At 39.5% G+C, this 57,671-nt stretch carries 45 protein-coding genes (2 of these 45 cut by a window edge); 29 read left to right on the top strand and 16 right to left on the bottom strand.

What is annotated here, in order from left to right; genetic code table 11:
- The 6 genes from BUC21_RS04055 to galA all read left to right on the top strand — a co-directional run.
- Positions 1 to 1,811, top strand: the 3' portion of a protein-coding gene (locus BUC21_RS04055) for a glycoside hydrolase family 3 N-terminal domain-containing protein (RefSeq protein ID WP_073399455.1). 490 nt of this gene lie to the left of the window's left edge; only the last 1,811 of its 2,301 coding nucleotides appear in the window; the start codon falls outside the window, past its left edge; it ends in the stop codon at positions 1,809 to 1,811.
- Positions 1,812 to 1,967: 156 nt separating this feature from the next.
- Entirely contained in the window at positions 1,968 to 3,101 is a 1,134-nt protein-coding gene (locus BUC21_RS04050) for a glycoside hydrolase family 26 protein (RefSeq protein WP_073399635.1), read from the top strand.
- 39 nt (positions 3,102 to 3,140) lie between these two features.
- Positions 3,141 to 4,319: a glycoside hydrolase family 130 protein gene (locus BUC21_RS04045; RefSeq protein WP_073399453.1), complete on the top strand. Its 1,179-nt coding sequence runs from the start codon at positions 3,141 to 3,143 to the stop codon at positions 4,317 to 4,319.
- 63 nt (positions 4,320 to 4,382) lie between these two features.
- Positions 4,383 to 5,771, top strand: coding sequence for an MFS transporter (locus BUC21_RS16395; RefSeq protein ID WP_073399451.1), 1,389 nt, complete (start codon positions 4,383 to 4,385; stop codon positions 5,769 to 5,771).
- A 6-nt stretch (positions 5,772 to 5,777) separates the two neighbouring features.
- Entirely contained in the window at positions 5,778 to 6,968 is a 1,191-nt protein-coding gene (locus tag BUC21_RS16390) for an AGE family epimerase/isomerase (RefSeq protein ID WP_073399449.1), read from the top strand.
- Positions 6,969 to 7,056: 88 nt separating this feature from the next.
- On the top strand, positions 7,057 to 9,927 hold the full coding sequence (galA, locus tag BUC21_RS04030; protein WP_073399447.1) for a beta-galactosidase GalA: 2,871 nt from the start codon (positions 7,057 to 7,059) through the stop codon (positions 9,925 to 9,927).
- Positions 9,928 to 10,273: 346 nt separating this feature from the next.
- Here galA and BUC21_RS04025 read toward each other — a convergent pair whose 3' ends face one another.
- From BUC21_RS04025 to dxs, 13 genes are all read right to left on the bottom strand, one after another.
- Entirely contained in the window at positions 10,274 to 11,695 is a 1,422-nt protein-coding gene (locus BUC21_RS04025; protein ID WP_073399445.1) for an NADH-quinone oxidoreductase subunit N, read from the bottom strand.
- A gap of 20 nt (positions 11,696 to 11,715) precedes the next feature.
- The gene (locus BUC21_RS04020) at positions 11,716 to 13,203 is read right to left on the bottom strand and encodes a complex I subunit 4 family protein (protein WP_073399443.1); all 1,488 of its coding nucleotides are present in this window, start codon (positions 13,201 to 13,203) and stop codon (positions 11,716 to 11,718) included.
- An 18-nt stretch (positions 13,204 to 13,221) separates the two neighbouring features.
- Positions 13,222 to 15,135 carry an NADH-quinone oxidoreductase subunit L gene (gene nuoL, locus BUC21_RS04015; protein WP_073399441.1) on the bottom strand — a complete coding sequence of 638 codons (1,914 nt, stop codon included), beginning with the start codon at positions 15,133 to 15,135 and terminating at the stop codon, positions 13,222 to 13,224.
- A gap of 12 nt (positions 15,136 to 15,147) precedes the next feature.
- The gene (gene nuoK, locus BUC21_RS04010) at positions 15,148 to 15,459 is read right to left on the bottom strand and encodes an NADH-quinone oxidoreductase subunit NuoK (RefSeq protein WP_073399439.1); all 312 of its coding nucleotides are present in this window, start codon (positions 15,457 to 15,459) and stop codon (positions 15,148 to 15,150) included.
- A 6-nt stretch (positions 15,460 to 15,465) separates the two neighbouring features.
- Positions 15,466 to 15,978, bottom strand: coding sequence for an NADH-quinone oxidoreductase subunit J family protein (locus tag BUC21_RS04005; protein WP_073399633.1), 513 nt, complete (start codon positions 15,976 to 15,978; stop codon positions 15,466 to 15,468).
- A gap of 6 nt (positions 15,979 to 15,984) precedes the next feature.
- Positions 15,985 to 16,491: a NuoI/complex I 23 kDa subunit family protein gene (locus tag BUC21_RS04000; protein WP_073399437.1), complete on the bottom strand. Its 507-nt coding sequence runs from the start codon at positions 16,489 to 16,491 to the stop codon at positions 15,985 to 15,987.
- 13 nt (positions 16,492 to 16,504) lie between these two features.
- Positions 16,505 to 17,581, bottom strand: coding sequence for an NADH-quinone oxidoreductase subunit NuoH (gene nuoH / locus BUC21_RS03995; RefSeq protein WP_073399435.1), 1,077 nt, complete (start codon positions 17,579 to 17,581; stop codon positions 16,505 to 16,507).
- Positions 17,582 to 17,597: 16 nt separating this feature from the next.
- Positions 17,598 to 19,217 (bottom strand): NADH-quinone oxidoreductase subunit D, encoded by a 1,620-nt coding sequence (locus BUC21_RS03990; RefSeq protein WP_073399433.1) that lies wholly within the window; start codon positions 19,215 to 19,217, stop codon positions 17,598 to 17,600.
- Between the two features lie 3 nt (positions 19,218 to 19,220).
- Positions 19,221 to 19,802 (bottom strand): NADH-quinone oxidoreductase subunit B, encoded by a 582-nt coding sequence (locus BUC21_RS03985; RefSeq protein ID WP_073399431.1) that lies wholly within the window; start codon positions 19,800 to 19,802, stop codon positions 19,221 to 19,223.
- Entirely contained in the window at positions 19,793 to 20,143 is a 351-nt protein-coding gene (locus BUC21_RS03980) for an NADH-quinone oxidoreductase subunit A (RefSeq protein ID WP_073399430.1), read from the bottom strand. The genes BUC21_RS03985 and BUC21_RS03980 overlap by 10 nt, the downstream gene beginning before the upstream one ends.
- Positions 20,144 to 21,056: 913 nt before the next feature.
- Complete coding sequence (locus BUC21_RS03975; protein WP_073399428.1) at positions 21,057 to 22,505, bottom strand: TrkH family potassium uptake protein; 1,449 nt, start codon at positions 22,503 to 22,505, stop codon at positions 21,057 to 21,059.
- 30 nt (positions 22,506 to 22,535) lie between these two features.
- Entirely contained in the window at positions 22,536 to 23,876 is a 1,341-nt protein-coding gene (gene trkA, locus BUC21_RS03970; protein WP_073399426.1) for a Trk system potassium transporter TrkA, read from the bottom strand.
- Positions 23,873 to 25,771 carry a 1-deoxy-D-xylulose-5-phosphate synthase gene (gene dxs / locus BUC21_RS03965; RefSeq protein ID WP_073399424.1) on the bottom strand — a complete coding sequence of 633 codons (1,899 nt, stop codon included), beginning with the start codon at positions 25,769 to 25,771 and terminating at the stop codon, positions 23,873 to 23,875. The genes trkA and dxs overlap by 4 nt, the downstream gene beginning before the upstream one ends.
- Before the next feature lie 100 nt (positions 25,772 to 25,871).
- On the opposite strand from dxs, the gene BUC21_RS03960 reads away from it, so the two are divergent.
- The 5 genes from BUC21_RS03960 (at position 25,872) to BUC21_RS03940 (ending at position 33,776) form a co-directional block, all read left to right on the top strand.
- On the top strand, positions 25,872 to 26,852 hold the full coding sequence (locus BUC21_RS03960) for a GSCFA domain-containing protein (protein WP_073399422.1): 981 nt from the start codon (positions 25,872 to 25,874) through the stop codon (positions 26,850 to 26,852).
- On the top strand, positions 26,837 to 29,299 hold the full coding sequence (locus BUC21_RS03955) for a bifunctional UDP-N-acetylmuramoyl-tripeptide:D-alanyl-D-alanine ligase/alanine racemase (protein WP_073399420.1): 2,463 nt from the start codon (positions 26,837 to 26,839) through the stop codon (positions 29,297 to 29,299). Before BUC21_RS03960 ends, BUC21_RS03955 begins: the two co-directional genes overlap by 16 nt.
- Positions 29,300 to 29,403: 104 nt before the next feature.
- Positions 29,404 to 29,619 (top strand): Sec-independent protein translocase subunit TatA/TatB, encoded by a 216-nt coding sequence (locus BUC21_RS03950; protein ID WP_073399418.1) that lies wholly within the window; start codon positions 29,404 to 29,406, stop codon positions 29,617 to 29,619.
- Positions 29,620 to 29,625: 6 nt separating this feature from the next.
- Positions 29,626 to 30,429: a twin-arginine translocase subunit TatC gene (gene tatC / locus BUC21_RS03945; protein ID WP_073399416.1), complete on the top strand. Its 804-nt coding sequence runs from the start codon at positions 29,626 to 29,628 to the stop codon at positions 30,427 to 30,429.
- Positions 30,426 to 33,776, top strand: a complete 3,351-nt coding sequence (locus BUC21_RS03940; protein WP_073399414.1) for a DEAD/DEAH box helicase — start codon at positions 30,426 to 30,428, stop codon at positions 33,774 to 33,776. Before tatC ends, BUC21_RS03940 begins: the two co-directional genes overlap by 4 nt.
- 251 nt (positions 33,777 to 34,027) lie before the next feature.
- Here BUC21_RS03940 and BUC21_RS03935 read toward each other — a convergent pair whose 3' ends face one another.
- Positions 34,028 to 35,413 carry an MFS transporter gene (locus tag BUC21_RS03935; protein WP_175550475.1) on the bottom strand — a complete coding sequence of 462 codons (1,386 nt, stop codon included), beginning with the start codon at positions 35,411 to 35,413 and terminating at the stop codon, positions 34,028 to 34,030.
- Between the two features lie 172 nt (positions 35,414 to 35,585).
- Here BUC21_RS03935 and BUC21_RS03930 point away from each other — a divergent pair, with 172 nt between their 5' ends.
- Entirely contained in the window at positions 35,586 to 36,095 is a 510-nt protein-coding gene (locus BUC21_RS03930) for a UpxY family transcription antiterminator (protein WP_073399412.1), read from the top strand.
- A 399-nt stretch (positions 36,096 to 36,494) separates the two neighbouring features.
- On the opposite strand, the gene BUC21_RS03925 is transcribed toward BUC21_RS03930, so the two are convergent.
- Positions 36,495 to 37,700: an ATP-binding protein gene (locus BUC21_RS03925; RefSeq protein ID WP_073399629.1), complete on the bottom strand. Its 1,206-nt coding sequence runs from the start codon at positions 37,698 to 37,700 to the stop codon at positions 36,495 to 36,497.
- Between the two features lie 749 nt (positions 37,701 to 38,449).
- Between BUC21_RS03925 and BUC21_RS03915 the strand changes: the two genes are divergently transcribed.
- The 8 genes from BUC21_RS03915 (at position 38,450) to BUC21_RS03885 (ending at position 44,967) form a co-directional block, all read left to right on the top strand.
- Positions 38,450 to 39,967 (top strand): amino acid adenylation domain-containing protein, encoded by a 1,518-nt coding sequence (locus BUC21_RS03915; protein WP_073399408.1) that lies wholly within the window; start codon positions 38,450 to 38,452, stop codon positions 39,965 to 39,967.
- A gap of 20 nt (positions 39,968 to 39,987) precedes the next feature.
- Positions 39,988 to 41,088 carry a formyltransferase family protein gene (locus tag BUC21_RS03910; protein WP_073399406.1) on the top strand — a complete coding sequence of 367 codons (1,101 nt, stop codon included), beginning with the start codon at positions 39,988 to 39,990 and terminating at the stop codon, positions 41,086 to 41,088.
- Positions 41,085 to 42,149: a 3-oxoacyl-ACP synthase III family protein gene (locus tag BUC21_RS03905; protein ID WP_073399404.1), complete on the top strand. Its 1,065-nt coding sequence runs from the start codon at positions 41,085 to 41,087 to the stop codon at positions 42,147 to 42,149. Before BUC21_RS03910 ends, BUC21_RS03905 begins: the two co-directional genes overlap by 4 nt.
- A 272-nt stretch (positions 42,150 to 42,421) precedes the next feature.
- The gene (locus BUC21_RS16695) at positions 42,422 to 42,550 is read left to right on the top strand and encodes a hypothetical protein (RefSeq protein ID WP_262483229.1); all 129 of its coding nucleotides are present in this window, start codon (positions 42,422 to 42,424) and stop codon (positions 42,548 to 42,550) included.
- A gap of 6 nt (positions 42,551 to 42,556) precedes the next feature.
- Entirely contained in the window at positions 42,557 to 42,964 is a 408-nt protein-coding gene (locus tag BUC21_RS03895; RefSeq protein ID WP_139261255.1) for a hypothetical protein, read from the top strand.
- Between the two features lie 215 nt (positions 42,965 to 43,179).
- A complete protein-coding gene (locus tag BUC21_RS03890; RefSeq protein WP_073399397.1) occupies positions 43,180 to 44,388 on the top strand; it encodes an ATP-binding protein in 1,209 nt (402 codons plus the stop codon).
- Positions 44,389 to 44,551: 163 nt separating this feature from the next.
- Entirely contained in the window at positions 44,552 to 44,695 is a 144-nt protein-coding gene (locus BUC21_RS16385) for a hypothetical protein (RefSeq protein WP_175550474.1), read from the top strand.
- Positions 44,674 to 44,967 (top strand): hypothetical protein, encoded by a 294-nt coding sequence (locus BUC21_RS03885; protein ID WP_139261252.1) that lies wholly within the window; start codon positions 44,674 to 44,676, stop codon positions 44,965 to 44,967. The genes BUC21_RS16385 and BUC21_RS03885 overlap by 22 nt, the downstream gene beginning before the upstream one ends.
- Positions 44,968 to 45,100: 133 nt before the next feature.
- On the opposite strand, the gene BUC21_RS03880 is transcribed toward BUC21_RS03885, so the two are convergent.
- Complete coding sequence (locus BUC21_RS03880) at positions 45,101 to 46,963, bottom strand: glycoside hydrolase family 35 protein (protein ID WP_073399393.1); 1,863 nt, start codon at positions 46,961 to 46,963, stop codon at positions 45,101 to 45,103.
- Between the two features lie 194 nt (positions 46,964 to 47,157).
- On the opposite strand from BUC21_RS03880, the gene BUC21_RS03875 reads away from it, so the two are divergent.
- The 9 genes from BUC21_RS03875 to BUC21_RS03835 all read left to right on the top strand — a co-directional run.
- Positions 47,158 to 47,955 (top strand): polysaccharide biosynthesis/export family protein, encoded by a 798-nt coding sequence (locus tag BUC21_RS03875; RefSeq protein WP_073399391.1) that lies wholly within the window; start codon positions 47,158 to 47,160, stop codon positions 47,953 to 47,955.
- Between the two features lie 305 nt (positions 47,956 to 48,260).
- Entirely contained in the window at positions 48,261 to 49,061 is an 801-nt protein-coding gene (locus BUC21_RS03870) for a polysaccharide biosynthesis/export family protein (protein ID WP_073399389.1), read from the top strand.
- A gap of 589 nt (positions 49,062 to 49,650) precedes the next feature.
- Complete coding sequence (locus tag BUC21_RS03865; protein ID WP_083547585.1) at positions 49,651 to 51,075, top strand: lipopolysaccharide biosynthesis protein; 1,425 nt, start codon at positions 49,651 to 49,653, stop codon at positions 51,073 to 51,075.
- Positions 51,076 to 52,053: 978 nt separating this feature from the next.
- The gene (locus tag BUC21_RS03860) at positions 52,054 to 53,160 is read left to right on the top strand and encodes a glycosyltransferase (RefSeq protein ID WP_073399387.1); all 1,107 of its coding nucleotides are present in this window, start codon (positions 52,054 to 52,056) and stop codon (positions 53,158 to 53,160) included.
- A 19-nt stretch (positions 53,161 to 53,179) separates the two neighbouring features.
- Positions 53,180 to 54,577 carry an O-antigen polysaccharide polymerase Wzy gene (wzy, locus tag BUC21_RS03855; protein WP_175550472.1) on the top strand — a complete coding sequence of 466 codons (1,398 nt, stop codon included), beginning with the start codon at positions 53,180 to 53,182 and terminating at the stop codon, positions 54,575 to 54,577.
- Complete coding sequence (locus tag BUC21_RS03850; RefSeq protein ID WP_073399383.1) at positions 54,549 to 55,727, top strand: glycosyltransferase; 1,179 nt, start codon at positions 54,549 to 54,551, stop codon at positions 55,725 to 55,727. The genes wzy and BUC21_RS03850 overlap by 29 nt, the downstream gene beginning before the upstream one ends.
- Positions 55,724 to 56,848 (top strand): glycosyltransferase, encoded by a 1,125-nt coding sequence (locus tag BUC21_RS03845; RefSeq protein WP_073399381.1) that lies wholly within the window; start codon positions 55,724 to 55,726, stop codon positions 56,846 to 56,848. Before BUC21_RS03850 ends, BUC21_RS03845 begins: the two co-directional genes overlap by 4 nt.
- Positions 56,841 to 57,449 (top strand): sugar transferase, encoded by a 609-nt coding sequence (locus BUC21_RS03840; protein WP_073399379.1) that lies wholly within the window; start codon positions 56,841 to 56,843, stop codon positions 57,447 to 57,449. Before BUC21_RS03845 ends, BUC21_RS03840 begins: the two co-directional genes overlap by 8 nt.
- Positions 57,450 to 57,461: 12 nt before the next feature.
- A protein-coding gene (locus tag BUC21_RS03835; RefSeq protein ID WP_073399377.1) for a NeuD/PglB/VioB family sugar acetyltransferase crosses the window boundary here: on the top strand, positions 57,462 to 57,671 show its 5' end (the start). 432 nt of this gene lie beyond the right edge of the window; only the first 210 of its 642 coding nucleotides appear in the window; it begins with the start codon at positions 57,462 to 57,464; its stop codon lies beyond the right edge, outside the window.

The raw sequence follows: 57,671 nt of genomic DNA, 5'->3' as shown, positions 1-57,671 counted from the left end.
AAATTGCCCGCCAAACTGCACAGGAGATGCGTGCCATGAATATGCACTGGACGTTTAACCCGAATGTGGAAGTAGCCCGCGATGCCCGTTGGGGAAGAGTTGGCGAAACCTATGGAGAAGATCCTTATTTGGTTACATTAATGGGTGTGCAGTCTGTTAAGGGATATCAGGGAAATATGAATGGAAAAGAAGATGTGCTGGCTTGTATCAAGCATTTTGTGGGAGGTAGCGAGCCTCTTAACGGAACCAATGGTGCACCGGCCGATTTATCCGAACGTACACTTCGCGAAGTTTTCTTTCCACCATTTAAAGCAGGGGTTGAAGCTGGTGCTATGTCTTTGATGACAGCACACAACGAACTGAACGGCGTTCCTTGTCACACCAATGAATGGCTGATGGAAGACGTTCTTCGTAAAGAATGGAAGTTCCCGGGATTTGTGGTTAGCGACTGGATGGATATTGAACATACCCACGATTTGCATGCTACCGCCGAAAATATTAAAGAGGCTTTCTATCAAAGTATCATGGCCGGAATGGATATGCACATGCATGGCATTCTTTGGAACGAATATGTAGTTGAACTTGTAAAGGAAGGCCGTATACCTGAATCACGAATTGATGAATCTGTTCGTCGTATTCTGGATGTAAAGTTCCGTCTCGGCTTGTTTGAGAATCCTTATGCCGACGAAAAACAGAGCATGAAAATCCGCTTGAGCGATGAACATAGAGCAACTGCACTCGAAGCTGCACGCAATGGTATTGTTCTGTTAAAGAACAGCGGAGTGCTTCCTCTTTCACAAGATAAGTATAAAAAAGTATTGGTAACAGGTATCAATGCCAATGATATGAATATTCTTGGCGATTGGAGTGCGGTTCAGAAAGAAGAGAACGTAACTACAATCCTTGAAGGATTGAAAATGATAGCACCTCAAACAAACTTTGACTTTGTAGATCAGGGATGGGATCCTCGCAACATGAGTCAGGCTAAGGTTGATGAGGCTGCAGATAAAGCAAAAGATGCTGATTTGAACATAGTGGTTGCGGGAGAGTACATGATGCGTTTCCGCTGGAAGGACCGTACCGGAGGTGAAGATACCGATCGCTCGGATATTGATTTAGTGGGCTTGCAAAACGAGTTAATTAAGAAAGTTGCTGCTTCCGGTAAGCCTACAATCCTTATTCTGGTTAATGGTCGCCAGCTTGGTGTTGAATGGGCTGCCGAAAACCTTCCTGCAATTGTTGAAGCTTGGGAACCGGGAATGTATGGCGGTCAGGCTGTAGCAGAAATCCTTTATGGAAAGGTAAATCCATCTGCTAAACTTGCGGTTACTATTCCTCGCAGCGTTGGTCAGTTGCAAATGATTTATAATCATAAGCCTTCTCAATATTTCCATCCTTATGTGGTTAAACCAAGTACTCCGCTTTATCCATTCGGATATGGATTATCTTACACCACTTATAAGTATGACGACTTGACTCTTGATAAATCAGAAATTGGGAAAGACGGTAATGTAAATGTAAGCGTAAAGGTTACAAATACCGGAAATCGTGACGGAGTAGAGATTGTTCAGCTTTATATTCGCGACAAGTTTAGTTGTGTAACTCGTCCGGTAAAGGAACTTAAAGATTTTGCCCGCGTTGCTTTGAAAGCGGGAGAAAGTAAAATAGTGAAGTTTAATGTAACACCAGATAAGCTTGCCTTTTATGATAAAAAGATGAACTGGCAGGTTGAACCGGGAGAGTTCGTTGTAATGGTAGGAACGTCGTCGGAAGATAGTGCATTACTAAAGAGAAGTTTTTTGGTTAAATAAAGAATGTTTAGTGTGAGTTGCGCAGGTCATGAAAACGAGCTGCGCAACTCGAAAACGCGACCTGCACAACTCGCTAGATCGACCTGCGCAACTCGATTTAAATGTCAGGGCAGTTCTCGAAAAACATTCCACGAATAATTAGTAAATATGATTAGTATGGTTCAGAAAATAAAAAGTATAACGGCCGGTGCTTTAATTATAGCAGGGTTTGTGTCATGCTGTACAGCTAAGGAAGTAACAGATAGTGAAGTTAAAGCAGGCTCATTAAGAACTGTGGAAACTCAGAATTTACTGAAGAATCTTAAGTCATTTCCGGAAAACGGATTTATGTTCGGTCATCAGGATGACACGGCTTATGGCATTGGTTGGGATGGAGATCAGAATCGTTCCGACGTAAAAAGTGTATGCGGCGACTATCCCGCTGTTTGCGGATGGGATTTAGGTCACATAGAACTGGGTGCAGATAAAAACCTCGATAATATTCCTTTCGAAAGAATTCGTCAGGATATCATTGCACAATACCTTCGTGGCGGACTTAATACCGTTAGCTGGCACTTAAATAACCCATTAACTGGTGGAGATGCATGGGATGTTAAAACTGCCGGAGTAGTAACCTCTGTTCTTCCGGGCGGAGCTAAACACGATCAATTTATTGGTTGGTTAGGAAAACTGGCTACTTTTTTAAACTCCCTTACTGCCCCGGATGGGAAAAAGGTTCCGGTACTGTTCCGCCCTTGGCACGAACATACAGGCAGTTGGTTCTGGTGGGGAAGAAGCCATTGTACACCGGAACAATATAAAGAGCTGTGGAAAATGACTCACGATTATCTCAGCTCTCATGGTGTTAATAACTTGCTTTATGCCTATTCTCCTGGTGGCGAAGATAAGGTAGAAGATTATATAGAAAGATATCCGGGTGATAATTATGTAGACTTGCTGGGATTTGACTGCTATCCGTCTGCTGATGTTCAGGGAACAGATGCTTACAGAAAGTCAATGACCACAGTTTTAACCTATCTTACACAGTTGGGTAAAGAACATAATAAGCCTATTGCTGTAACAGAAACAGGATTGGAAGCTCTGCCTATTGCCGATTGGTGGACAGAAGTTCTCTTCCCACTTGTTGATAAGTATCCTATATCTTATGTTTTGGTATGGCGTAATGCTCGCGAAAAGCCAAATCATTTCTATGCTCCTTATCCGGGACAAGCATCGGCAAAAAACTTTGTAGAATTCTATAATTACCCAAAAACCAAGTTTTGCTCAGATATAAAAAACTTGTATAAGTAAGACTCTAATCAACTAATAAATAATAATATCTTAATTGTCATGAATCAGTATAACAACAAAATCGAGAAACTATTAGCAGACCACGAAGTCTTCTTGTCTCGAAAGAATGAACCCGTAGAAGAAACAAATGGTCTGTTTATACGCTATAAAAATCCGGTTGTTACAGCTGCACATACTCCTGTAATATGGAGATATGACCTGAATGATGAAACAAATCCTTACCTCATGGAGCGTATTGGAATGAATGCAGCTATGAATTCGGGTGCTATAAAATGGAACGGTAAATATATTCTTGTGGTACGTGTAGAGGGAGCAGATCGTAAATCATTCTTTGCCGTGGCCGAGAGTCCTAATGGAATAGATAATTTCCGCTTCTGGGATTACCCGGTAACTATGCCCGATACGGAAGATCCTGCGACTAATATATACGACATGCGCCTTACAGCTCACGAAGACGGATGGATTTATGGCATTTTCTGCGCCGAACGTCTTGACCCAAATGCTCCAGTAGGAGATCTCTCTTCCGCAACAGCTACTGCAGGTATTGCCCGCACAAAAGATTTGAAGACCTGGGAACGCCTTCCCGATTTAAAAACGAAGAGTCAGCAGCGTAATGTGGTGCTTCATCCCGAGTTCGTGAATGGCAAATATGCATTATATACCCGTCCGCAAGATGGATTTATCGATGCCGGAAGCGGTGGAGGTATTGGCTGGGCATTGGTTGATGATATGACTCACGCGGTAATTAAAGAAGAAAAAATTATAGATCATCGTTACTATCACACAATAAAGGAAGTGAAGAACGGAGAAGGGCCTCACCCCATTAAAACCGCCAAAGGATGGCTTCATCTGGCTCACGGAGTAAGAGGATGCGCTGCCGGATTGCGTTATGTGCTTTATATGTATATGACTTCTCTGGAAGATCCAACAAAACTAATAGCTTCTCCGGCCGGATATTTCATGGCTCCTGTAGGAGAAGAGAGATTTGGCGATGTGTCTAATGTACTGTTCAGCAACGGTTGGATAGCCGACGAAGATGGAACCGTGTTTATTTATTATGCATCATCCGATACACGTATGCATGTAGCCACCTCAACTGTTGATAAGTTGGTGGATTATTGCATGAATACTCCTGAAGATGGCTTTACCACTTCGGCTTCGGTAGAAACATTGAAGAAACAAATTGAAAAGAATCTTAGTCTGCTAGCCAATAAATAGCAGATTGAATCGTTAAGTTGTTAACAAAAGAGTTGACACAAAGATTTAATTTTGAAAAACATCATGGTAAAACTATCAGAAAAAATAGGATACGGTTTCGGAGATATGGCATCTTCCATGTTCTGGAAGATATTTGGAATGTTCCTTTTGTATTTTTACACAGACGTTTATGGTCTGGCTCCTGCAGCAGTAGGAACAATGTTTTTAGTAACTCGTGTATGGGATTCCTTTCTCGATCCGGTTATCGGAGTAATTGCCGACAGAACCAATACTCGTTGGGGAAAGTTCCGTCCGTACCTGCTCTTTGTAGCCGTTCCGTTCGGTATAATTGGCGTGCTGACCTTTGTTACACCCAATTTCAGTATTGAGTGGAAGTTGGTATATGCCTATATAACCTACACGCTGATGATGATGGTCTATTCAACCATCAATGTGCCGTATGCTTCTTTGCTGGGTGTAATGACACCGAGTCCTAATGAACGTACCACACTTTCTTCTTACCGTATGTTCTTTGCTTATCTGGGTAGTTTTATTGCATTGTTAATTATTCAGCCATTGGTGGAATTCTTTTCAAAGATTGGTGGAACAGTTAATCCTCAGCAGGGGTGGACTTATGGAGTAGGTGTTATTGCAATTATGTGTGTGGCTTTGTTCCTGGGATGTTTTGCACTGACAAAAGAACGTGTAATTCCCGTAAAGGAAGAGGCGAAGAGTACCTTGAAAGAAGATTTACTCGATTTGTGGCGTAATCGTCCCTGGTGGATATTATTGGGAGCAGGTATTGCAGCATTGATCTTTAACTCAATCCGTGATGGAGCAACCATCTATTATTTCAAGTATTATATTCTGGAAGACAATTCTCTTAAGATAGCATCATTGGGTGTAACCGTAACGTGGACTTCATTATATCTGGCACTTGGTCAGGCTTCAAATATGGTAGGTGTGGCATTGGCAGCTCCGGTTGCAAATCATATAGGAAAGAAAAATACCTATATGGCAGCAATGGCAATGGCTACGCTTCTAAGCATTATTTTCTATTGGTTTACTGCCGATCAATTGATCCTTATATTTGTATTCCAGGCTTTAATCAGCATTTGCGCCGGTATTATCTTCCCGCTTTTATGGTCTATGTATGCCGATATTGCCGATTATTCTGAATTAAAATGTGGTCGCCGTGCCACCGGATTAATATTCTCTTCCTCTTCCATGTCTCAAAAACTGGGATGGACTCTGGGAGGAGCATTAACCGGCTGGTTACTTGGTTACTTCGGATTCAAGGCAAATGTTGCTCAATCCGACTCTGCAATATCAGGAATCAAGATGATGCTTAGTTTCTTACCGGCTGTAGGTACTGTTCTTTCGGTTATCTTCATCTCTCTTTATCCTTTAAGTGAAAAGAAAGTAAAGGAAATAACAGAGAAACTGGAGGAACGTCGTAAAATTGAAAAGTAGACAACTATGAACAAAATAAGTGAATTAAAGTCCGAAATGCTCGATGTTCTGCAAAACAATATTCTTCCGTATTGGGAGAAAAATATGCAGGATCATGAAAATGGTGGTTTCTATGGACGAATGACCGGCGACGAGAAACTAATGCCGGAAGCAGAAAAAGGAGCCATACTTAATGCCCGCATTTTGTGGACTTACTCATCTGCCTATCGTTTACTGAAATCAAGTGAGTCTTGGGAAATGGCTACTCGTGCCAAACGATATCTCATTGATAAATTCTATGATAAACGATTTGGCGGAATCTATTGGTCGCTCGATAATAAAGGAAATCCGCTGGATACTAAGAAGCAGATTTATGCGCTTGGCTTTGCCATTTACGGACTGAGCGAGTATCACAGAGCAACGGGCGATAGAGAAGCACTTGATTATGCCATTATGTTATTCAAATCTATAGAGGAGCATAGTTTTGATAAGGAGAAAAATGGATATCTGGAAGCGTTGACACGTGAATGGAATGAGATTGAAGATATGCGTCTTAGCGAGAAAGACGCCAACGAAAAGAAAACGATGAATACGCATCTTCATATTCTTGAACCTTACACAAACCTTTACCGGGTGTGGAAAAATGATGAACTCAGAAAGCAAATAAAGAATCTGGTAGAGGTCTTTCTTGATAAGATATTAAATAAAGAAACCAATCATTTGAGGTTGTTCTTTGATGAAAACTGGAATGGAAAAGATCATATAATTTCTTACGGACATGATATTGAAGCTTCCTGGCTTATTCACGAAGCTGCTCTGGTTCTTGAAGATGAAACGTTATTAAAGAGGGTAGAGGCCATTGTTCCACTAATTGCTAATGCCGCGGGTGAAGGACTTCAAGCGGATGGAGGCATGATTTACGAGAAAAATACAGAAACAGGTGAAGTTGATGCCGATCGACATTGGTGGGTTCAGGCAGAAACGGTAGTAGGATATATTAATCTCTATGAATATTTCAACAATGAAGACGCTCTTGAGAAGGCTTTGCAATGCTGGAATTTTATTAAGAAGCATCTTATCGACAGTAAAAATGGTGAATGGTTCTGGAGCCTGAAAGCCGATGGAACTATTAATACTATTGACGATAAAGCAGGCTTCTGGAAATGTCCGTACCATAACGGACGTATGTGCATGGAATTATTAGGGCGATTTCAATAAGGTAATTTAGTGGTAAGTAAGATCAGGGGTGAAATATACCCTGATCTTATTTTTTTAGAATTCTTTTGTTATACTTAATTTTTTAAAGATGAAACTTAAATCAATACTACAGACTCTTTTTATTTGTGCGTTTGTTCTACCTTGCTTTTCACAGAATAGTAATACGAATAATGTGGTTGGTAGTGAACGTGAACATCTTTCAATGGACTTTGGATGGCGTTTTGCGTTAGGTCATGCAAAAGACTATGCAAAAGATTTTTCGAACGGAACAAGCTATTTTACTTATTTTGCTAAAACCGGTTATGGCGATGGCGCAGCTGCTCCGGAATTTGAAGATAGAACCTGGCGCGAAGTAGATATACCTCACGATTGGGCGGTGGAACTTCCTTTTTCTGCTGAGGCTAGTCACAGTCATGGCTATAAAACTATAGGATGGAAATACCCTGAAACTTCAGTTGGATGGTACCGAAAAAGATTTCAGATCCCGACATCCGATCTTGGAAAAAAGATTAGTATTCAGTTCGACGGCATTCATCGCAATTCAACGGTCTGGGTAAACGGCTTCTATGTGGGAAACGAGCCAAGTGGTTATGCTTCTTCAGTTTATGATATAACAGACTATCTGAATTATGGTGGAGAAAATGTTGTAACGGTGCGCGCTGATGCAAGCATTGAAGAAGGCTGGTATTATGAAGGTGCCGGAATATACAGACATGTGTGGCTTAATAAAACAGACAGACTGCATGTTGCTCAGTATGGAACCTTTGTAACTTCTGAATTGAAGGACAATAATGCTGAGCTAACAATTCGTACAACAGTTGAAAATCAATATCCCGAAACTGCAAAATTTACCATAGAACAAACATTGTTCGATGCATCCAATCTTGCGGTTGCCAGTCAGACGTATAATTTTCTCTCTTTGGAAGGAAATCTGGATAATACTTTCTTCCAGAAGCTGAAGGTAGAAAATCCAAAACTCTGGTCCATTGAATCTCCTTATCTCTATCGTCTTGAAACGCTGGTGAAGCAGGATGGAAAGACTGTTGATTGTTACAATACGAATGTAGGAATCCGTACGGTTCGCTTCGATCCAAACAAGGGATTCTTCCTCAATGGCAAGAATGTAAAAATCAAAGGTGTTAATAACCATCAGGATCATGCCGGTGTAGGTACTGCAATTCCCGATGCTTTGCAGGAGTTTCGTATTATGAAGCTTAAGGAAATGGGCTGCAACGCAATTCGGACTTCTCATAACCCAGCCACATCCGATTTTCTTGATGCTTGCGACCGATTGGGAATGTTGGTTCTTGACGAAAACAGGCTGATGGGAATTAATCAGGAGCATTTTGATTTACTTAAACGCTTCATGGTTCGAGACAGGAATCATCCATCTATTGTAATTTGGTCGTTGGGTAATGAAGAATGGAAAATAGAGGGGAATGAAAAAGGAGCAAGGATAACCAAAACAATGCAGGAGTATGCACAGAAAGTCGATTCATCTCGTGCATTTACAGCTGCCGTGTCCGGTGGATGGGACAATGGCAGTGGACAGACAATGCAGGTTATGGGTTATAATTATATAGTGCAGGGTGATATTGATGTTCATCATAAAAAGTTTCCATGGCAATGTGGCATCGGTACTGAAGAAAGCAATACGATAGGAACACGTGGCGTTTATGCGGACGATCGTGCCAACGGACGTATGGCAGCAACTAATCGTATGCCCGAAAATGTGGGAACAGAATCAGGATGGAAGTTCTATCTGGAACGCCCATTCCTTGCCGGTCTTTTTTTCTGGACAGGTTTTGATTATCGCGGTGAGGCCAATCCGCTGGTATGGCCGGCTGTGAATTCAGAGTTCGGACTTGTTGACCTTTGTGGTTTCCCGAAAGATATATTTTACTATTTGAAATCGTGGTGGACCAATAAACCGGTGATGCATATTATGCCTCATTGGAACTGGAAAGGCAACGAAGGAAAAGAGATTAAAGTGACTATTTATAGCAATGCTGATGAAGTAGAATTGGTCTTGAATAAGAAAAGTCTGGGTAAAAAGACAATGCCGAAAAATGGTCATATTGACTGGATGGTTACTTACCAACCGGGAACTCTTCAGGCCAAAGGATTTACTAACAATAAAATGGTGGTAGCTCAGCAAGTAGAAACGACTGATGTTCCTGCTAAAATTGTTCTTTCTGCAGATAGAACCCAAATTAAAGCAGACGGTCAGGATGTTTCCGTTATTACTGTGCAGGTAAATGATAATAAAAACCGAATGGTTCCAACGGCCGACAATGAGATTGAGTTTACACTCGATGGCCCGGGCAAAATTATTGGTGTTGGCAATGGTGATCCTGCTTCTCACGATCCGGAACAATTTGTGGAATCAGTACAAAGAGCTTCGGTTTCTGGATTAAAATTTATGCAATCCTCTTCTTCGCAAAGTATTGATAAGATTATAGAGAATACAGATGCGGATTGGAAGAACGCTTTCGAAAAAGGTTATGGTGAATATGATTTTTCAAAGAACCTAATCATTAAAGGCTCCTTCTTTTTACCCGATTTTAATGAGAAGACAGAAATTACATTTTATGCAAAAAGTCTGACAGAAAATCAATCACTTTATGTAAATGGCAAACTACTGGCCGAAGTTGTTAAACGAGATAATCCTGATCAGGTTTATGTACTAGATCATAATATCTTGAAAAAGGGTGAGAATATAGTTGTTTTCGTGGGTAAACCTATTGTTAAGAAAGTTAGCTGGGAAGAGATAAGCACTAATCCCGGAGAAATAAAAATCTATAATCCTGCAACTCAGTGGAAAAGGAAATTGTTCAGTGGATATGCTCAGATCATCGTGAAGTCTTCAAAAAGTGAAGGGGAAATAACTTTGAAAGCTACTTCCGGTGGAATACAAAGCTCTATTATTAAGATTAATTCAAAGTTGGGTGAATTTTAATCCGGTTTTAGACTTTTAAAGATAGAATAACTCGTTTCATTTAATGGCTGGTATGGGAATGAAAATAGACTACTAACTTTTAAATATAGAATAGATTGTCTCATTTAATGACCATTACGGGGTTGAAAACAAACCTGTATCTTTTAAACATCAAACTGTTCAATAGTAGTATGTTGTATTGAATGGGGCTAAAAAAACTAATTTGTATCATTTAAACGTAGAATAGCTCGCTTTATTTAGTTAATTCAGACTACACATTCCTGATAAAAGGGATAAAAAAAGGGGTTGTTCCAACTGGACAACCCCATTCTATTTAATTAAGGCTTAAGCCTTTTATTCTCTCAAATTACAAACCGTAGCTGAATGCATTGATTGTTTCATAAACAATACTTGCAAGACCTAATCCTACAATACCGATTAAACAGATTGCAAGGCTTACCTTTGTGTAATTATCGCTCTTGAATGTAGCAATAGGATTTTCGTTCTTGTTGATGTACATTGCTTTTACAACTAGCAAATAGTAATACAAAGAGATTACAGTATTTACCAATGCAATGAATACAAGCAAGTAGAATCCGCTCTTGAAAGCAGCCATGAAGATAAAGATCTTACTGAAGAACCCTGCGAAAGGAGGGATACCTGCAAGTGAGAACAATGCTAAAGTCATGATGAACGAAAGTTTTGGATTTGTCATATACAAACCATTGTAGTCGTCCATTTCAATTTTACCGCTTCTTTGTTCAATGATAGAAATAATTCCGAATGCTGCTAAGTTAGCTACTACGTAAACAAGTACGTAATAAACCAAAGAAGTCATACTCATTGCTGTTCCTCCAATTACACCCAGCATGATATATCCTGCTTGTGAAATAGAAGAGAATGCAAGGAATCTTTTCAGGTTCTGTTGACGTACAGCAAACAAGTTAGCCATTGTAATTGTGATAATGATAACTCCGTAAAGGATTGCTTGCCATTCAGCAATCATTGATCCAAATACTTTAGTAAGAATTGTCAGTAACACAAATGCAGCTGATCCTTTAGAGATAACCGACAGGTAAGAAGTAACAGTTGTTGGTGCACCTTGGTACACGTCTGCTGTCCACAAGTGGAAAGGAACCAATGAAATTTTGAATCCCATTCCTGTGAAGAAGAATACAAATCCAAGGATCTGCATAAGGTTTCCTTCTAATGCTGCAGGTATGTCATTAAAGTAAAGTGTTCCGCATGAACCGTATATCATTGATAAACCAAACAATAACAGTCCGGAAGAGAACATTGCAGTCAGAATGTATTTAGCACCAGCTTCTGCAGAGTTGTGTCTGTATTTATCCAAAGCTACCAATGCAGCCATAGGGATAGAAGCTGTTTCAAGTCCGATAAAGAACATCAGGAAGTTTCCTGATCCAATCATGAAATACATACCAAGCAGAGTAGAGAGTGTAAGTACATAGAACTCTCCTTGCTTAATGTTTGTATCCTCACGTTGCAACCATGTGTGTGCTTGTAAAAACACAATCAGTGTTCCAAAAGAGAGGATGCTCTTCACGATTGTCATCATTGGGGTATAGTAATACATACCGCCAAATATTTCCGCCGGTGCAGAGGGTATCAGATTTGCCAGCGTATGAACGCCAAGTAGCAAACAAGCTGTCAGTGAAAAGTATTTGCGTCCTTTTTCTCCTGCTAGTAAATCAAATAATAGCAAAAGAACAATTACTGCAATGAGCGACAGCTCTTCTTTCATATATAGAAATTGACTATAATCCATTTTCTTCAGATTTTAATTCGTTATAAATTGGTTAGAGCGTTTACTACAGGCAACACACTATCACTAATCATGTTACTAATCCAGAGTGGAGCAATACCAAGTCCGGCAACAGCAACAATCAGACAGATTACAGAGAATCTTTCATCCCATGTTGCATCTGTAAGTTTCAGATGCTCTTTGTTCTCAACATTTCCATAAAGAACCTTTCCAACCAGACGAAGAATATAAACCGCTGTGATTACGATTGAAGTTGTAGCAATAATAGTTACTACACGGTGGAACATATCTGTGTGTTCGAATGAACCAACAAAGATTGTCATTTCAGCAACGAAACCACTTAAACCTGGAAGACCAAGGTTAGCAAGACCGGCAATTACGTAACATACAGAAAGGAAAGGCATAATTTTCATCAAACCACTTAATTCACGAATATCACGGGTGTGTGTACGGCCGTAGATCATGCCGATTAGGGCGAAGAACAAGGCTGTCATCAAACCGTGAGATAACATCTGAATAATAGCACCTGTACTTGCTGTCTGATTCATCATCAGGATAGCGAAAAGTACCAAACCACAGTGACTTACTGAAGAGTAAGCATTGATGTATTTCAAGTCCTTTTGAACAATAGCACTGAATGCACCGTAAACTACACTGATTGATGTCAGAATAAGGAAGATCCAACCAAGCTGGTTAGCTGCTTCTGGCATCAGATACATTGCAATACGGAAACATCCGTAACCTCCAAGTTTCATAAGTACTCCGGCGTGAAGCATAGATACAGCTGTTGGGGCTGAAGCGTGACCGTCAGGAGACCATGTGTGGAATGGGAACAAAGCACCAAGTACACCAAATCCTAAGAAAGTAAGAGGGAAGAAAATTAATTGCGAGTCTACTGGAATGTTATGCATTTTTGCAATCTCCAGAATGTTCATGCTAGTTGCACCCGAGCAGAAATAAATTCCAAGGATACCAACCAATAGCATTGCAGAAGCACCCATCAACATCAGGGTAAGCTTCATTGCTGCATATTCTTTCTTACCACTACCCCAAACTCCGATAAGCAAGTACATTGGGATAAGAGCAATTTCGTAGAACATAAACATGGCGAACATGTCTATTGTAATAAAGAATCCGAAAACTCCTAATGACAATAAGCAGAACCAAAGGAAGTATTCTTTGGTTTGTACAGACATCTGCCAGGAAGCAAATGTTCCTGTGAATACAATAACAGCAGATAGTAACAGCATGGCTACTGAGATACCATCCACTCCAAGTGAGTATTTTATATTAAGTGGTGCATACCACGTAACATCTGATCTGAAAAGCATTTCTGCAGTGTCACCGGCTCCCCGTGCGGCAAGATATAAGTAGGTAAGTACGCCTGCCAATACTAGCAGTAATGTAGAACCTACAACCATCACACCTCTGATTTGCTTAATGTTGCGGCTTAACCACAAACCAAGTATCATTAACAGAGGTATGAGAACGAATAATGTTAAAAAGTTCATATCTATTCTGTTTTTTATTTAGATAAATAGAAGTAATCCTACAATAATAACTAAAGCACCGATCAGGAATACGTAAGCATATTGCTGAACACGTCCTGACTGGAATCCGCGGATAGAGAAAGATGCTTCCTGTGTGCTCCATGCAAGGAAATTCATGAATCCGTCTACTACGTGGCGGTCAAACCAGGCAATAGGAGTAGAGATACAACGGAAGATAACCTTGTGTGTAATAAACATCCATACTTCGTCAATATAGAAACGATGTGTAGCTGCTGTATGAAGTCCGCGGAACTTTTTGCCCAACATGTTTGGAATTGTCTGTTCCGGTTTGCGATAGAATATAGTAGCGATTATAATGGAAGCCACTGCAACACATACACTGACACTAGCAACTACTACATCAAGGTGGATGTGATATGCTTCACCGTTACTACTTACCAATTCTCCGAATGGAATGAAACCTGCTACTAAAGTTATAGCTGCAAGGAACATTAATGGGAATGTCATTACAAGTGGAGATTCGTGAGGAGTGTGTTCGTGCTCTGCTTCTTTACCCCAGAATATGTTGTAATAAAGACGGAACATATAGAATGCTGTAAGACCAGCAACAAATGTCATTAACCATCCGATAACAGGGCTGAACTTGAACGCTGCAGCAAGAATTTCGTCCTTACTGAAGAATCCAGAGAAAGGAGGAATACCTGCAATAGCCAAACAAGCAATCAGGAATGTTATGTGTGTAATAGGCATATACTTGCGAAGACCGCCCATGTGATCCATCTCGTTGCTGTGAACAGCGTGGATAATTGAACCGGCTCCCAAGAATAATAATGCTTTAAACATCGCGTGTGTAAACAAGTGGAACATAGAAGCCATGTAACCAAGACCTTCGTGTGTATCCATTCCTGTACAAACACCTAACGCTACAATCATGAAACCAATCTGAGAGATGGTTGAGAAAGCAAGTACACGTTTAATATCTGTCTGTACGCAGGCAATTGTTGCAGAGAATAATGCAGTAAATGCACCCACATAAGCTATAGCCGACAATACATCCGGAGCAAAGCCAATATATAATGGGAACATTCTTGCTACTAAGTATACACCGGCAACAACCATTGTTGCAGCATGGATTAATGCTGAAACAGGAGTTGGACCTTCCATTGCATCTGGCAACCAAATGTGGAATGGGAACATGGCACTCTTACCGGCACCACCAAGAAACATAAGTCCTAATCCCCATGCAATAACACTACCACCAAGGAATGTTTGTCCGGCAGCTGTTTTAAGAACTGTTTCACAAGTACCACTCATCAATTCAGTGAAGCTGAATGTGTTTCCGAAGAAAGACAGGATAAGGATACCAAGTAAAAATCCTAAGTCGGCAAAACGAGTAACGATAAACGCTTTCTTAGATGCTGCGATAGCAGTTGGTTTTGTATAATAGAAACCGATCAACAGATAAGAAGAAACACCCACAAGTTCCCAGAAAATGTACATCTGGAAAATGTTGGTTGCTAAAACCAATCCCATCATAGCAAAGGTGAAGAGTGAAAGGAATGCATAGTAACGATGGAAACCTTTTTCACCTTTCATGTATCCCATACTGTAGATATGCACCATGAATGATACTGTTGATACAACTACTAACATCATTACAGAGATAGGATCAAGGAAGACACCTATGTCAATGTGAAGATGTTGAGTAAAACGTAGCCATTCTATATTATAAGGAATGAGCGTCTGATAGATTCCGTTTACGCGCGGTGCAGTAAAATACTGAATTGCGGTAAGGTAGGATAGCACAGCAACAATACCCAAAGATATTGTTCCACATATTCCTGCTACACTAGGTTTAAGCTTGTGTCCCGTCAATCCTAAGAAAAGGAACATTAGCACCGGAAGCAGTAAGATAAATATTGTATATTCCATAATGTCTCTTTATTAATGTTTCATTTCTTCGATGTCCTTCACTTGAATACCTCGTACGTTGCGATAGATATTGATAATGATTGCAATACCAACAGCTGTTTCGGCAGCAGCAATTGCAATGGCAAAGAGCGTGAAGAAGTGACCTTCTAACTGAGCAGGAAACAAAAAGCGGTTAAACACTGCAAAGTTGATGTCTGATGCGTTCAATATAAGTTCCAATGATATAAGCATAGCCAGCGTATTTTTGCGGGTAAGGAATCCGAAGACTCCGGCAAACATCATGATGGTGCTTACTATTAAATAATATTCTACTTGTATTTCCATTCTCTTTTATCTTTTACGTGCGATTACTAAACCTCCGATGATACAAGCAAGCAGTAAGATGCTGACTGCTTCGAAAGGCAACAAATATTGTTGCTTACCACTACCCATAAGTGCATGACCGATTGTTTTCATACCTAATTCCTGTGATTCAGCGGTAGCTGTAGGAACGAAGTTGTGAGTCAAAACAATAAATAATACAATGGCAGCACCGGCAATGGCAGAAATCAGACTAGCCAGAAGTTTGCTTTTATTCATTTTCTTATTCAAGCTCTGATCAGAGTTGGTAAGAAGTATCGAGAATACATACAGGACTACAATACCTCCTGCATAAACCATTAATTGTACAGCTCCCAGGAACGTATAGTCCAATAGGAAATAGATAGCTGCCGTGCCGAATAGAACGAACAGCAGATAAGTGGCTGAACGTAGAATCTTACTGGTGGTAACAGTCAACACCGAAAAGATGGTGATGAAAATTGCCACAACGAAGAATGCTACTTGTTGAAGTGTTATATCCATATTCATTTACTTTTTTTCTTCTGTTAAACCTTCACTATTCGGTTTCTTTTTTACTACAACTGACGAACCTTCGTTGTTAAGCTGCTTAATAAGCTTACTACGATCAAAGACAGCATGTTCGAAAGAATTATCAAACTTGATGGCATCGTGAGGACATGCATTTACGCAAAGTTGGCAATACATGCAGCTTCCAAGGTCATATTGATATTTCACTAATACTTTTTTCTTCTTACCTTCTTCGTCGGTAACCATTTCTGAAATTACATTGATGGTATCGTTTGGACAAGCCATCTGACAAAGTCCGCAGGCAACACATTTGTGCTGGTTGTTCTCGTCGTGAGGCATAACCAGTGTACCGCGGAAACGGTCGGATATTTTCAAAGTAGCCCGGTTTTCAGGGTATTGCTCTGTGGTCTTCTTGCGGAAGAACACTGTGATACTGGTCTTCATACCTATCAGTAAGGTCTTCAAACCACCAAACAGTGAGCCTATATATTGATTAAAACTATTCATATCTTTCTATTAATTAAAAGTGTAATCCAAATACAACAATGAGTACCATCAACAATAAGTTGAACATACTGATTGGCACCAAAAACTTCCATTCAAGTTTCAATATCTGGTCGATACGCAAACGTGGGAATGTCCATTTAATCCACATAAGCAAGAATACTACAAAGAAGGCTTTTGCAAAGAACCATACAAATCCTGGAATGAAATCCATTATTGCATTGAATCCGTCAAGACCAGAAACGTGGAATGGCATCCATCCTCCTAAGAATACTGTTGCAGCTACACCCGATACAATGAATAAGTTCAGGTATTCTGCAAGGTAGAAGAATCCGAAGTGCATACCAGAATACTCTGTGTGGTATCCGGCTGTAAGCTCAGATTCAGCTTCAGGTAAGTCGAACGGACCACGGTTGGTTTCAGCATTACCGGCAATAAGGTAAACAATGAAAGCAATCAGTGCAGGGATATGACCTTTGAAAATATTCCATCCGTCAGCCTGACCTTCTACTATTTCAGAGAACGACATTGTTCCTGTAAGTACTACCATTGTAAGGATTGAAAGACCAACTGAAAGTTCGTAACTGATAATCTGAGCACCACTACGCATGGCACCGATCAAAGTGAACTTGTTGTTACTACTCCATCCTGCAAGCAGAATACCTACAACTCCGATAGAAGAAGCTGCCATAAGGAAGAATACACCAATATTAAAGTCGATAATTTCCATTCCTTTATTTATAGGTAAACAAGAGAATGAAAGGATAGAAGCGAGAATTACCATATATGGAGCCAGATTGTAAAGCAATCGGTCCGAGTTTTTCAGAGTGATAATCTCTTTGATTAACATTTTAAATACGTCGGCAAAGACCTGCATTAAACCGTATTTACCAACACGGTTAGGACCAAGACGACATTGGAAGAATGCACATACCTTACGCTCCATATAAATAAGAACGATAGCAAGTACAGCATACATTAGCATAATGCAAACGCCAATGACAACACATTCCAGGAATATGGCCAAGCCTTCAGGCATGAAGCCTGTAAGCAAACCATGTATCCAGCTTGAAACTATACTAAAATCAAACATATCTTTTATATTTTATTTATCTATCAATATCAGGTACTACATAGTCAAGCGTTGCACCAATTGCAATAAGGTCGGCAATCTTGGCACCGCGTGTGATGGTATCTATAGCCGATACCAATGGAAGACCGGTTGAACGGTATTTCATACGGTATGGGAATTTATCTCCGTGGCTTTCAATAAATACACCAAATTCTCCACGGCTAGCTTCAACAGAAGCAAAGTAGTTACCCTCTGGTACACGGATGATAGGTTTCATTTTCACTTGATAGTCTCCTGCTGGGATGTTGTCAATAAGTTGTTCAATGATCTTCATTGATTCAAGAATTTCATCCATACGAACCATGTAACGTGCAAAGCAGTCGCCTTCATTGTAAACAATTTCCTTGAAGTCTACTTTTCCGTACATTGCGTAAGGTTTGCGCTTACGTGTATCGCATGCCCATCCTGAAGCACGACCTGTACCTCCGGTAGCACCGAATGAAATAGCGTCTTCACGAGTCAATACGCCAACGCCTTTCATACGTTGATGAACGATTATGTTTCCTGTAAAGATGTCGTGGTATTCTTTTAAGATTGGACGAAGGTAAGCAATGAATTCTTTTACGTCTTTTACGAAATCAGGGTGAATGTCAGCCTGTACACCACCAATGGTGTTGTAGTTCTGAATCAAACGGCCACCTGTTGTTGCTTCGAATATATCAAGAATCTTTTCACGGTCGCGGAAACCATAGAAGAATGCTGTTAAACCACCTAAGTCCATACATGCACATGAGTAGAACAAAAGGTGAGAGTCGATACGTTGAAGTTCGTCCATGATGGTACGGATGTACTGAACACGTTCTGAAACTTCTACACCCATAGCTTTCTCAACACACATACATACAGCATGACGGTTTTGGTGAGAAGCTAGATAATCAAGACGGTCGGTTAATGCCAGTGTCTGAGGATAAGTCAGACTTTCGTTCATTTTTTCAATACCTCTGTGGATGTATCCGCAATAAGGTTCGATCTTTTTGATTGTTTCTCCCTCAAGAGAAGTACGGAAACGAAGTACACCGTGTGTTGCAGGGTGCTGAGGACCGATGTTAACTACATATTCTTTGTCTTCGAAAAGGACATTTGTTTTATTAACCAGATTACCTTCTTCATCAACAGAAAGTTCTTCGGTAGTGTCCTCTGTAACTTCGTTGGTCATGCGAAGCGGATTCAATGAATCATCGTAATCCTTACGCAATGGATATCCAACCCAGTCTTCGCGCAGGTATAAACGGCGCATGTCAGAGTTGTTAATAAAACGAATGCCGAAGAAATCGAACACTTCACGTTCGTTAAATTCGGCAGCTCTCCATAAATCTGTAACTGATGCTAGTTCTGGTTTTTCACGATCGGCAGTCATTGTTTTCAAAACAATGGTGTGGCCGTACACGGTAGATTCCAGATGATATACTACACCCAGCGTTTCGCCCCAGTCCATACCGGTCAGACTTAATAAGAAGTCAAATTGCGTATCCTTATCGTTCTTTAGTCTTTCTGCTAAAGCGTGGAAGGATTCGGCAGGAATGGTAGCAGTCAAGTCACCCTGTTCAGCAAACCGTGCTTCGGGGACGATTTCTAATATTCTGTCTTTTATATTCATAGCTTATTTTTCTTCTTTCTCTTTGCGGTTTACCCCACCGAAGAATTTTTCGAGTTTTACTTTGCGTTGCAATTGCATCATACCATAATAGAATGCTTCCGGACGTGGAGGACATCCTGGGATGTAAACATCAACCGGCATAATCTGGTCTACTCCGTTTACTACGTGATAAGATTTCTTAAACGGACCACCACTTACAGCGCATCCACCCACAGCAACCACATATTTTGGATCAGGCATCTGGTCGTACAGACGTTTCAATACAGGAGCCATTCTGTCTGTGATAGTACCACAAACCATAATCATATCTGCCTGACGAGGACTGGCACGTGCTACTTCGAACCCGAAACGGGCCATGTCATAACGCGCGGCACCAAGTGCCATGAATTCGATACCGCAACAGCTTGTAGCGAATGTAAGCGGCCAAAGGGAATTGCTTCGTCCCCAGTTGATGAGATCATCCAATTTGCCCAAAAGTACATTTGTACCTTCTGCATTGAGCTCAGCAACCATTTTTTCCAAATACTCATTATCTTGAAAGTCTTCATATTGCATTGACTTTATTTTCGGCTTCTTTATTTCCATTCAAGAGCTCCTTTCTTCCAAGCATACGCAAGGCCTAAAATTAATACACCGAAGAAAAATAGAATACTGATAAGTCCGTTTACGCCTAGCTCACCCACAATGGTAGCCCAAGGGAAAAGAAAGACGGTTTCAACGTCGAACATTAAAAACAGGATGGCAAAGAGGTAGTAACCAACTCTGAACTGCATCCAAGACTTACCTCGCGTAGGTATACCGCATTCGTACGCCTCTCCCTTTTGCGGGTTAAACGACCGCGGCGAGATCGCTTTGGCGATAAACAATGCCGCAACAACCAAGGCAATTGCCGTGATTACAGCGACGACTAACATCATAAAATTCATAGTTCAATGTACATTAAAAATGTATAATATAAATAGAAATATTTAACAAAAATGAAATATAGGCTGATTCTCAGCTTTTAAGAGCGCAAAGATACAATTTATTATTAATGATTTGCAAACCACACCTAACAAAAAGTAGTTTTTTTATTCTCTTTTTATTGGGATGACAGAAAATAAAAAATAGAAAAATGAGCTTAATGACTCTTTCTTTGATAAAATTGTGAAGTAAAGAGTGAATAATTATGAATTGCTAAATATTAATAAATTTTCTTTAAAGAAATAAACCGGTATTCGGCTTGAGATAAATATTTAAAATCGGTTTCAGTAATATGCAAAGCAACTGGTAGCCTGTTCCAGAGATGGTTAATTCCCCATTTAAATTATGTAAACCGAATTTTGAAATAAAATATTTAATGCTAAGCCGGCTTAGGAATAAGAAAAATATTGTAATTAAGTTCAAATAATAACTACAGAAACTGTAATCTAAAACCAGGAAAGGTCAGCTATTCTGGAATGGGTCAGTAAGTTCGGTTGTTGTTTGTAAAACGTTCCGCCATGTTTTTAGAAAGTCCGGTTACGTTTTCAAAAAACAAAACCGGACTTTTCTATATTGTACGTGCGGAACGAATCGTTCCTTTAAAAAATCTACCGCCAATAAATAAAAATGTAACCTCAATAATCAGGCAAGATAACCTGTTTGGTTTTGGAATGTAACCTGAATAAATGGCTGATAAAGAACGGTGAAACACTTTTTAACTCGGTCCTCTCAGTTTTTTCGGCAACTTATAAGGTTAGATTCTGACAATACGTTTTACTTTTTAACTTAACAGATTGATTATAAGCTGCGGAAAAATTATGTTCACCCCCTATAATAACAAAAAATAGGGGTGGTTTTTCCGCGCTTTTAAAATACTTATCTTTTCTTCCAGAAATAGGGCGTGAAGAGAAGGAGTACAGAGAATATTTCCAGACGGCCAATCAGCATTAGAAGCGAAAGAAGCCATTTACCACCATCGGGCAGACTACTCCATGTATAGGCAGGTCCACAAAGTCCTAACCCAGGTCCTACATTTCCAAGACTGGAAGCTACCGTTCCAAAGGATTCAATATTTCCTACTCCCATAATCATCATGCCAAGCCAGCCTATTGCAAAGATTGTGATATACACAATTACAAAAACAATGGCAGATGATTGCAGAGAAGGGGATACCGCAATCTTATTTATTTTTACCGGTAAAACAGCATTTGGATGAATCATACGTCTGAACTGGTTTCTGGTCATCTTGCCAAGAATAATCAGACGGATAGTTTTTATGGCTCCGGTGGCCGAACCGCTACTTGCGCCAATAAACATCATAACAGCTATCATGGTCCAAAGGAAAGGTTCCCAGGTCATGTAGTCGGCTGAGGTAAATCCTGTTGTAGTTAAGATTGATGTTACGTGAAACAAACCTTTTCTGAACGACTCTTCACCATTTAGAGAAGTAGTAGCTGCCAGTGCGAAGGAGAATATTATTGTTACAATAACAATTCCCACCATGTACCACTTCAACTCACAATCTTTTAATGCCTTTTTTACTTTACCTTTTGTGAGGAAAAAGTAGAGAGTAAAGTTTATACCCGATAATATCATGAATAAAGATATTACGTACTCAATATATGGAGAGTTGAAATATGCAATATTAGTTTGTTTAGTAGAGAATCCTCCTGTAGATATGGTTGAGAAAGAGTGGCATACAGAGTCGAACAGACTCATGTCTCCCAATAATAAAAGAGCCAGTGCTACTGTTAGTGTCAGATAGATATAACCAATTCTTTTTGCTGTAACGCTGATACGTGGGTGTAGCTTTTCGCTTACAGATACACTGGTTTCAGTTGCAAAGAGCTGCATGCTTCCAATTCCAAATACCGGTAATATTGCAATAACTACAAAGATAAAGCCAAATCCGCCAACCCATTGAGTAAGGCTTCGCCAGAAGAGCAGCCCATGAGGCAGAGATTCAATATTGTTAAGGATGGTAGCTCCTGTAGTTGTAAATCCCGACATGCTTTCAAAGAATGCATCAACAGGTCGTGGTATATATCCGCTAATTAAATAGGGGAGCATACCAATTGCAGAAAAGAGTATCCATGCCAGGGTTATGACTAAATATCCGTCTCTTTTGCTCAGCTTCTTTGAAGCTCTTGTTCCCATCAATACCAGCAATCCACCTAAAACTGCTGAGCCAATTGCCACTTTCAGAAAATCGTTCAGAATCTCTTCCTGATAAATGAGAGAGATTCCTGCGCACGAAAGTAGTAATATGGCTTCGATGAGTGCCAGAATACCTGTTATTTTAAATATTATCTTAAAATTAATCATATTTCTTGCTATCTATGGCTTCTTTATCTGTTAGTTGAAGAACTTTTCAATCTTTTTAATCATCATACTCAGGCAGAACACAACAACATGATCTTTAGGCTGTATCTGTGTATCTCCTGTTACCACAATACCTTCTCCGTTACGTATCAGTCCTCCGATTGTTGTACCCTTAGGTAGACCCAGATCCTTTACTTTACGTTTGGTAATAGCCGATCCTTCTTTTACTTTAAATTCAGCCACATCAGCATTGGCAAATGTCAGACACTTCACATTGCTTACATCTGCGTTTAGCATCATCTGATAAATATGGCTCGCTGCAATCAGTTTCTTGTTGATAACCGTACCAATGTCCAGACTTTCAGCCATTCCGATGTAATCTATATTTTCAACTTCTGCAACAGTCTTTCTTACTCCCATTCGTTTGGCTGCAAGACAGGCCAGGATATTTGTTTCAGAACTTCCGGTCAGCGCAACAAAAGCTTCTGTGTCTTTCAATCCTTCTTCTACCAAAAGATCAACATCACGTCCGTCTCCATTGATCACCATTGTCTTGTCGTCCAGCAATTCAGTCAGTCGCACACAGCGGGCAGCATCATTTTCCACAATTTTCATCTTCATGTATTCTGGTGCATATTGAGCTGTTCTTACCGCAATACGGCTTCCTCCCATAATCATCACGTTACGCACATCGGCATAATGTTCCTTTCCTACAACTTTGCGGATGTAAGGAATGTATTTCTGAGTCGTGGTAAAGTAAACAATATCATATAGTTTTATGGTATCGTCACCACGCGGAATAATGGTTTCGTTACCTCTTTTAATAGCAACGATATGGAATGGTATATTTTGTTTTCCTAGTTCACTGAGTGGAATGTCAAGAATGGTAGCTGTCTGCCTTATTTTTACACCAATAAGTATCAGCGCACCACCGCAAAACTCCCACCACTGACGAATCCAGCTCATTTTTATTGATGATACAATTTCTTTGGCGGCAAGCATTTCCGGGTAAATAAGCGAATCAACGCCCAGCTTCTTGAAAAATTCCTGATGAATAGGTTGCAGATATTCAAAATTATCAATACGTGCTACCGTCTTCTTTGCACCCAGGTTGGAAGCAAGCATACACGCAGTCATATTTCGGCTTTCATCAGGAGTAACGGCAATAAACAGATCGGCATTGGCTACTCCGGCATCCTTAAGCCCGGCAATTGAAGTGGGAGATGTGCATACTGTCATCAGGTCATAGTTGGCATCCAGTGCTACAAGTTTATCTTCGCTATCGTCCATCAGAACAATGTCCTGTTTTTCCTTAGAAAGTAGTTTGGCAAGATGTGTGCCCACAGCTCCGGCACCTGCTATAATAATTTTCATAATTGCGATTTTATAGTTTGATATATGCTTTCTTCATCCATTCCGCAAAGCTTGTAAAGCTCTTTAACATTACCATGTTCCACAAATATATTAGGAATTCCTATTCGTTTTATCTTTGGATTGTAATTATTGTCAGACATAAATTCCAGAACAGCACTTCCCATTCCACCTTCCGTAACACCGTCTTCCACGGTTATCACTTTACTGAAGTTTTGTCCCACTTCATGCAGCAAATCTTTATCAAGCGGTTTCAGGAAACGTAAATCATAATGTGCAATGCTTGCTCCTTCTGCTTCTGCTCGCACAATTGCTTTGGAGGTTAAATGTCCTATCGGACCAATGGTTATAACGGCCATGTCTTTTCCGTCTCTCAGTTTACGGCCGGTTCCCACAGGTATTTCTTCAAAAGGACATTCCCATTCCACAACAGAACCTCGTCCTCTAGGATATCGGATTACGAACGGTCCTTTATCCGGAAGCTGAGCAGTGTACATCAATCTTCTTAGCTCGTGCTCGTTATATGGAGAAGCAATAGTCAGATTAGGAATGCAACGCAGATAAGCCATATCAAACGCACCATGATGTGTAGGTCCGTCTTCACCCACCAATCCGGCACGGTCCAGACAAAGCACCACGTTCTGTTTTTGAATGGCTACGTCGTGAATTATATTATCGAATGCCCGTTGCATAAAGCTCGAGTATATGTTGCAGAAAGGAACCAAGCCATCCTGTGCCATTCCGCCCGAGAAGGTAACAGCGTGCCCTTCGGCAATGCCCACATCGAAAGCTCTTTCCGGCATTTCCTTCATCATAATGTTCATGGAACATCCGGTTGGCATAGCGGGAGTAACACCAATTATCTTATCATTCTTTTTGGCAAGTTCCAATAGAGTATGACCAAAAACTTCCTGGAAAAGGGGAGGCATACCTTTGGTATTGGTCACAATTCGTTCCCCCGTCTCTTTGTCAAAGAGTCCCGGTGCATGCCATACTGTTGCCGATTTCTCTGCCGGTTCAAAACCTTTTCCTTTTATGGTGTGCAAGTGCAGAATCTTGGGGCCGGTCATATCCTTAATATCATTCAGTACACGAGATATGTTCTTTACATCGTGCCCGTCGAATGGGCCGAAGTATCGGATACTCATTCCCTCGAATATATTAGGCTGCTGAAGTAGCAAAGCTTTTAAACTGTTATTAAAACGAATAATACTCTTCTTTCGCGTTTCATTTAATATACCCCAACGAAGCATTAGCTGGGCAAATTTTTGCCGTATGCGGTTATAACGGTTGGTTGTGGTCAGATTAAGCAGATACTCTTTCATCCCCCCAACGGTACGGTCAATGGCCATATCGTTATCATTGAGCACAATCAGTAAATTATTTGGTGTAGAAGAGGCATTGTTCAGTCCTTCAAAAGCCAGTCCTCCCGTCATTGACCCGTCGCCAATCACGGCAACCACATGGCGGTCTTTCTCTTTTTTATGTTCGGCAGCCACACACATTCCCAATGCAGCAGATATGGAATTTGATGCATGTCCGCAGATGAAAGAATCATATTCACTTTCATCTGGAGAAGGAAATGGCTTAAGGCCATTTAATTTCCGGTTGGTTGAAAAGGCTTTTCTTCTTCCGGTCAGTATCTTGTGAGCATAAGCCTGATGTCCAACATCCCACACAATTCTATCGTAAGGAGTATTAAAAACGTAATGCAGAGCTACGGTCAGTTCCACAGCTCCCAGACTCGCGGCAAAGTGCCCCGGATTGCAAGAAAGCTCATCAATGATATCCTGCCTTAGTTCTTTACATACTTCAGGAAGCAAATCTACATTGAGTTTGCGAAGATCCCCCGGACAATTTATGCCATTAAGTAAGCTATATGTTTGGTCATTCTTCATTATCAGACAAATTTATCGCAAAATTAGCATAAATAACTCATAAGATGTTTACTTTTGCAGGGATATTTTTATTGTAGTCAAATATATAGCATGTATATAAATGGAATTCAGAACATTAGTAGAACTTCCTAAAAAAGAGCTGACTATCTCTTATTCTGATCAGATTCTGTTACTAGGTTCCTGTTTTGCCGAAAATATAGGAAATCTTTTAGTAAAGAATAAGTTCAACTGTGAGGTCAACCCCTTTGGAGTTCTTTATAATCCACTATCAATAGCCAATGCCCTGCAATGTCTGGACGATAAGAAAACATTTTCAGAAAAGGATTTGTTCGAATACAAAAGGTTATATCATAGCTTTATGCACCATGGCTCTTTCTCTGCTTCTTCTGCAGACGAGTGCCTGAATAATATCAATAATCGGATGCAAACGGCAACTGCTCAGTTCTCAAAGCTAAACTATCTGCTTATTACGTTTGGTACAGCTTATGTATACGAATATAAGCAAACAGGGATGGTGGTGGCTAATTGCCATAAATTACCTGATAGTGCTTTTACCCGCCGTTTGCTGAGCGTAGAGCAGATTGTTGATACTTACGTCTCACTGATAACCGGCTTGTTGAAAAAGAATTCAGATGTAAGAATCCTTTTCTCTGTCAGCCCTATCCGTCACGTAAAAGATGGCATGCACCGCAATCAGCTAAGTAAGGCTACTTTGTTATTAGCAATTGATCAATTAAAAGAGGCATTTCCCCGGAATGTTTTCTATTTCCCTTCTTATGAACTTGTCATGGATGAGTTGCGCGATTATCGTTTTTATGCTGATGATATGCTTCATCCATCCTCCGTGGCAGTGAACTATTTGTGGGAAGCATTCGATAATTGCTATTTCTCCCGGGAAACCAGACAAATTATGAAAGAATGGGGCCAAATTAGTAAAGCCCTGCAACATAAACCTTTCCATCCGGAGTCGGAACATTATAAGTCTTTTTTAATACAAATTGTGTTAAAGATTAATCAACTTAAGGAAAAATGTCCGTTCTTAGATGTCGAAAAAGAACTTGAATTATGTCGTATTCTATAGAAACTATTTCGCAATTATTGTGCGCAAAACGCATTGGTGATAAAGAATCACGCATCGATTGGCTTTTAACAGACAGCCGGTCACTCTGTTTCGCTGAAGAAACTCTTTTTTTTGCTTTACAAAGCAAACGTAACGATGGACATAAATATATCTCCGATTTATATGCCCGGGGTGTAAGAAATTTTGTTGTAAGTCAGTTACCCGATACTGCATCTTTTACTGATGCTAATTTTCTGGTGGTTGCCAATCCGCTAAAGGCATTACAGAAACTGGCCGAATTGCATCGTGCTAAATTCCAGATTCCCGTTATCGGTGTTACAGGCAGCAATGGTAAAACAGTTGTAAAAGAATGGCTGCACCAGTTGCTCAGTCCCGATCGTGTTATCACACGTTCTCCGCGTAGTTATAATTCTCAGATTGGTGTACCCCTCTCTGTATGGCAATTAAACGAAGAATCAGAACTGGCTATCATTGAAGCCGGCATCTCAGAAATGGGAGAGATGAGAGCTCTGCAATCCATTATTCGTCCTACTATCGGTATACTTACCAATATTGGTGGTGCACATCAGGAAAACTTCTTTTCTCTGCAGGAGAAGTGTATGGAAAAGGTTTCGCTGTTCAAGGATTGCGATGTTGTAATCTATAATGGAGATAACGATCTTATTTCAGATTGTGTAGCCAAGAACATGCTTACAGCCAGAGAAATTGCCTGGTCAAAGAAAGATAAGGAGAAGCCTCTTTTTATCAGTGCTATAAATAAGGGCACGGACAGGACTTCTATCAGTTACCGTTATCTTGGATTTGATAATAGTTTTACTATTCCGTTTATTGATGATGCTTCCATTGAAAACTCCCTCAACTGTCTGGCTGCCTGTCTTTACCTGATGGTGCCTAACGAGGAGATTACTGCACGGATGGCTAAACTGGAACCTGTAGCCATGCGTCTGGAAGTAAAAGAGGGTAAAAATGGTTGCGTACTTATTAATGATACTTATAATTCAGATATAGCCTCTCTCGATATTGCACTCGATTTCCTTTACCGTCGTTCGGAAGCCAAAGGAATGAAGCGTACACTGATTCTATCTGATATACTTGAAACCGGACAGAGCACAACTTTACTCTATAGAAAGGTGACCCAGCTGGTTCATAGCAGAGGGATTAACAAGATAATAGGAGTGGGACCCGAAATTACTTCCAGTGCCAAGAAGTTCGAAATAGAAAAATATTTCTTCCCCAATACGGAAGCATTACTCAAGTCGGAAGTCTTTTCTTCTTTGCGTAATGAGGTGATTCTTATCAAAGGCTCCCGCGATTTTGCTTTCGAACGTATTTCGGAAGAGCTGGAACTGAAGGTTCACGAAACTATATTGGAGATTAACCTGAATGCCCTGGTTGCCAATCTTAATTATTTCCGCGCCAAGCTGAAACCGGAGACTAAGATGGTGTGCATGGTGAAAGCATTTGCTTATGGTGCCGGTTCTTATGAAGTGGCAAAGACTTTGCAGGATCATCGGGTAGATTACCTGGCAGTAGCTGTGGCCGATGAAGGTTCCGACCTCCGTAAGGCTGGTATCACCGGATCTATCATGATCATGAATCCCGAGATGTCTGCATTCAAAACCATGTTCGACTATAAGCTCGAACCTGAAGTATATAGTTTCCACTTGCTCGATGCCCTGATTAAAGAGGCCGAGAAAGAAGGTATTACCAATTTCCCTATCCATGTAAAACTGGATACCGGTATGCACCGCCTGGGATTTGCTCCCGAGGATATGCCTGAACTGATTAAACGACTGAAATCGCAGAATGCAGTTCTTCCCCGTTCAGTGTTCTCTCACCTGGTAGGTAGTGATAGCGAGAAGTTCGATACCTTTACCCGTCAGCAGATCGAGATTTTCGATGAAGCATCTTTGCAGCTCACTTCCGCTTTCCAGCATAAAATTCTACGCCACATCTGTAATTCTGCAGGTATTGAAAGATTCCCCGGTGCGCAGCATGATATGGTACGTCTGGGTATTGGCTTGTATGGAGTTAGTGCGGTAGATAATTCTATCATTAATAATGTAAGCACACTAAAAACCACTATCCTTCAGATACGTGATGTGCCTAAGGAAGACTCAGTAGGGTATAGCCGTAAAGGACGCCTGGAAAGAGATTCCCGTATAGCTGCCATTCCTATTGGTTATGCCGACGGATTGAACCGCCACCTGGGTAATGGTAATGCTTATTGCATGGTTAATGGAAAGAAAGCTCCTTATGTGGGTAATATCTGTATGGATGTCTGCATGATCGATGTTACTGATATTGACTGTAAAGAGGGTGATAATGCTATTATATTTGGTGATGAATTACCTATAACTGTCCTGTCTGATATATTAGATACTATTCCTTACGAAATCCTTACCAGTGTTTCTTCGCGGGTTAAGAGGGTTTACTTCCAGGACTAGTTTTTCCTTTATCAGTAATAATTTGGCAGAATTATTTGCAGGTTTGTTACTTTTGTCTAGCTTTGTCATCTAAACAAACACTAATAATTTAATAATCAATCTGTATGTTGAATAGCATTTTACTTTGGAATCTTGGATTTCCTGAAATCCTTGTTGTGGCTTTAATTGTGTTGCTCCTTTTTGGTGGAAAGAAAATCCCAGAATTAATGAAAGGACTTGGCAAAGGTGTTAAGAGCTTTAAAGATGGAATTAAGGAAGCAGAAGACGAGATTAAGAATACGAAAGACGAATTAGACAAGCCTTCGGAAGAGAAAAAATAAGTGCGCATGGCTGAAATGACGTTCTGGGATCACTTGGACGAGTTACGTCGTGTGCTCTTCAGGGTATGTGGAGTATGGTTTGTATTGTTGATAGGCTTTTTTATTGCAATGCCTTATCTGTTCGATACGGTAATTCTCGCACCTTGTCACAATGATTTTGCCTTTTATTCCCTTCTTCACAAGATAGGGGACTTGCTCCAATTGTCCGATGAGTTTTTTACCCAACAATTTGAGGTGAAGCTGATTAATATAAATCTGGCTTCGCCTTTCTTTATTCATATTTCCACTGCCTTCTGGATGTCGGTAGTGGTGTCTGTGCCCTATTTGCTTTTCGAGATATGGGGATTTATCAAACCTGCGCTCTATGAGAATGAGAAGAGTAATGTGCGTACTGCACTCGGTATAGGAACTATCATGTTCTTTCTGGGTGTATTGCTGGGATATTTTATGGTGTTCCCGCTTACCCTGCGTTTCCTTGCAACCTATCAGATAAGTGCAGAGATTGTCAATCAGATTTCTCTGAATTCCTATATAGATAATTTTATGATGCTTATCCTCATGATGGGACTGGTTTTTGAGCTTCCACTAGTAACCTGGATGCTGGCTAAAATCGGACTTGTCAGAAAGTCGTTTCTTAGGAAATACAGAAAGCATGCCATTGTTGCTATCTTTATAATAGCTGCTATAATTACACCAACCGGAGATCCGTTCACCCTCTCAGTGGTAGCCATTCCTCTTTGCCTGCTCTATGAAATGAGTATCCTTATTATTAAGGATAAGAAGGAAGAAATTGTAGAGGAAGAAGAATGAATCAATTAGCAAATGAATATTATGACTCCCTCCTGAGGATATACCTCAGTGAGGAGAGTTCTCTTACAATGAAATACAGGCAAATGCGTGAACTGCTCGAACGCCTTTGCCGACAATCCATGCAGAACGAGCAACTGCAGATGACCGATCTTTCTGCCCGTATCAGCTATCTGGCGTCCGTTGCCTCGCTGTCGCGCAATGCTCAAAACTTGCTGCATACCTTCCGGCTTACTTCCAATGCGGTGATGAACCGTCGTGAGGAACCTACACGCGAGAATCTTCTTCGCGATCTTCGTACCCTGGCTTTAACGGTGAAGAAACTGTTTCAGATGGATATTCCTCAGGAACTTTATGATCTGTTGCCCAGTCAGGCAGATGTACATTATGTTCCTGTCACTGCTCCCCGTAGCGAAACTATTCGCCGGATAAGGGTTTGTTTTCAGTCAGCCGATGATACTTATCTGTACGTTATCCCGGCAGACAGAACGGTGGACGAACCGCTGAAAGTGCGCTATGCAGTTGCCGGTAAGAATGAAGAGTTCAATGAAACCATCGCTCAGCTCTGGAATTGTGCACAACTCAATCTGCTCGATGTCACGGTAGATGGAGAGGGAATCCTCATTCCTTCCATGATTGTACTCGAACCGGATTATATGATTGATATCAGTACCCTGGCCGAATGTTTCAAAGATTACGGTCATCATCCGGCCAATTATATACTCGGACGTTTACAACCTATGTCCAACACCCGCCCGCTATTGCTTGGTAATATAGCCAATCTTTTTCTGGACGAGTGGATTCATGCCGATGGAGAAGTAGATTATATAGAGTGCATGCGCAAAGCATTCCGCACCTATCCCATAGAGCTGGCTTCCTGTGAAGATCTGCTCGATCCAAAGCTGGAGTTCGAGTTCTTTAACGACTGCAAAACTCATTTTGAGCATATAAAAGAGGTCGTAACTGATACCTTCCTTGCTCCGGGATATCATCTGAATAAGGAAGATGCCGTACTGGAACCTTCGTATGTGTGCGAGGCTCTTGGTCTGCAGGGACGTCTCGACTATATGCAGAGGGATATGAGTAGCTTTATAGAAATGAAATCGGGTAAGGCCGACGAATATATCATCAAAGGAAAAATCGAACCCAAAGAGAACCACAAGGTGCAGATGCTTCTTTACCTGGCAGTGCTGGAATATAGTATGGGTATCAACCACCGCAAGGTGCATCCCTATCTGCTCTATACGCGTTATCCGTTGCTTTACCCGGCTCGTCCGTCATGGGCATTGGTTCGCCGGGCTATTAACCTGCGCAACCTCATTGTGGCTGGTGAACATGCAGTTCAGTTGCAAAACAGTTCTGCATATACGTTCGAAGTACTGAGTGAAATTACCCCTTCCGTACTCAACGAATACCACTTGCGTGGCATGTTCTGGGAACGCTATCTGGCTCCCTCTATCTCTGCTTTTGGCAATCACTTCAATGCACTCTCCCAACTGGAACAAAGCTATTACCTTACGCTCTATAACTTCATTGTCAAGGAGCAATACATTTCCAAATCGGGCGAGATGGAATATGACGGTCGTGCGGGAGCTGCTTCCCTCTGGTTGGCTACTCTCGAGGAGAAACGGGAAGCTGGAGAGATTCTTTATGATCTTACTATTAAGGAAAATCGTGCAGCCGATGCACATAAAGCCACAGTTACGTTTACTATTCCCCGATACGAGGAGGAATTCCTTCCAAACTTCAGGGTAGGAGATGTGGTGCTTTTCTATGAACGAAATAAAACAGAAGATGTAGCTACCAATAAAATGGTATTTAAAGGGAGTATCGCTGCTATCAACTCAGAAGAGATTGCGGTGCGTATCCGTGCTTCGCAACAAAATCCTTCCGTACTTCCTCAGAAGAGTCTTTATGCGGTGGAACACGACAGTATGGATACATCCTTTAAAAGCATGTTCCAATCGCTAACCCTTTTTGCTGAGGCTAATAAAGGTCGTCGCGACCTGCTGCTGGCTCAGCGGAAACCGCAGTTCGAGACCTCTTTCGATGAACAGATTGCTCAGGCTACAAACGATTTTGCACGTATCACACTGAAAGCCCTTGCTGCCAAAGATTTCTTCCTGCTTGTGGGACCTCCTGGTACCGGGAAAACTTCCTGGGCGTTGAAGCAGATGGTTACTGCCTTTCATAAGCAACCTCATACGCATATCTTACTGCTTGCTTATACCAATAGAGCAGTAGACGAGATTTGCAAATCCATTTCATCCATCAATCCGGAAATCGATTATATCCGTGTGGGCAGTGAACTCTCATGCGAAGAACGTTTCCGCCCTCATCTTATCGAGAACGTGCTGGCCTCCTGCAATCGTCGTTCGGAAGTCAGCGAACGTATATCTCAATGTCGTGTAATCGTGGGTACCGTTGCCTCCATATCCAATAAGCCCGACCTTTTCCGTCTCAAGAAGTTCGATGTGGCTATTGTAGATGAGGCTACCCAGATACTCGAACCTCAACTGCTGGGCATTCTTTGTGCTAAAGACAGGGCAGGGGAGAATGCCGTTGGCCGGTTTATCCTCATCGGCGATCATAAACAACTTCCTGCAGTTGTAATGCAGAGTAGTGATCAGTCAAGAATTGCTTCAGAAGATCTTGTTTCAGTAGGAGTCACTAATCTCAAAGACTCCCTTTTCGAACGCCTCTACCGTTATTATGCGCACGATCCGGAAAATCGGGTAGTCGATATGCTCTGTAAGCAGGGACGAATGAACCCTGCCGTAGCACTATTCCCCAATAAAGCTTTCTACGGAGGTAAGTTAGAACCCGTAGGTTTGCCCCACCAGCTGGAAACAGATTCCCCTTATGGTGACCGGGTACAATTCATTCCTTCTCAACCGCATACCGGTGGAGGGTCCGACAAATGCAATATCTTCGAGGCCCGCTTGGCTGCCGAAATTGCCGTGCAAGTCTACAACCGTCGCCCTGATAAGTTCGATGCAGTGCGTTCACTGGGTATCATAACTCCTTATCGCAGTCAGATAGCCATGATAAAGAAAGAGCTTGCTCTTCGGAATATTCCTGTACTCAATAATATACTGGTGGATACTGTAGAACGCTTTCAGGGCAGTGAGCGAGATGTTATCATCTACTCTTTCAGTGTTAACTATCCATGGCAACTTCAGTTCCTAAGTAATATAACCGAGGAAGACGGGGTAGAAATTGATCGTAAACTCAATGTGGCATTAACGCGAGCTCGTAAGCAAATGTATTTAATTGGGGTCCCCGAATTATTAAAACTTAATAAAATATATAAAGCTTTGATTAAATTAATACTTCCTACCTTTCATTAACATGCTCAACTGAAAAAAAGGCTTATCTTTGCACTACGTTTTTTTCATAGAGATTTAGATTTAAGGTTAGAAGAATTGTGGAAGTCGTGAGACTTCCCTTTTTTTTAAGATCTAAAGAAAAAGGTCGCCCCATAAAGGCGGCCTTTTTTGATTCAATACTATGTCTTTCTTTTTAAATAAGGAAAGGGTGCTCAGTCAACGACCGGGCACCCTTTCCTCATTTATTAATGTATTTTTTATCTTTTCATCTATTATAGATCAGTGATAATCTTGTATTGAGGAACAAGAGTTTTCATGATAACCCATGCAATAAGATAAGCAAATGCACATACACCAAACATAATTCCGTAAGCTACAGTTGGAGTAGCAGCATACAAGTCAGTGATAAATCCAGCAAACAGCTGAACCAATACACCACCGATACCACCAGCCAAACCACCGATACCGGTTACTGAAGCGATAGCTTTTTTAGGGAACATATCAGAAACAGTTGTAAACAGGTTAGCAGACCAAGCCTGGTGAGCAGCACCTGCAAGACAGATAACACCTGTTGCCATATACATAGCTGCAGTACCAAAATGTTCTACATTACCGAAGTATTGAGTCAATAATAAAGTAACAGGGCAAAGAGCGATAAGGAACATGGAAGTCATACGAGCTTTATAAGCATTCATACCCTTGTTCATAAAGAACATTGGAATACTACCACCAAATACACTACCAATAATAGCGATACCGAATACAATGAATGTAGGCCACATTACTTCCTGAGTTGTCATGTGGAATTGTTTTTTCAGGTAGTCAGGCAACCAGAACAACAAGAACCACCAGATACCGTCGGTCATGAATTTACCGAAGAAGAAAGACCATGTTTGTGGGTATCTCAACATCTTACTCCAGGATACTTTTTCCTTAATGCCATTCTTTGCATTTTCAACCTGTTCAGGAGTAAGCTCAGCATCGTCAATATGAATATAGTCATATTCGCTTTGGTTAATTGTACCTGCTTCAAGTAACTTCTTCTGTGATTTGAATAAAGCAAACCAGAAGAACAACCAAACAAAACCAATACCACCTGTCAGGATGAACGCCATCTTCCATCCAAGAGCCGGACCGAAGTAAACCAAACACCATGGAACAAACAGTGCAGAAATCATAGCACCTACGTTAGAACCACTGTTAAAGATACCGGTTGCCAAAGAACGTTCACGTTTTGGGAACCATTCTGTTACAGTCTTGATAGATGCAGGGAAGTTACCGGCTTCACCAAGTCCGAATACACTTCTGATTGCTACGTGCAAAGCTACAGTCTTTCCTACAAAAGCATTAGCGATACCACTTAATGACCACACAATTAAAGAGAGAGCCAATCCCATCTTAGCGCCGATCTTGTCAATAACAACACCGGAGAAAACAGTGAAGCCAGCATAAGCGGCAGTAAAGAATGCAGTAACATAAGAGAAGTCAGAGTTACTCCAACCAAAACCACCCTCTGCCACTGGTGAGCAGAAAAATTCTTTTAGAAAAGCAATTACGTTACGATCCATGTAGTTAATGGTCGTAGCAAAGAATAGTAAGGAACAAATAACCCATCTGTAACGGGTCATTTTTTCATTCACATTCTGAAATGTACTCATGATAAATGATTTAATAATTAGTAATTTTAAAATAATGGGACCAAAATTAATGATTATTATCGAGACCCGCGGTATAAATTTTGCTCAAAATAGTGTATATTTTGATTGGGAATGTCTAAAACTTCTTACATTTGCAAAATAATTGAATGGAAATATCTGAAAACTGTAATTTATGGAAATAAAAAAGAATACCCCTCAATGGTTTGCTGTCTATACTGCTCCGTGTGCAGAAAAAAAGGTTCGCGAACGTTTTCAGCAGTCGGGTATCGAGCATTATCTTCCTGTTCAGATGGTTACCAGGAAGTGGCACGACAGACTAAAAAAGGTAGAGCAGCCTGTTCTTACAGGTTATATTTTTGTCCGTATTCTCCCCGAGGAGGCTTCTAAAGTACTGATGACCTACGGTGCCATTGCCTTTGTTCGTGAGCAATCACGCCCTGCTGTTATTCCCGATAGTCAGATAGAGCGCCTTCGCCAAATGGTGGAGATGTCAGATGAAGAGGTTGAATTCAACCTCTCCGATCTGGAACCGGGTGCTCCTGTACGTATTATCCGTGGCGAGCTTACCGGTCTTATAGGTGAGCTTGTTGAGGTAAAAGGTAAATTCAAAGTTGCTGTTCGCCTCACTGGTTTGGGATGTGCGCTCACTACTATTAGTGCCAGTTGTTTGGAGAAGCTTTAGTTCTTTTGATCCAAAAGAAACTAAAGCTTAAGGTTTTTTGCTTTATTCTTTTTTGGGGGTTTTAGAGCAAATGCTTTTTCTTTTGGCTTTATTGCAACTGTCCTTTTCTTTTGCCTTGATGCAAAAGAAACAAAAAATCAAGGCTGCATTTTTTTTGCTAAAATCGTGATGCTTGTAGCGGAAGGTGCTGAAACTCGCTTCGCTCAAACAGCAGCCCCTTCTTTTCGCTACAAACCTCCCAATTTCTTCACGCAAAAAAAATGAGGCCGGTCCTTCTGGTCGCTCGGCTTTGCCATCGCTGGTGGGTTGTGGATTGTGTAGCCGTTGCTTTGCTCGGCTTTAGGGGTGGGCTCGGCTTCGCCTTCGTACTTTTTCTGGCTTCGCCTTCATTTTCTTGGCTTATTGTAGGAATTCTGTTGCTGGTATCATTTTGATTTTTAGATCATTTTCTTCAAAAATATCTTTTTGATTGAATGTTACTATTGTTCCTTTGTTTATATTAAAATACTTCATGGCTTCAACAAGTCCGTTGTATTCTCTTTCAAAATTAGTGTCTTCAATCTTGTAGCACACTTGTATCACATCCTGAACTTTACCTTTGTTCATTGCTATAAAATCGCATTCTCCTTTATCTTTAAAGTAATAGATGTCGGGATATTTGTTTCTTAGATATAGAAATACTGCATTTTCAAGTTTGTGTCCGGTGTTGTCTGTAAATGCTGTTGAATTTTCATTAAATAATCCCAAGTCCATGGCATAAATCTTTTTGGGATTTCTGGCTTGTGCTTTTAATGAGTAATTGAATTGAGGGATAAACTCAAGCAAATAAGAATCTTTCAGATACGAAAAATACTCTAGAATAGTGCTGCTAGATTTTATTCCATACATTCCTTCCAGTTTATTGGCAGAAACAAGATTACCTATGTTAGATATCAGATAAACTGCCAACTGACGTAGAGAATTTACATCGCGTATGGAATGACGGATTGCTATGTCACGAATCAAAATGTCATCCATCAAATTATTAAGTATCACGCCCATCCCACTTTTAACATATTCAGGAATTCCTCCATGTGCCAGATAGTCGTTTAATGAGTCCGAATTATTTTCAAGCTTTTTGAAAGATATAAATTCATTGTACGAGAAAGGAAATAACTCACAGGAAATATGCCTTCCGGTGAGATGCGTTCCCAGCTCTTTACTTAGAAGAGATGCATTCGATCCGGTAATAAATATCTGGTATCCTTCATTGAGCTTCTGGTGGATAAACATTTCCCATCCACTCACTATTTGTATCTCGTCAAAAAATAGAACGTTTATTTTTCTTTTAATAATTTCATTTCCAAGCCGTGCAAAGTCCGATATTTCAAAACCGGCCAAACGGGTGTCTTCAAAATTAAGATAGATGGCATTACTGAATCTTTCTTTTAATAATTGCAGTAAAAGAGTACTCTTTCCACACCTCCTAATGCCGGTTACAATCGTTGCGTATGTTTCTATAACTGGCAACTTATTCAAAGCATCACGTCTCAATCCTGTATCTTTTCTAAGAAATACATCCCATTGAGAATCTATAACTCCTGCTATTTGTTCTTGTGTAATCATCTCATTGTCATTTATATAATCACAAAGATATACTATTTCCCAATAGTAGCAAATAAAATCTCCCATTATTATCGGGCAAAGTCTCCCAATGCTACCGGGAGAAAACTTCCAATACCTTTTTGGGCTTTATTGCAACTGTCCTTTTCTTTTTGCTTGATCAAAAAGAAACAAAAAATCAAGGCTGCATTTTTTTTGCTAAAATCGTGAGGCTTGTATCGGAAGGTGCTGAAACTCGCTTCGCTCAAACAGCAGCCCTTCTTTTCGCTACAAACCTCCCAATTTCTTCACGCAAAAAAAAGAGGCCGGTCCTTCTGGTCGCTCGGCTTCGCCATCGCTGGTGCGTTGTGGATTGTGTAGCCGTTGCTTTGCTCGGCTTTAGGGGTGGGCTCGGCTTTGCCATCGCTCGGTGTGGCTTAAAGTGTGTAGCCGTGTGAAAAACCGTCACGAAGTGACAAGCGAGCGAAGCAACGCTAATTGGTCCACAATCGCAGCCCGCTCAGAACCCAGCAGGACCGGCCTCATGAATTTTACGTTAAGAAATCTGGGAGTGGGGAGCGTTAAGAAGGGGGTGCTGTCTGAGCGAAGCGAGTTTCAGCCCCTTTAGCTCCACGCTCACTGATTTTAGTAAAATTCGTGCAGCCTTGATCTTTTGGTTCTTTTCTATCAAGAGAAAAGAACAGAGTATTGAACATAACCCGCTATCAAATGTTTATAAAGTATAATTAATTTATACCAAAAAACGGAGCGATATGAGAAAAAGTGTTATCGAATATTTAAGGCAAACAGTTCTTCATTATCCCGATAAGATAGCGGTAAACGATACGACGGAAGAAATCACCTTTAAGGCATTGTATCATAACGGACACATCCTTGCTACAGAGATTCTGTCTCATGGTATCAGAAACAAGCCGGTTGGAGTCTATATACCCAAAGGATGTAAAGCTATTCAGGCGTTTGCAGGTATAAATATCAGCGGTAACTTCTATGTCCCTATGGATACCAAATCACCCGATTCCAGAGTGCTTTCCATTATCAATGTCCTCAATTCTGCTGTTATTATAACAGATAAGGAACATTATGCAAAACTCGCTGCTATCTGTAGTGTAAAGATACTGGTTATCGAAGATGTCATTGCTGCAGGAGTGGCCGATTATGATAAATGCGAACAGGCACAATCCATTCAGATCGATACCGATCCGGTTTACTCCATCTTCACATCAGGATCCACCGGTACCCCCAAAGGAGTTGTTATCTCTCACCGCGGAGTACTCGATTATATCGATTGGGCAATAGATACGTTCCATATAGACAGTACCTCGGTCATTGGTAACCAGGCACCGCTCTATTTTGATAATTCAACGCTCGATATATACCTCATGTATGCCACCGGCTCCACATTGGTCATTATCCCCGAGCAGAACTTTATGTTTCCCGCTATGCTGGTCGATTTCCTCAACGAGTATAAAATCACCTTTGTGTTCTGGGTTCCCTTTGTACTGGTCAACGTTGCCAATTTCGACATCTTTGCCTCTAAGAAACCACTCTACCTCAAGGATGTGTTTTTTGCAGGAGAGGTTATGCCCAACAAGCACCTCAACTATTGGAGGAAACACCTGCCTCACTGCCGGTATGCCAACCTGTACGGCCCAACGGAGATCACAGTAGATTGCACTTATTACCTCGTTGATAGAACCTTTGAGGATAACGAACCCCTGCCTATCGGCATTCCCTGCCGTAATAGTGATATACTTATCCTTACCGACGATAATCGGATAGCCGCTGTAGAAGAACAGGGAGAACTCTGTGTACGTGGCACCTCGCTGGCACTAGGCTATTATAACGACTGGGAGAAAACACAAAAAGCGTTCGTCCAGAATCCGCTAAACACTCATTACCCGGAGATTATTTACAGAACCGGAGATGTTGTTTACCTCAATAAGCGGGGAGAGATCATGTACGTGGGGCGTAAAGATTCCCAGATCAAGCACAATGGTTACCGCATCGAACTGGGCGAAATTGAGACAGCTGTTCTCAGTAGTGAGCTGGTAGATAACTGTTGCGCTGTTTACGATTACAACAGAAGAAAAATCCTTCTGTTCTATCAGTCAAAGAGCGAACTCGATATGGTCTTATTTCGTAAAAACGTATTAAAACAGATTCCTAAATACATGATACCATCCGAATACTACCGGGTCGATAGTTTAAAGCTGAATTCAAATGGTAAGTTAGACCGTCTGTTCTATAATGAAAAAGTGAATACTACATAATTTTTAAAGAATCCTATAATATGGAAAATGTATCTCTTAATATAGTATTTTGGGGTGAAGATTCATTTAGTAATATAGTTCTTAATTCTTTAATTCAGGCTGGCCATCATGTAAAGTTGGTCATCTCACCTTGGTATGACAATCTCATCTATAAGAAGCTTGAATTTACATGTAGCAAATTTAATATACCTTTTGAACGCTACCTGAAAATAAATTCAGAAGAAGTTTTCCAGCGTGTAAAATTATTCGCCCCTGATCTGTGTGTCGTTGTTCACTTTGAGAAAATGATTAGATTGCCTATATTGGAAATACCTAGATTAGGGTTCATTAATTTGCATCCCTCTTTATTGCCCCAATACAGAGGTCGGGCTCCCCAGCATTGGCCTATTATCAATGGTGAAAAAGAAACAGGTGTTTCCGTCCATTATGTTGATACAGGATTCGATACCGGCGATATTATTATACAGGAACGTATACTTATAGGGAAAGATATGTACGTATCCGATTTACAAAACGAATGGATAAAGATTTATTCCCATATTGTAGTCAAAGCAATAGAAAAAATATTGAAAGGGCATCCCGTTGTAAAACAATCAGCATTGGAGGGTAGTTATTATGATAAGTTGAAGACACAGCAATGTCAAATTAAGCTCACTGCTGGTTGTCAGTCAGCTTATAACCTCATAAAAGGAGTCTCTTTACCATATCACGGCGCCCAATTTAGCAATATCATCATCTTGAAGGCCCATTATCCTGATAGTGATGTTACAAAATCAATTGTTGATAAATATAGAACAAATGGTGTTTATATGCAAACAGATTTCGGCAATTTTTTAAGGTTTTCAGATGGTGTTTTAATTATAGATAAATATAAAATAAGTACAAATATGAAAGAAACAATTCTAACCATTTTAAGCGAATTAAGACCTGAATTCAATTTCAGCCAATCCGCTAACTTTATTGACGAAGGTATGCTCGATTCACTCGATGTGGTAAACCTCGTAACCGATCTGGAGAACGCTTACGGCATCCTCATCGATGGCGTAGATATACTTCCCAATAATTTCTCATCGGTCGATAATATTATAAACCTGTTAATCAAAAACGGAGTAAAAGCATGAACCTAACATTTAAGCACAAAAAGATAACCGGCATTCTTACTGTCTTGCCTAAGAATGAAGTTAAGTTCGAGGACGAAATGAGCAATTACCATTTCTCCGAGTCAAAAGCCCTGAAGCTGAAGGTTACCATGGGATACAATAAACACCATATTGTAGAGGACGGCGTAACCGTGTCCGATCTCTGCACCTTTGGTCTCGAGTACCTTTTTAATCAACAGTTGCTTGCAAAAGATGATATCGATGCCTTGGTGCTGGTCACCCAGTCGCCCGATTATTTCATGCCGCCCACCAGTAGCGTTATTCAAGGTCGCGCTGGGCTGAAGCAGGACATCATCTGCATGGATATCAACCAGGGATGCTCGGGATACATCATCGGACTCATCCAGTCTTTCCTTTTGCTCGATCAGCCTGCCATCAACAAAGTGGCACTGCTCAATGCCGATATACTCAGCCGTAAAGTATCCAAAAAAGATCATAACAGCAACCCACTTATTGGCGATGCTGCTTCTATAACCATTGTCGAAAAGAGCGATAGTGACGAAACCATCCACTGCAACATCAAGATGGATGGCACCCGTTATGATGCCCTCATCATCCCTGCCGGAGGATTCCGTCAACCGTCAACACCCGAAACTGCCATTATGGAAGAGGATATTGATGGCAATCTCCGTTCAAAAGACAACCTCGTGATGAAAGGCGATGCCGTCTTCAACTTTATGCAAACAGAAGTCCCGCCCATGGTGGAAGAGATACTGCAAACAGCCGGAGTAACCAAAGACGAGATAGACTATTACATGTTCCATCAGCCCAACCGTTTCATGCTCAATAAACTGGCGGACCGCCTGGAGGTTCCGCGCGAAAAGATGCCGAGCAACGTTGTTGGCGATTTCGGTAATGCCAGTGGTGTATCCATCCCCACAGCCATTACCTATAACCTGGGGGATAAGCTTTTGACTAACCGATACAAAACCTGTCTTGCCGGTTTTGGTGTTGGGCTCACCTGGGGGAGTATGGTGGTGGAACTTGATCGGCTGAAGTTCAGCAGCATTATTTATTTTTAAATCTCTTTTTTTTTGGGGCTTTCCATAAGCTTGGTTCTTTTTGGTTGGAGAGCAACTGTCCTTTTCTTTTCCCTTGACGGAAAAGAAACAAAAGGTCAAGGCTGCATTTTTTTTGCTAAAATCGAGAGGCTTGTAGCGGAAGGTGCTGAAACTCGCTTCGCTCAAACAACAGCCCCTTCTTCACGCTACAAACCTCCCGATTTCTTCACGCAAAAAAAATGAGGCCGGTCTACGAGGTCCCTGAGCGTGCTGCGGTTGTGGACCAATTAGCTTTGCTTCGCTCGCTGTCACTTCGTGACGGTTTTTTGGCTCGTCTTCGCCATCGTTGGTGGGTTTTGGATCGTGTAGCCTTTGCTTTGCTCGGCTGGCTTTGCCATCCCTTAGGTGGAGGTGGGTACTAATTAGCTTTGCTTCGCTCGGCTTGTCACTTTGTGACGGTTCTTTTTTGGCTCGGCTTCGCCATCGTGCTTTCCTTCGCTTTGGCATTGTTTCTTTGTTTAATTGCCTTTTCTTCATTCAATTTTATCGTGTTTTGTTTCGCTTGCCTTAAAATTAGTTATAGAAAAAGGGTTACTGATAAGGATGAAAGAAGAACTGATGGCGAAGTCGAATTGAAAGAAGAACCGCCACAAAGTGGCAGCGAGCGAGCAACGCTAATAACCGATGGCAAAGCCAAGCGAGCAACGTTAATGAACGATGGCGTAGCCGAGTGGTACCAGAAGGATTGGCCTCATGAATTTTACGTTAAGAAATCTGGGAGTGTGGACGTTAAGAAGGGGGTGCTGTCTGAGCGCAGCGAGTTTCACCCCCTTTAGCTCCGCGCTCACTGATTTTAGTAAAATTCGTGCAGCCTTGATTTTTTGTTTCTTTTGCATCAAGGCAAAAGAAAATGTATTTGCTATCAAGCAAAAAGAAAAGGCCAGTTTAAATCATACATAAAACTTTTAATCAAAAACAGAAAAGTTTTAGTTATACTTAAAACTTTTACTTATATTTGTTATTGTTTTAATTATACATTAAACTTTTGAAGATGAAAATCCCTAAGACTATCAAGAAGAGAGACGGATACATTGCTCGTATTATCCCTTTTATGAGAAAACCGCTGATTAAGGTACTAACGGGTCAACGGCGTGTGGGAAAAAGTTATCTGCTGTTTCAGTTAATGGAACAAGTGCAGAACGAGGATCCCGATGCTCATATTATTTATATCAACCGGGAGGATATGGAGTTCGACTTTATGCGAACGGCTGCAGATCTGAATAATTATATTCTTGCTAACCGGAAAGAGGGGGCACGCAATTATATCTTTATTGACGAAATTCAGGATATCTCCGAGTTCGAAAAGGCTCTGCGCTCTTTACTGCTGGATGAGAGCAATGATATCTATATAACGGGAAGCAATGCCCGGTTACTCTCAGGCGAACTGGCTACTTACTTAAGTGGCAGGTATGTGGAGTTTAAAGTGTACAGTCTTGCGTACAGTGAGTTTCTGCAGTTTCACGAACTGGAAAATAATGCCGCAAGTTATGATTTATATACCCGATATGGAGGATTACCTTATCTCATCAATCTGGAGTTGAACGATGATGTGGTCAATGAATATCTGAAGAGTATCTATTCAACCATTGTGTTCCGTGATGTAGTGAGTCGTTACAATCTTCGGAACACAGTATTCCTTGAAAGGCTCATTCAGTTTCTTTCGGAAAATATCGGTTCGCTGTTTTCGGCAAAGAATATCAGTGATTATCTTAAATCACAGCATACTCAGATTTCTGTCAACCAGATCCAGAATTATGTTGAATACCTCACAAATGCATTTCTTATTCATAGGGTGGGTAGGTATGATCTGATTGGTAAACGTTTCTTCGAGATTGGTGAGAAGTATTATTTCGAGAATATGGGTATCAGAAATGTGATTATCGGTTATCGCTTGCAAGACAGAGCAAAGATTCTTGAAAACATTGTCTATAATCATCTTTTGTACCGGGGGTATGCTATAAAAGTGGGCATGTCCGCTTCCTCGGAAATCGACTTTGTTTGTGAAAAGGGGGCCGAGAAGCTCTATGTGCAGGCAACTTTAAAACTGGATAGCGAAACAACGATTGAACGGGAATTTGGCAATTTGCTTAAAGTGCAGGATAACTACCCGAAAATTGTAGTTAGTGAAGACGAATTTCGCGGTAACAGCTATGAGGGTATTAAGCATGTGTTTATCCGGGATTTTTTATTAGATTATTAACTGGCCTTTTCTTTTGGCTTGAACCAAAAGAAACAAAAGTTCAAGGCTGCATTTTTTTTGCTAAAATCGTGATGCTTGTAGCGGAAGGTGCTGAAACTCGCTTCGCTCAAACAACAGCCCCTTCTTCACGCTACAAACCTCCCGATTTCTTCACGCAAAAAAAATGAGGCCGGTCTACGAGGTTCCTGAGCGTGCTGCGGTTGTGGAGCGTGTAGCCGTTGCTTCGCTCGGCTTGTCACTTCGTGACGGTTCTTCTTTTTCTTGGCTTAACCATTGTGCTTTGCTTTGGCATTGTTTCTTTGTTTAATTGCCTTTTCTTCATTCAATTTTATCGTGTTTTGTTTCGCTTGCCTTAAAATTAGTTATAGAAAAAGGGTTACTGATAAGGATGAAAGAAGAACTGATGGCGAAGTCGAACTGAAAGAAGAACCGCCACAAAGTGGCAGCGAGCGAGCAACGCTAATAACCGATGGCAAAGCCAAGCGAGCAATGTTAATGAACGATGGCGTAGCCGAGTGGTACCAGCAGGACTGGCCTCATGAGTTTTACGTTAAGAAATCAGGGGATGAGGAGCGTTAAAAAGAAAAAGCTGTTTGAGCGCAGCGAGTTCTTTTTCTTTAGCTCAGCATCCCCTGATTTTAGTAAAATTCGTGCAGCCTTGATTTTTTGTTTCTTTTTGATCAAGCAAAAAGAAAAGGGCAGTTAGAAAAAACTATTTAATAACTTTGTCAAGAACAGGAACCTTCACTCCTGAAAGTGAACCCTGTTTAATGTCATTAAGCTGTTCAAAAACAACAATCTTATTAGAACCTTTTTTCAAAAGGCATCCCGGAAGGTAAAGCGTTTGTTGCGGCCCAACTTTCCAATAACGACCCAAGTTAAAGCCATTTACAAACACAATGCCTTTGCCCCATTTCTCCATGTCAAGGAAAGTATCACCTGGTTTGCTCACCTTAAACTCACCTTCGTAAATCACAGGCTGTCCGGCAGTGTAGCTTGTTGAGAAAGCTATTAGGTCAGGCATATCGCTCATTGGTAGCTTGTACATCTCCCAGTTACCGGTTATCTCAATACCGTTAATGGTTACCGGAGTAGTGATACCCTTCAGGTTACTGGTAATCTGAGCACCGTAGTTTATGCGTCCCAGGTTTTCTACCAAAATATCCAGCGTACTGTTAAAAGGCACATCAATATTCATGCTGTCCTTCTCGAACACACGGTTCAGTTCACCCACCTTCTTGCCGTTTATGTATACAGTGGCAAAGTCGCGAATACCCTTAATCTTCAGCTCACCATTGATAGGCTGATTAAAATGACGGCGATACAACACATATCCGTGACCCTGATTCAAATCCTCGAAAGTCATCACCGTGTCGTTTTCCACCGGCTCCATCTTGCTCACCACGTCCATCAGGTTCACTGTTTTGGCAAGCTTAATTTCCGGAATCTCAATCACCGGAATCTGAGCAGGTACGGCAGGTACCTCATATTTTACATACTGCTTCATCAGGTCGCGTATGGCAGTGTACTTCGGAGTCACCCATCCCGCTTCACTTATCGGCGCATCATAATCATAGCTTGTTATGTCCGGTTGAATATTCTTCTTTGTGTTATAGTTGGCACCCGATGTAAATCCAAAGTTAGTACCCCCGTGCACCATGTAAAAGTTAAAGCTCACCCCGTTATCCAGATACTTCTTAGTCTGTTTCGCCACATTCTCGGCAGATACCTTCTGGAACGGTTCAGCCCAGTGGTCCAGCCATCCCGGGTAGAACTCAGCCACCATGTACGGGCCCTTGCCACCGTTAAACTCATCCACCACTTTCTTCAGGTTCTTTATGTTATCCTCACCGTTGGCAGTAGGCAGCGCACCCTCAATGGCACCCCCTTTAAACAGCCAGCTACCGTCCGATGTAAACATCGGAATGTCAAAACCCGCATCAAGCAACTGCTGACGAATGGCAGCACTATATTTCTTGTGAGTCTCCAGCGGAATATCCGGACGCTGTGCTACGTAAGATCCAAATTCGTTCTCAGCCTGCACCATCACCACAGGTCCACCCTTTGTAATTTGCAAGTCGCGCACCTCGTTGGCCAGCTTGTTTATATACACCTTGCACGAATCCAGGAACTGCTTGTTGTCCGTGCGAATCACCAGTCCCGGAGTCTTTTGCAGCCACCACGGGTAGCCACCGAATTCCCATTCTGCACAGGCATACGGACCCGGACGCAGAATCACCATCAGTCCCACTTCCCCTGCAGTCTTAATAAACTCACGTATGTTGCGATTACCCGTTTTAAAGTCCCACACCCCCGGAGCCGTTTCGTGGTAGTTCCAGAACACATAACTGGCCACAGCGTTCAGCCCCATGGCCTTCATCATCTGTAACCGGTGGCGCCAGTAAGGAGCCGGCACACGTGCAAAGTGCATTTCTCCAGAGTGAATCTGAGTCGGTTTGCCATCATACAGAAAGTTTCCGTCCTTTATGGCAAACGAGTGTTTCGCCTGTTGAGCAAAGGCAGCTCCGCTTATCAACATAAGTGCCACAAGCAAAGCAGAGAGTTGTTTTTTCATGTTTAGTCTGTTATAGAGTAAATTATTAATGTTAGATTATTAAGCCTTTTCAATGGTCACAAAGATAAACAATTTATCTAATAACCGCCAAATAAAATAAATTAATTTATTAATTACTCCTGTTTGAATAAAATTTTAAGGAAAATGAACTAAAATAACAGTTCGAATGTTTATTTAACAAAGCACACAGTCAAATGAAAAACATTATTAAAATAGTAGCCCTCCTGCTCACGGCAGCCATAGTAAGTGGATGCCGGTCAACAAAGAACGTAGCCTACCTGCAAGGTGTAGAGAACCTTACCGATGCACAACTGCAACGAAGTGCACAACCCTATAGTGCAAAGATAAAGCCCAACGATATGCTGCGCATCATTGTAAGCGGAGCCGAAGATCCCGACACCTATATGCCCTTCAATCTATTAACTTCAGTGCCCTATAACGAAAACGCCACCCAGGCCAATGTCTCCTTGCAAAGCTACCTGGTAGATACCCGTGGCACCATCGACTTCCCCGTGATGGGAAAGCTCTATGTGGTTAATTCCACTACCGATCAGGTAAAACAGATGATCACCGAAAAGCTGAAAGATTACCTCAAGGCCGACCTCGTAGTCACCGTGCGCTTTGTCAACTATAAAATCTCCGTGCTGGGCGAAGTCAACCAGCCCGGTGTTTATACAGTGCCCGACGAAAAAATCAGCATCCTGCAAGCCCTTTCGCTGGCAGGAGACCTCACCCTTTATGGCCGTAGAGATGTGGTAAAGATTCTGCGCGAAGAGTCCGATGGGCACAAAACCATCACCACCCTCAACCTCAACGACCGCAACCTCATCTTTTCTCCCTTCTATTACCTCCGTCAGGGCGATGTGGTCTATGTAGAGCCCAACAAAACCAAAGCCAAGGGTGCTGGGGTAGGAGCCGCCACCAATATCGTATTCTCTGTGGTGTCCGTGGTCATCGGTGTAGCCTCCCTGATAGTAACCGTTGCTAAATGATTGCTTTTTTTATCTTTTTTCTATTGTGTATGTGTATATTTAGCTAAAAAAAATACTTTCTTTATTTTTTTTTATCAGTAATCTAATTGATTAACATTCAGTGTTTTGTTTAACAAAATAATGCTAAAATCATTTTTGAAGCAAAAAAGTAATCGAAATTAAATATCATTTGTAGTTAAAAAGTTTCTTTTAAAGAAAAAATGTGTTTACCTTTGCAGCGAATTTTAAAAAACAGGAATTCGTTGCTACGGTTATGTTAGTGACGAACCTTGTTGCATAGTAACACAACCGATTCCTAATAACCAATGAACAGACAAAACTATCGCTATTTACTGCTATTCACAGTAATACTACTTTTTTCTGCATGTAAATCTGCAAAAAACATCGCTTATCTGGAAGGAGCCGAATCACTCACGCCCAGTCAACTGGCTCAAAGTTCACAACCCTTTAATGCTACCATCAAGCCGAACGATTTACTACGTATTGTGGTAAGTGGTTCTGAGGATGCGGAAACCTATTTTCCCTTTAATATACTTACTGCGGTTCCTGCAAATTCAAATGAAACTTACTCAACGGCAGCATTGCAAAACTATTTAGTTGATAGCAAAGGTACTATAGATTTCCCTGTATTAGGTAAATTAGCAGTTGTAAATCAAACTACCGACGCTATTGCGAAAACAATTACCCAAAAGCTAAGATCTTACTTAAAAGGAGATATCGTTGTTACTGTCCGTTTTGCCGATTATAAAATCTCTGTATTGGGCGAAGTTACTACTCCCGGATCTTTTACCGTAAAAGATGAAAAAATTAATATCCTGCAGGCACTCTCCATGGCAGGAGACTTAACTATCTATGGCCGCCGAGATGTGATTAAAATTCTTCGTGAATTACCCGATGGACAAAAGAATATTGTTACACTAAATTTGAACGATAGAAACCTGATATTCTCACCTTACTTTTATTTGCAACAAGGCGATGTGGTTTATGTAGAACCTAATGAAGCAAAAGCAAAAGGCGCTGATATCGGTAATGCTACTAATGTCGTATTTTCTGTTGTATCAATAGTAATTGGTGTTGCATCTTTGATTGTTACAGTGCTTAAATAGACTGATTATACAATATGAAAATAAAAAATGAAGCAGTTGGTAGTCTTGGAACGCGTCTATTTGAAGTTACTAACTTAATTCCAAAATCAATAGTAGAAATTGGTGATAAGTTGAATTTTTAGTACATCTTGAAAATATATAGTCATTACGGTGTTAATGAATTTATTATGTAATGTGATAAGCAATATGTTATTAAAGAGAAAATTGCCAATTACTTTCGTATAACAGTGATATGATAGTCATTATTACAAGTAATGGATTAATTACTTATAGATTGACTTTAATGATTTTTATTTTTTGGAAAATGAAGGCTATCTTGCAATAAAAATAGCTGGAAGCTTATTTTTTTTAAGAACTTATTACGTGATCTAATCTAGACTTTTTTGTCCAGACTAAAACGCATTTCAGAAGCCTTATGGTATTAGATTAAAAAAGAGGGAATCGCTTTAATTAATTCAATAAAGAAACGAAAATGGTCATATGATATGTGAAATAAAGATGTATCTATATCACCCCCTGTTTTGTATGTCTACTCTTTTTAAGGAGGGAAATGGAAAGATGTCATCTGCACCTTTAGAAGAGAATAGCTATGTTTATACAAGATGATTTACAAAAAAATGTATTTATAATCCTAAAGATTAAAATTTTGAGTTTAATAAAAAACTTAGCTTATAAAATTGGTGTAGATAAAGCTGTCGCATACACATCTATTGCTAGAATAATTCAGGCTGGAGGTAGCATAATTTCTATCCTATTTGTTGTACGATACTTAACAGGTGTGGAACAAGGATTTTATTATACCTTTGGTAGTATTTTAGCAATACAAGTTTTTTTTGAATTAGGACTAAATGGAATTATTACTCAATATGTAGCACATGAAGCTTCGCATCTTACTTTGAGAGATGGTATGTATTTAGAGGGTGAAGAAAAATATAAATCAAGATTGTCTTCTTTACTACACTTTAGTGTAAAGTGGTACTCTGTATTTGCCATTGTCCTATTTGTAGCGCTTATGGTAGTAGGATTTGTTTTTTTTACTAAGTATGACAAAAGTGGTGGCCTTGTTAGTTGGAGGTTTCCATGGACTTTGTTGTGTATTTGTACTGCTGTAAATTTATTGATTGCTCCAGTTTTTGCATATTTAGAAGGTTTAGGCAAGGTAAAAGAAGTTGCCAAAATTAGATTGTATCAAAACTGTTTTGGATTATTTTTCGTTTGGAGTAGCTTATTTTTAGGTGCAAAACTGATGGTGTCTGGAATTAATAGTCTTGTTTGGATTTTATCGGCGTCTTTTTTTATTTTTGCTACTCCATTTAAAGTAATTCTTTTTGATATTTGGCATATCTCAATTATTCAAAAAGTTTCATATAAGCATGAGATATTTCCATATCAATGGAAAATAGCCTTAAGTTGGATTAGTGGTTATTTCATTTTCCAATTATTTAATCCTGTTTTATTTGCAACAGATGGTGCAGTCGTTGCTGGGCAGATGGGAATGACATTGGCTGTTTTAAATGGGATTAGTTCTTTGTCAATGAGCTGGATATCAACTAAAATACCCATGTTTTCAGGCTTGATAGAATTGAAAAATTATAATCAGTTGGATATGATTTTTAATAAGACATTAAAACAATTAGTTTTTATTAATGCTTTAGGTCTAATTGTTATGTTGTTTGTTTTTTTTGTAATTAAAACGTTTCACATAACATTAGGAGGAATGAATTTAGGAGATCGTTTCTTGAATTATATTCCAATGATTCTTATGGTGATTCCATCGTTTTTGAACCAATTTGTTGGTTCATGGGCTACTTATTTGAGATGTCATAAGCAAGAGCCTTTTTTAGTAAATTCTTTAGTAAGTGGAATATTATGTTGCTTTTCTACTGTATTAATGGGGAAATTTTTAGGAGTAATAGGTATTACAGGAGGATATTGTTTAATATCAGCTTGTTCTTTGCCGTGGGCTTATAACATATATATTACTAAAAAAAATGAATGGCATAATGAAAAATGAACTATTACAGGCAATAGCATACCTACTTATTAATTGACCAAAGCAAATATAAAAATAAGTTAGATTGCTGCTTCCTCAATTAGTTATAATGTTCAATTAGTTGTTAGAGATAATAGTAGTAATATACCTTTGAAACTTTTTTTAAAGAAGAAACGTTAGAGCGTTTTATTATAGAACGTAATTTAGTATATATAGGAGGTAATGGTAATATTGTATATCTTTTTGAATATTGTACACACCTTGGATATGGTAATTAAGTGGTGATGATTCTGTTACCGAAAATGTTGTTTTCTGATCAGTTTTTATAGGATTGTATGTATTTATTAAGAATTTGGGATACAATTATTTCACGTACCTGATTATATAAGTTGATGGTAAGCTTTCTACGGTCATTATACTGACGAAGGGTTATGATAGTAAGAAAATCTTTTATTATTTTGCTCATTGATTCAACAGTATCTATCAATAAAAAAATAAGCGAATAGCGAAGAATGCACTTCTATTGTATTTGCAAACATTTTTATTAATGCTTGTATTTTTCATATTACTTGTTATTCTTGAAGTTTTAGGTGAGATAGACTTCGTTGTCTATAATATAATTGGAGGTATAGTCGTATTAATAATTGTCTTTCCAAATTTAAAGTTCAGAATATTAAAGATAATCATAATGTAAAAAAACAATTTAGTAATCTCAAATGATTGGGATATATTTCAGTAGTCTATGGATACAAATTGAATCTGAAATCTTTTATATATGATTGTATTTAAAAGGCTTATTAAGTAGAGTGTCTTGTTGTAATTGTTGATTTTTACGTGTACTAAGAATTAGTGATATTATAATAGGATGTTTTGAGAAATTGGAAAACAGTTTGAATTCAGTTATAATGCAGAAAAGGGATATCCCTTGTTACCTATCTTAATACAAAAAATCAAGATCTAAGAATTTATATCTATAATTTTAAAATCCAAATTATTATAATGTTAACAGTATTGCATATTTTAGATTCGATGAATCGTGGTGGCATAGAATCGTTCATAATGAATTTATATAGATCTATTGATCGAACCAAAGTTCGTTTCGTGTTTCTTTTGCAAAATAAATCAAATTCCCATAGACAAGAAATAGAGGAATTAGGAGGGCAGATTTATACAATACCTGCTAGGAGAAATTCAATAATTGAATATCATAGGAATTTAAATGATTTTTTCAAAAAAAATGCCAAAGATATTTCTGTGGTTCATCAGCATGCATCTTCATTGTCTTGTATAGATCCGCTATTCTATGCAAAAAAGTATGGTATAAAAATACGTATACTTCATTCTCATAACACTTCCATTAGCGCAAGCAAATTGCATTATTTACTTCATTGGTTTAACAAATTCAGAGTAAAACCCTTAGCTACTCATTATTTTGCTTGTTCGGAATTAGCAAAAGAATGGATGTTTAATTACACTGGTGTTGAAGGTAAAGTAATTGTAGTTAACAATGGAATAATTTTAGAAAATTTTGCATTTGATGAAAATGTTAGGAATGCCAAAAGAAATGAATTAGGACTTGAAAAAGACAATCTTGTTGTTGGACATATTGGAAATATATCAAAAGTGAAAAATCAGATATTCCTTGTTGATATACTAAAGGCTTTAGTGAACAAATCTGATAGATATCGTCTGATGCTTATTGGAGATGGTGTCGGTAGAAAAGCCTTACTAGATAAAATCAACGATTTGAATCTTAACCAATATGTGTTGTTCTTAGGTTTACGTGATGATACAAACGAATTATTACAAGCAATGGATTGTTTTGTTTTCCCATCTTTATTTGAAGGACTTCCTGTTGCTCTGGTGGAAGCTCAAACAGCTGGGTTGTTAGTAGTTGAATCCGATTCAATTTCAATTATGAGTAAATTATTAGAAACAACTATTTTATTACCTTTAGATAAGGGTGATTTTTATTGGGCAAATATTATTAATGAAAAGCTTAGATCATTTATTAGGGTAAATGTACGAAATATTATTCAGTCAAAAGGATTTGATATGACTAACATAGCTGAAAAACTTCTATCAATATATGGCCAGCGTGATTAATTTGAAACGCAATTACATTATGATATTTACTTTAATAATAGCACTACCGGTGTTGTATAGTAATAGTGTAAATATCGTTTCGTTTGTTGACTTGAGAATAATGGGTGGTATAGGTGTTTTTATTTTAAGTTTTTGTTTCAAATCTTGGAATGACTTAAAGCAGAAACTCTTTAGCCCTTACATTGTATTTCTAGTAACCTTGTCAATATTTTCTTTTGGACAATCCTTTTTATATACTATAAATTATATTTCAGAAGAAAGAGACTTAATTGGGTATGCAGGAATTACAATTAATGATATCTTTTATGCTCAAAGTTATACATTAGTAATGATTACATGTTTTCATATTGGAGCGTTAATGTCAATTAAGAAATCAAATTATAACACTAAAAAGAGTCTTAATGTAGATTATTCCTTAGCAATAAAAAAAATTGGAATTATTTTGTTCATCATTTCGATTATTCCTTTCTTATATAGTCTTATCAATGATATGATTGTTTCTTTAACAAGAGGATATGGAGCATTGTATGAAATCGAAGAAAGGGTAGGTCTAGATAATATTTTTTTGATTGTAGCTAATTATTTCATACCTTCTTATATTTGCCTTTATGTAGGTTTTAGAAAAAATGTAAAAGTTTTAAGGATGTTGAATATTTTTGCTGTTGTGATAATTATAGTAATTTTTATTACAGGTGGGCGAACAAATGGTGTGATACTTATAGCAACAGCTATACTAATCTATAATTTTATAATTAAGCCATTAACAAAAAAACAATATGTTATTATATTGGTTTTAGGAATATTTCTATTGTCAATTCTCTCTGTTATTTCTAATACACGGAGTAATTCAGGTAGAGGTATAGATTCTTATACTAATAATATTGAAAAAGGCCAAAATTCGGCACTTAATACAATTTGTGAGATGGGAGGTTCAATGTTTTGTTTGATAAAAACAAAAGATTATGTCCCTAATACTGAAGATTATCGATATGGAAAATCGTATTTATTTTCTTTTACAACGTTAATTCCAAATATTAATTTTTGGAAGATTCATCCCGCTGTAAAGGAATCAGACTTAAATGCCTGGTTAACAAAGAAAGTCGATATGGGATACGGAACAGGCTTTTCTATGGTAGCAGAATCATACATAAACTTTGGGTGGTTTGGATCGATAGTGATGTTACTAATGGGATACGTATTTGCTTCATTTATGAACGTTTCTAAAATTAGAAATAATGATTATGCAAAGTTTGTCTTTTGTATGATAATATTTTGGTTTACAATATCTACTGTAAGAAACTCTTTCATAAGCGTTGTAAGGGGGGTGTGTTTTTTTGCTTGGCCTATATACGCATATATAATATATTACACTAAACATCATAAAACTTATGGACTTAATATTCGCAACAGAAGGTAGATTTGTACGTCGAAAAAATGGTGCTATTTATAGTATTGATGGAGGATTTACAAATGCTCTTTGGGATAGATATTTGAATACTTTCGACCGATTATATGTTTTGGCTAGAGTTGATAGTAATGATAATACCCCTATTAATGAGAATTATATTGCATCTAATGAAAAAGTTTCTTTTATTGATGTGCCATACTTTATTGGTCCATTTCAGTATATGAAAAAGAAATTACAGATCCGGCGATTTATGGAAAAAAATATTACTAATGAATTTGCGTATATCTGTCGAGTTCCTGGAGTGATAGGAGGAGAAGCTATAAAAATACTTAGAAAGAAAAGAATCCCTTATGCAGTGGAAGTCGTCGGCGACCCATGGGATGTTTATGCACCAGGTTCAATTAATCACCCTTTGAGACCATTCTTACGTTTATTAGCAACTTACAGCCTAAAAAAAATAGTATTTGAAAGTGATTGTGCTTTATATGTTACCAAGAACGCACTTCAAAAACGATATCCAACTAGAAATGATATATTCAGCATTTCAGCATCAGATGTTTGCATTAAGGATTCTGATATTGTAGAATACCCTATTTTTTTAGATACAAAGAAAGTTTATAATCTAATATCTGTTGGTTCTTTATCACAAATGTATAAATCTCCTGATATAGCTTTAGAAGCTGTTGCAAAACTAAAGAAAGAGGGTATTAATTGTCATTTAACATGGTTAGGTGATGGAATATATCGATTAAAGATGATTGAGTTATCTGAAAAGCTTGGAATTAGAGAGAATGTCGAATTTAAAGGCAATGTTCCCCAAAAAAAAGTTAGAGAAGGCTTGTTACATTCTGATATATTTCTGTTGGTTTCAAGAACAGAAGGTCTTCCACGGGCTGTTATAGAAGCTATGGCTTCCGGATTACCTTGTATAGGAACAAAGGTCGGTGGTATTCCTGAATTGTTGGAAGATGATGTTCTTATAGAACCAAATAATTCAGATGAGTTAGTAGCTATTATAAAAAAAATGATTAGAGATCTTGATTTTTCAAAAAAACAAGTCATAAGAAACATTTCGGAATCATGCAAATATAAAGAATCAATATTAACAGAACATAGAAATATTTTCTTCAACAAACTAATTGAAATTAATAAAAAATGATTGTACTGCATTTAGTAAAAACTTCTGTCGGAGCAACATGGGCTCTCAGACAAATGATTGAATTAGTTAAGTTGGGTGTAGAAGTACATGTTGCCTTGCCTTTAGATGGGTATTTAATATCACGGTACAAAGCAAATGGTATTTATGTTCATGGTCTAAACTATAGTATTAGAGGCTTAGTACAAACTGCTATAAATCTTCGTAAAATAGTGAAAGATGTAAAACCTGACATTATTCATAGTCATTTTGTTTTGACTACGTTAGTTATGCGAATATCTTTAAGAAATATGAATATACCTCGAATTTTTCAAATACCTGGTCCTTTGCATTTAGAAAATAAGTTTTTCAAATTTATAGATATATATTCGGCTAACAAGTATGATTATTGGGTTGGTAGTTGCAATTGGACAAACGCTACTTATGAATCTGCTGGAATCTCAAAAAATAGGTTGTATTTATCGTATTATGGAACAGATATTCTCAATAAAAAATATGAAAACAATAAACTAATTAGAACTGAACTTGGAATAAAAAATGATGATATTTTAGTTGGAATGATTGCTTTTATGTATGCTCCAAAATATTTTTTGGGTCAAAAGCGAGGATTGAAAGGTCATGAAGATTTTATTGATGCAATTTCTTTGGTGTCAAAAAAACATCCCAATGTTCATGGTGTATGTGTTGGTGGTGCTTGGGGTAATGCAATTAATTACGAACAGATTGTAATTAATTATGCAAAAAAAAGAACTAAAAATATTCATTTTCTTGGTACGAGAACTAATGTCCCAGAGTTGTATCAAGATTTATTTTGTGTTGTACATCCTTCGCATAGCGAGAATTTAGGAGGAGCTGGAGAATCGTTACTTTTGGGAATACCTACTATTGCGACAAATATTGGAGGCTTTCCAGATATAGTAGTTAATGAAAAGACAGGACTTCTCGTTCCTCCAAAACAACCTAAAGAATTAGCAAAAGCTATAAACGCTATTATTGAGGGTAAATACAATTTGAAAAAAATCTCAGAAAATGGGAAGAAGCTTGTTTCTGAGATGCTTGATGTAAAAAACACAGCAAAGACAATGTTTGATATTTATCACTCTATAATGATGAAGAATGTATAAACACTTTTTCAAACGCCTTATTGACTGCTTTTTATCGTCATTGATAATAATATGCATTAGTCCTTTATTTATAGTAGTTACTATTTGGCTTCACTTAGCCAACAAAGGTGCTGGAACTTTCTTTTTTCAAGAACGTCCAGGTAAAGATGGCAAGATATTCCGTGTTATCAAGTATAAGACGATGAATGACGAGAGGGATGCGAATGGTCATTTACTGCCTGACGCTGATAGATTGACTAAAATTGGTAGTTTTGTCCGTTCAACAAGTATTGATGAGCTTCCACAACTATTCAATGTATTCAAAGGTGATATGGCTCTGATTGGTCCACGTCCGCTTTTGGTACAATATCTACCATTATACAGCAAAGAACAGGCTCGTCGTCATGATGTTCGTCCAGGAATAACTGGATGGGCACAGTGTAATGGACGTAATGCTATCAGTTGGCATAAGAAATTTGAATTAGACGTTTGGTATGTTGATCACTGTTCATTCATACTCGATATAAAAATAATATTTACCACCATCAAAAAGGTATTTGTTCGTGAGGGAATTTCTTCTGAAACAAGCGCAACAGTAGAGGCTTTTAATGGAAATAACTAAAAAGAGAATAATATGAAAAATATAGCAATTTATGGTGCTGGCGGCTTCGGCCGTGAGGTTTATTGCTTGATTCAGCGAATCAATGCAATAACACCAACTTGGAATGTGATCGGTTTTTTTGACGACGGAAAGGAAATAGGTTCGGCTAACGAATATGGTAAAGTGCTTGGTGGCATCGATGAACTAAATGCTTGGCCTACTACACTAGCAATAATAATTTCA

Origin of the sequence: Bacteroides luti (genome assembly GCF_900128905.1) — a bacterium.
In the GTDB taxonomy this organism is placed as follows: domain Bacteria; phylum Bacteroidota; class Bacteroidia; order Bacteroidales; family Bacteroidaceae; genus Bacteroides; species Bacteroides luti.
Note: the sequence above shows the minus strand (reverse complement) of the source record. Positions and strands in the feature narration are given on the sequence as shown.

What these genes read in the sequence shown, in the direction of transcription:
- BUC21_RS04050 (WP_073399635.1), top strand. Translation starts at nt 1,968, where the DNA reads ATGGTTCAGAAAATAAAAAGTATAACGGCCGGTGCTTTAATTATAGCA.
- BUC21_RS04045 (WP_073399453.1), top strand. Translation starts at nt 3,141, where the DNA reads ATGAATCAGTATAACAACAAAATCGAGAAACTATTAGCAGACCACGAA.
- BUC21_RS16395 (WP_073399451.1), top strand. Translation starts at nt 4,383, where the DNA reads ATGGTAAAACTATCAGAAAAAATAGGATACGGTTTCGGAGATATGGCA.
- BUC21_RS16390 (WP_073399449.1), top strand. Translation starts at nt 5,778, where the DNA reads ATGAACAAAATAAGTGAATTAAAGTCCGAAATGCTCGATGTTCTGCAA.
- galA (WP_073399447.1), top strand. Translation starts at nt 7,057, where the DNA reads ATGAAACTTAAATCAATACTACAGACTCTTTTTATTTGTGCGTTTGTT.
- BUC21_RS04025 (WP_073399445.1), bottom strand. Translation starts at nt 11,695, where the DNA reads ATGGATTATAGTCAATTTCTATATATGAAAGAAGAGCTGTCGCTCATT.
- BUC21_RS04020 (WP_073399443.1), bottom strand. Translation starts at nt 13,203, where the DNA reads ATGAACTTTTTAACATTATTCGTTCTCATACCTCTGTTAATGATACTT.
- nuoL (WP_073399441.1), bottom strand. Translation starts at nt 15,135, where the DNA reads ATGGAATATACAATATTTATCTTACTGCTTCCGGTGCTAATGTTCCTT.
- nuoK (WP_073399439.1), bottom strand. Translation starts at nt 15,459, where the DNA reads ATGGAAATACAAGTAGAATATTATTTAATAGTAAGCACCATCATGATG.
- BUC21_RS04005 (WP_073399633.1), bottom strand. Translation starts at nt 15,978, where the DNA reads ATGGATATAACACTTCAACAAGTAGCATTCTTCGTTGTGGCAATTTTC.
- BUC21_RS04000 (WP_073399437.1), bottom strand. Translation starts at nt 16,491, where the DNA reads ATGAATAGTTTTAATCAATATATAGGCTCACTGTTTGGTGGTTTGAAG.
- nuoH (WP_073399435.1), bottom strand. Translation starts at nt 17,581, where the DNA reads ATGTTTGATTTTAGTATAGTTTCAAGCTGGATACATGGTTTGCTTACA.
- BUC21_RS03990 (WP_073399433.1), bottom strand. Translation starts at nt 19,217, where the DNA reads ATGAATATAAAAGACAGAATATTAGAAATCGTCCCCGAAGCACGGTTT.
- BUC21_RS03985 (WP_073399431.1), bottom strand. Translation starts at nt 19,802, where the DNA reads ATGGAAATAAAGAAGCCGAAAATAAAGTCAATGCAATATGAAGACTTT.
- BUC21_RS03980 (WP_073399430.1), bottom strand. Translation starts at nt 20,143, where the DNA reads ATGAATTTTATGATGTTAGTCGTCGCTGTAATCACGGCAATTGCCTTG.
- BUC21_RS03975 (WP_073399428.1), bottom strand. Translation starts at nt 22,505, where the DNA reads ATGATTAATTTTAAGATAATATTTAAAATAACAGGTATTCTGGCACTC.
- trkA (WP_073399426.1), bottom strand. Translation starts at nt 23,876, where the DNA reads ATGAAAATTATTATAGCAGGTGCCGGAGCTGTGGGCACACATCTTGCC.
- dxs (WP_073399424.1), bottom strand. Translation starts at nt 25,771, where the DNA reads ATGAAGAATGACCAAACATATAGCTTACTTAATGGCATAAATTGTCCG.
- BUC21_RS03960 (WP_073399422.1), top strand. Translation starts at nt 25,872, where the DNA reads ATGGAATTCAGAACATTAGTAGAACTTCCTAAAAAAGAGCTGACTATC.
- BUC21_RS03955 (WP_073399420.1), top strand. Translation starts at nt 26,837, where the DNA reads ATGTCGTATTCTATAGAAACTATTTCGCAATTATTGTGCGCAAAACGC.
- BUC21_RS03950 (WP_073399418.1), top strand. Translation starts at nt 29,404, where the DNA reads ATGTTGAATAGCATTTTACTTTGGAATCTTGGATTTCCTGAAATCCTT.
- tatC (WP_073399416.1), top strand. Translation starts at nt 29,626, where the DNA reads ATGGCTGAAATGACGTTCTGGGATCACTTGGACGAGTTACGTCGTGTG.
- BUC21_RS03940 (WP_073399414.1), top strand. Translation starts at nt 30,426, where the DNA reads ATGAATCAATTAGCAAATGAATATTATGACTCCCTCCTGAGGATATAC.
- BUC21_RS03935 (WP_175550475.1), bottom strand. Translation starts at nt 35,413, where the DNA reads ATGAGTACATTTCAGAATGTGAATGAAAAAATGACCCGTTACAGATGG.
- BUC21_RS03930 (WP_073399412.1), top strand. Translation starts at nt 35,586, where the DNA reads ATGGAAATAAAAAAGAATACCCCTCAATGGTTTGCTGTCTATACTGCT.
- BUC21_RS03925 (WP_073399629.1), bottom strand. Translation starts at nt 37,700, where the DNA reads ATGATTACACAAGAACAAATAGCAGGAGTTATAGATTCTCAATGGGAT.
- BUC21_RS03915 (WP_073399408.1), top strand. Translation starts at nt 38,450, where the DNA reads ATGAGAAAAAGTGTTATCGAATATTTAAGGCAAACAGTTCTTCATTAT.
- BUC21_RS03910 (WP_073399406.1), top strand. Translation starts at nt 39,988, where the DNA reads ATGGAAAATGTATCTCTTAATATAGTATTTTGGGGTGAAGATTCATTT.
- BUC21_RS03905 (WP_073399404.1), top strand. Translation starts at nt 41,085, where the DNA reads ATGAACCTAACATTTAAGCACAAAAAGATAACCGGCATTCTTACTGTC.
- BUC21_RS03890 (WP_073399397.1), top strand. Translation starts at nt 43,180, where the DNA reads ATGAAAATCCCTAAGACTATCAAGAAGAGAGACGGATACATTGCTCGT.
- BUC21_RS16385 (WP_175550474.1), top strand. Translation starts at nt 44,552, where the DNA reads ATGAGGCCGGTCTACGAGGTTCCTGAGCGTGCTGCGGTTGTGGAGCGT.
- BUC21_RS03880 (WP_073399393.1), bottom strand. Translation starts at nt 46,963, where the DNA reads ATGAAAAAACAACTCTCTGCTTTGCTTGTGGCACTTATGTTGATAAGC.
- BUC21_RS03875 (WP_073399391.1), top strand. Translation starts at nt 47,158, where the DNA reads ATGAAAAACATTATTAAAATAGTAGCCCTCCTGCTCACGGCAGCCATA.
- BUC21_RS03870 (WP_073399389.1), top strand. Translation starts at nt 48,261, where the DNA reads ATGAACAGACAAAACTATCGCTATTTACTGCTATTCACAGTAATACTA.
- BUC21_RS03865 (WP_083547585.1), top strand. Translation starts at nt 49,651, where the DNA reads ATGTTTATACAAGATGATTTACAAAAAAATGTATTTATAATCCTAAAG.
- BUC21_RS03860 (WP_073399387.1), top strand. Translation starts at nt 52,054, where the DNA reads ATGTTAACAGTATTGCATATTTTAGATTCGATGAATCGTGGTGGCATA.
- wzy (WP_175550472.1), top strand. Translation starts at nt 53,180, where the DNA reads ATGATATTTACTTTAATAATAGCACTACCGGTGTTGTATAGTAATAGT.
- BUC21_RS03850 (WP_073399383.1), top strand. Translation starts at nt 54,549, where the DNA reads ATGGACTTAATATTCGCAACAGAAGGTAGATTTGTACGTCGAAAAAAT.
- BUC21_RS03845 (WP_073399381.1), top strand. Translation starts at nt 55,724, where the DNA reads ATGATTGTACTGCATTTAGTAAAAACTTCTGTCGGAGCAACATGGGCT.
- BUC21_RS03840 (WP_073399379.1), top strand. Translation starts at nt 56,841, where the DNA reads ATGTATAAACACTTTTTCAAACGCCTTATTGACTGCTTTTTATCGTCA.